Consider the following 57,671-nt stretch of genomic DNA (forward strand, 5'->3'; position numbering starts at 1 on the left):
GGACACTTAGGCGAGGGCCACTCTGGTGACCATGGCACCGGGAAGTCATGCGTTTTCACAGCGCCTTTCTTTTGGTTACTTTTCTTTGGCAAGACAAAGAAAAGTAACCGCCGCCCCGCGCAGGGGCGACGCTAATAGACCGACACCATCACAGGCACTTCACGAAAACCGCAAGCAAACCACCCAAAACCCCCCAAAAAAACGAGACACGAAAACACGACCTCCCCCCGCCGGGAGGGCAAAATAAAGCGAACTATCCGCTTCCGATAGAACCCGTCGCAATTCCGCAAGACGCTTGCGTCACCCTTCCCTAAACTTGATCCTGTTGAACCCTCTTACGAAACCGAAAGGAACGACCATGACGACCTCGACCGTGACCCGCCAGACATTCGATGAAGTGATGGTGCCGGTATTTTCCCCCGCGCCGTTCGTGCCGGATCACGCAGAGGGCTCCCGCGTGTGGGACACGGCCGGCCGCGAATACATCGATTTCGCGTGCGGTATCGCCGTGACGTCGCTCGGCCACGGCCACCCGGAACTGCTGAAAGTCCTGGACGAACAAAGCCGCAAGCTCTGGCACATCGGCAACGGTTACACGAACGAGCCGGTGCTGCGCCTCGCGAAGCGCCTCGAATCGCTGACCTTCGCCGACCGCGCATTCTTCGCGAACTCGGGCGCGGAAGCGAACGAAGCCGCACTGAAGCTCGCTCGCCGGGTCGCATTCGATCGCCACGGCGCCGATAAAGCCGAAATCATCTCGTTCGTGCAGTCGTTCCACGGCCGCACGTTCTTCACGGTCAGCGTCGGCGGCCAGCCGAAGTATTCGGAAGGCTTCGGCCCCGTGCCGGCCGGCATCACGCACCTCCCATACAACGACATCGAAGCCGCCAAGGCCGCGATCGGCCCGCAAACCTGCGCGGTGATCGTCGAACCCGTGCAAGGCGAAGGCGGCGTGATCCCGGCCGATCCGGCCTTCCTGAAGGCGCTGCGCGAAGCCTGCGACGCCAACGACGCACTGCTGATTTTCGACGAAGTGCAAACGGGCGTCGGCCGCACGGGCCAGTTCTACGCTTACATGGATACCGGCGTCACGCCGGACATCCTGACGACCGCGAAGGCACTCGGCAACGGTTTCCCGATCGGCGCGATGCTGACGACGAACGAACTGGCCGCGCACTTCAAGGTCGGCGTGCACGGCACGACGTACGGCGGCAACCCGCTCGCATCGGCAATCGCCGACAAGGTCGTCGAACTGATCGGCGACCCGGCACTGCTCGAAGGCGTGCGCGAACGCAGCGTGCGTCTGAAGGGCGCGCTCGAACGCATCAACGCGCGCTTCGGCATCTTCAAGGACGTGCGCGGCAAGGGCCTGCTCGTCGGCGCCGAACTCACCGCCGCCTTCGACGGCCGCGCGAAGGACTTCGTCACCGCAGCAGCAGAGAACGGCCTGATCATGCTGATCGCCGGCCCGAACGTGCTGCGCTTCGTGCCGTCGCTGGTGATCCCGTTCGACCTGCTTGACGAAGGCATGAAGCGCTTCGAAAAGGCAGTCGAACAAGTGCTCGCCGCCCAGGAAGCCACCGCGCGCTGATCGGCGCATCCATCGCAGACAGGAACGACGATGCTATTTGTTCGCCCCGGCAAACTCACGGATCTCGATGCGCTCGCGCACATGGCGCGCACCGCGCAGCCGGTCCTGCACTCGCTGCCGCACGACCGCGCGGCGCTCGAGGCGCGCGTGGCGCTCTCCGAGGATTCGTTTCGCGCGGACGTCGACTTCGCCGGCGAGGAGTTCTACCTCTTCGTGCTCGAGGATTCGTCGACCGGCAAGCTGCTCGGCACGGCGAGCATCGTGGCCGCGGCCGGCTATTCGGAACCGTTCTACGCATTCCGAAACGACGCGCTGATCCACGCGTCGCGCGAGCTGCACGTGAACCGCAAGATCCACGCGCTCACGATGTCGCACGAGCTGACCGGCAAGAGCCGGCTGGCGGGCTTCTACGTTGATCCGTCGCTGCGCGGCGATGCGGCCGCGCACCTGATCTCGCGTGCGCGGATGATGTACATCGCCGCGAACCGCCGCCGCTTCACGCCCGAAGTGTTCACGCTGCTGCTCGGCGTGAGCGACGGCAACGGCGCATCGCCGTTCTGGGAAGCGGTGGGCCGCAAGTTCTTCGGCCGCAACTTCACCGACGTCGACATCGCGTCGGGCGGCCGCAGCCGTACCTTCATCGCGGAAGTGATGCCGGCGTATCCGCTCTACGTGCCGCTGCTGCCGGAAGCCGCGCAGCGCGTGCTCGGCGAGCCGAACGAATCGGCGCTGCTCGCGTACGACATCCATCTCGAGGAAGGCTTCGAACCCGACCGCTTCGTCGACATCTTCGACGCGGGCCCGGTGCTGACCGCGCAGGTCGATCGCACCGCGTGCGTGAAGCACGGCGCCGAGCGCATCGTGCGCGAGGCCGCGCACCAGCAGGGCGATGTCGCATACATGGTGTCGACAGGCAGCGGCGAATCGTTCCGCTGCGTGCTGGCCGACCTGCCGGCCGATGCGGGTGACGCGCCGCTGGCCGGCGACGTGCGCGCGGCGCTCAATGTGAAGGATGGCGATGTCGTGCGCTGCGTGCCGCTGCATCGCCGCGACGATGAAGATTTGAAGGGAGACGCAGCATGATCGTCGTTCGGGTCGTACAAACGGGCGACGTCGACGCGCTCGTGTCGCTCGCGAAGGAAACCGGGCCGGGCCTGACCACGTTCAAGCCCGACCGCGACGCGCTCGCCGCGCGCATCGAGCGCACGCGCCGCACGCTCGCGGGCGAGGCCGCGCCCGGCGAAGCCGGCTACTTCTTCGTGATGGAAGAATCGAAGACGGGCGACATCGCGGGCGTGTGCGGGATCGAATCGCAGGTCGGCCTCGAACAGCCGTTCTACAACTACCGCGTGAGCACGGTCGTGCATGCGAGCCAGGAACTCGGCGTGTGGACGCGGATGTCCGCGCTGAACATCTCGCACGACCTGACGGGCTATGCGGAAGTGTGCTCGCTGTTCCTGAGCCCGCGTTATCGCACGGGCGGCGTGGGCGGCCTGCTGTCGCGCTCGCGCTTCATGTTCATCGCGCAGTTCCGCGAGCGCTTTCCGGAGCGCATCTGCGCGGAATTGCGCGGCCACTTCGACGAAGACGGTACGTCGCCGTTCTGGCGCGCGGTCGGTTCGCACTTCTACCAGATCGATTTCAACGCGGCCGACTATCTCAGTTCGCACGGCCGCAAGTCGTTCCTCGCGGAACTGATGCCGCGCTACCCGGTGTACGTCGACCTGCTGCCGCAGGACGCGCAGGACGCGGTCGGCCTCACGCACCGCGACACGCTGCCGGCCCGCAAGATGCTCGAAGCGGAAGGGCTGCGCTACCAGAATCACGTCGACATCTTCGACGCGGGCCCGGTGCTCGAATGCCACGTCAACGACCTGCGCACGGTGCGCGAGAGCGTCGTCGTGCCGGTCGCGATCGGCGTGCCGGATGCGCGAGAGGATGCACCGAAGTCGCTCGTGTCGAACACGTCGCTCACCGATTTCCGCGTCGGCGTCGCACCGGGCGTGGTCGAGAACGGTTCGTTCGTGCTGTCGGCCGACGATGCCGTCGCGCTCGACGTGAAGGCCGGCGATCCGGTGCGCGTGCTGCCGCTCAAAGTCAAACAGGGATAAACGAATCATGACGGAACTCTTCATCGACGGCGCCTGGGTCGCAGGCTCGGGCCCCGTGTTCGCTTCGCGCAACCCGGGCACCGACGAGATCGCGTGGCAGGGCGCGAGCGCGTCGGCGGCCGACGTCGACCGCGCGGTCGCGAGCGCGCGCCGCGCATTCGCCGGCTGGTCGGCGCTCGACTTCGAATCGCGCTGCGCGGTCGTCAAGCGATTCGCCGCGCTGCTCAACGAGCGCAAGGAAGCGATCGCGACCGCGATCGGCCGCGAGACGGGCAAGCCGCTGTGGGAGGCGCGCACCGAAGTCGCGTCGATGGCCGCGAAGGTCGGCATCTCGATCCAGGCCTACCAGGAACGCACCGGCGAGAAGCGCCAGGACATGGCCGACGGCGTCGCGGTGCTGCGCCACCGCCCGCACGGCGTCGTCGCGGTGTTCGGCCCGTACAACTTCCCCGGTCACTTGCCGAACGGGCATATCGTGCCCGCGCTGATCGCCGGCAATGCGGTCGTGTTCAAACCGTCGGAGCTCGCACCGGGCGTCGCGCGCGCGACGGTCGAAGTGTGGAAGGAGGCCGGGCTGCCGGACGGCGTGCTGAACCTCGTGCAGGGCGAGAAGGACACGGGCATCGCGCTCGCGAACCATCGGCAGATCGACGGGTTGTTCTTCACGGGCAGCTCGGACACCGGCACGCTGCTGCACAAGCAGTTCGGCGGCCGTCCGGAAATCGTGCTCGCGCTCGAGATGGGCGGCAACAACCCGCTCGTGATCGGCGAAGTCGAAGATATCGACGCGGCCGTCCATCACACGATCCAGTCGGCGTTCCTGTCGGCCGGCCAGCGCTGCACGTGCGCGCGCCGCATCTTCGTGCCGCAGGGCGCGTTCGGCGATCGCTTCCTCGCGCGCTTCGCCGACGTCACGTCGAAGATCACGGCCGACGTGTTCGACGCCGATCCGCAGCCGTTCATGGGTGCGGTGATCTCGGCGCGGGCGGCGGCGAAGCTCGTCGACGCGCAGTCGCACCTGATCGAGCAGGGCGCGAAGCCGATCATTGCGATGACGCAGCGCGATCCGCGCCTCGGCTTCGTGAACGCGGCGATCGTCGACGTGACGGGCGTCGCGAACCTGCCGGATGAAGAACACTTCGGCCCGCTCGCGCAGATCGTCCGCTACGCGACGCTCGACGACGCGATCGCGCGCGCGAACGACACGGCGTTCGGCCTGTCCGCCGGCCTGCTCGCCGACGACGCGAAGGCATGGGAGCACTTCCGTCGCACGATCCGCGCCGGGATCGTCAACTGGAACCGGCCGACCAACGGCGCATCGTCCGCCGCGCCGTTCGGCGGCACCGGCCGCTCGGGCAACCATCGCCCGAGCGCGTACTACGCGGCCGACTATTGCGCGTATCCGATGGCGTCGGTGGAAAGCACGCAACTGACCTTGCCCGCGAGCCTGTCGCCGGGCCTGCATTTCTGATCGAGGGAACGACGATGAACGCACAAGAAGCCAATTTCGACGGGCTCGTCGGCCCGACCCACAACTACGCCGGGCTGTCGTTCGGCAACGTGGCGTCGCTCAACAACGAAAAGTCGGCCGCGAACCCGAAGGCCGCGGCCAAGCAGGGGCTGCGCAAGATGAAGCAGCTCGCGGATCTCGGCTTCGCGCAAGGCGTGCTGCCGCCGCAGGAGCGGCCGTCGCTGCGCCTCTTGCGCGAGCTCGGCTTCTCGGGCAAGGACGCCGACGTGATCGCGAAGGCCGCGAAGCAGGCGCCCGAGCTGCTCGCCGCGGCGAGCTCGGCGTCGGCGATGTGGACCGCGAACGCGGCCACCGTCAGCCCGTCGGCCGATACGAGCGATGGCCGCGTGCACTTCACGCCGGCGAACCTGTGCAGCAAGCTGCATCGCGCGATCGAGCACGAAGCGACGCGCCGCACGCTGTCGACATTGTTCGCCGATCCCGCGCACTTTGCGGTGCATGAGGCGCTGACCGGCACGCCGGCACTCGGCGACGAAGGCGCGGCGAACCACACGCGCTTCTGCGCCGAATACGGCAAGCCGGGCATCGAGTTCTTCGTGTACGGTCGCGCGGAATATCGCCGCGGCCCCGAGCCGAAGCGCTTCCCGGCACGCCAGACGTTCGAGGCGAGCCGTGCGGTCGCGCATCGCCACGGGCTCGCCGAAGAAGCGACGGTCTACGCGCAGCAGGATCCGGACGTGATCGACGCGGGTGTGTTCCACAACGACGTGATTTCGGTCGGCAACCGCGACACGTTGTTCACGCACGAGCGCGCGTTCGTCAACAAGCAGGCGATCTACGACACGCTGACCGCCGCGCTCGACGCACGCGGCGCGCGCCTGAACGTGATCGAGGTGCCGGAGGCCGCCGTGAGCGTGAACGACGCGGTGACGTCGTATCTGTTCAACAGCCAGCTGCTGTCGCGCGCGGATGGCTCTCAGGTGCTCGTCGTGCCGCAGGAATGCCGCGAGAACGGGAACGTTGCGGCCTATCTCGACGAACTCGCGGCCGGCAACGGCCCGATTCGCGACGTGCTCGTGTTCGACCTGCGCGAAAGCATGAAGAACGGCGGCGGCCCGGCGTGCCTGCGCCTGCGCGTCGTGCTGAACGACGCGGAACGCGCGGCCGTCACGTCGAACGTGTGGATCAACGACACGCTGTTCGCGTCGCTCGATACCTGGATCGACCGGCACTATCGCGATCGCCTCGCACCGGAAGACCTCGCCGATCCGGCGCTGCTCGACGAATCGCGCACGGCGCTCGACGAGCTCACGCAGATCCTGCGCGTCGGTTCGCTGTATGACTTCCAGCGCTGAAGTCCGTATGGCCGCCGCGCTGCTCGACGACTTCCTCGCGTTCACGCTGACCGGTGGCGTGCCGTCCGCAACGGACGGTACCTGCGCCGCCGGTGCCGTGCGCTGGCAATGGCTCGGCGACGGGCTGCTCGCGCTCGAACCGGTGGCGGCCGAGGCCGCCGGCACGGCGCGCGAGAGCGTGCTCGTATCGGCTGGCGTGCACGGCGACGAGACGGCGCCGATCGAGCTGCTGTCGATGCTCGTGCGCGATCTCGCATCGGGGGCGCTGCCGCTCGCGTGCCGGCTGCTCGTCGTGCTCGGCAACGTGCCGGCGATGCGCGCCGGCGAACGCTATCTCGACGACGATCTGAACCGCCTGTTCAGCGGCCGTCACGCGCAGGTGCCCGCCAGCCGCGAAGCGCCGCGTGCCATGCAGCTCGAAGCCGCCGCCGCCGCGTTCTTCGCGGCCGCGCCGGCCGGCGCCGCGCGCTGGCATATCGACATGCACACGGCGATTCGCGCATCGGTGTTCGAGCAGTTCGCACTGCTGCCGCACACGGGCATGCCGCCGACGCGCACGATGTTCGAATGGCTCGGCGACGCGCAGATCGCGGCCGTGCTGCTGCATACCGCGAAGGGCAACACGTATTCGCATTTCACGGCCGAGCATTGCGGCGCGCTCGCGTGCACGCTGGAACTCGGCAAGGTGCGCCCGTTCGGCCAGAACGACCTGACGCGCTTCGCGCCGGCCGACCGCGCGGTACGCAAGCTCGTGTCGGGTGCCGCTCGCGAGGCTGGCGCTCGGGGCGGCTCTCCATCGTTGCCGCGCGTCTTCACGGTGATCGACCAGATCACGAAGCAGAGCGACGCGCTCGAGCTGTTCGTGGCGGCCGACGTCGCGAACTTCACCGCGTTTGCTCGCGGCACGGTGCTCGCGCGGGACGGCGACTACCGCTACACGGTGAAGCACGACGAGGAGCGCATCGTGTTCCCGAACCCGACGGTGAAGCCGGGTTTGCGCGCGGGCCTGCTCGTCATCGACACGACCCGCGAGACGGTCGCGGCGCTCGTCTGACGGTAATCGATTGCGCGTGGCCGCGGCGCCCCACGGCCCGCGCGTTGCGCTTGCGTATTTGCGACATCGTCTTGCAAGTTCGACGGGCCGCACGACTGACGTCGGCGCCCGCAGCGCAGCATCGCGTGTCGGCGGCTGCTTTGCCATGCCGGGCCGCGCGGATTGGTACAATCGCGGCCTTGCGGCTGTTGCGCCGCATCACGGCGCGGAGGCAGCATTGCCGTGGTCATCCGACCCTGCAATGATGCATGCGCCCGTAGTTCCGGAACATTCGAGTATCGAGGAGAACACCTGATGAAGTTGGATTGGCGTAAAGTGGCCGCGCATGCGGTGGTGGCGGCATCGACCGTGGCGGCAGGCAGCGCGATGGCAGCGGATCTGAAAGAGATCCGTTTCGGCGTCGAAGCCTCGTACGCGCCGTTCGAATACAAGACGCCCGACGGCAAGCTGACCGGCTTCGACATCGACATCGGCAACGCGGTGTGCGCGAAGCTGAAGACGAAGTGCGTGTGGGTCGAGAACGACTTCGACGGCCTGATCCCGGCGCTGCAGGCGCGCAAGTTCGACGCGATCAACTCGGACATGACGATCACCGACCAGCGCAAGCACGCGATCGCGTTCACCGATGCGATCTACACGATCCCGAACCAGCTGATCGCGAAGCAGGGCAGCGGCCTGCTGCCGACCCCGCAATCGCTGAAGGGCAAGCGCGTCGGCGTGCTGCAGGGCACGATCCAGGAAGCGTACGCGAAGAAGAAGTGGGCGCCGGCAGGCGTCGAGGTCGTGCCGTACCAGACGCAGGATCTGGCCTACGCCGACCTGAAGTCGGGCCGTCTCGACGCGACGTTCCAGGACGCGGAAGCCGGTTCGAAGGGCTTCCTGACGAAGCCGCAAGGGCAGGGCTTCGCGTTCGCGGGCGGTACCGTGAGCGATGCCGAGATCCTCGGCTCGGGCGTTGGTTTCGGCCTGCGCAAGAACGACGCGACGCTGAAGACCGCGCTCGATCAGGCGCTGAAGGAGCTGAAGGCCGACGGCACGATCGACAATCTCGCGAAGAAGTACTTCAGCGTGCCCGTGACGCTCAAGTAAGCGTTGCGTTCGATCGCACGATGCAAGCAAACCGGCCGCTGATGCGGCCGGTTTGTTTTTGGGAGGCGGGAATCGGCAGGAATAGGCGCGGCAGCGGCCGGCGGCCGCGTCAGGCCGGAAAGAACCGGCCCAGTTCGCGCGCGAGCTCGTTGAGCACGCTCATTTCCTGCTGCGTGACCTTGCGTGCAGGCTGCGCGCCGGCCCAGTCGCCGTACAGCAGCGCAACGGTCGTCGTGCCGACGCGCACGGGCAGCAGCACGAACGCGCGCGAGTCGCCGAATGCGTCGAGATACCACGCGGGCAGGCGCTTGCGCATCTTCGGCTCCTGCGCCTGCTCGATGAAGATGCCGACCGAGTTCGAGATCGCGAGATGAAACACGTCCGGCTCGAAGCGCTCGTCGAAGCGCAGCCGGTCGAGCGTCGTATCGACGCCGGGGCCGAAGCCGAGGCGTGCGGCGAAGATGCCGTCGTCGTGACGCACGAACATCACGGTGCGCGTGAACGCGAGGCCGGCCAGCAGGCTTTCCGATGCGAGCGCGAGCACCGGCGTCAGCACGTGCTCGGACGGCAGCGCACGCAGGTCCGCGAGGCCGGCTTCGAGGCACGCCTCGGGCTCGGCCTGTGCACGCGCGATCGCATCGGCGTTCGCGCGCAGCTCGACGATCTCGCGCATCACGGTGTCGCTCGCTTCCTCGCGCGCGAGCCGCTCGGCGATCTCGACGAGCGCGTCGGCTTCCATGTCGAGTTCCGCGCCATAGTGCTGCGCGAGCGCCGCGATGCGCGCGTCGCGCTGCGGGCTCGCGGGCATCACGAGCGCGCCCGCGACGTCGGTCGAGCAGCGGCTGATCGCGCGCAGCCAGCGCACGCGGGCGGCCGGGCCGTCATCGGTCGCATGGCCCGCATCGTGGTCGTGCTCTTCGTTGCCGAACGCGTCGGTGTGGACCACGTGGTCGTGGTCGGCCATCCCCGCGCGGATCACGTCGGGCAACCGCCAGCGCGCGGCCGCCTCGAGCCCGATCTCGTCGAAGCCGACGCCGAGCACATCGATGCAGGCGGCCGCTTCGTCGCCGTTCAGCTCGGCCGCGCGGCGGCGGATCCGGTCCCATTCGCTGTCGAGATAGCAGACCACGAGCAGCTTGCCGACCTGGCGCATCAGCGTGCAGACGACGGCTTCCTCGCCCGCGCGCAGTTCGGCGCGCTCGGTGAGCTTGCGCGCGACGCAGCCGGACAGCAGCGCGCGGTTCAGTTCGAGCTTCGCGTCGATGCGGCGCGGCGTACTGTGGTGGAAATGGTCGACGAGCTTGAGCCCGACGACCAGGTGGCCGACGGCGTCCATGCCGAGCACCATCAGTGCGCGGGTCACGGTGGTGATGTTGCCGCCGAACGCCATGTACATCGCGGAGTTCGCGAGCCGCAGCACTTTCTGCGTGAGCGCGAAGTCCGACAGCACGACGCGCACGAGCGCGGTGAAGTCGAGGTCGTCGTTCTTCATCGCGGCCATCGTCGCGCGCAGCGATTCCGACAGCAGCGGGAAATCGCCCCGTTCGTTCATCCGGGCCCACAGCTTGTCGAGCAATGCGGTGCGGGGCAAGTGTTCGGTGATTGACATACGGATCTGTCCGGTTCGCCGCGCGCGTCAGGCGGCGGCGTGCAGGTGCAGTTGCTGCGCCTCGAAGCGCCGCGCGAGCTCCTCGGACGGCAGCGCCTGGCAGACGAGCCAGCCCTGGATATGGTTGCAGCCCATCTCCGTCAGCAATTCGCGCTGCGCCTCGGTCTCGACGCCTTCCGCGACGAGCTCGAGATCGAGCGTCTGCGCGAGGCCGACCACCGCCGACACGATTGCGCGGTCGTTGCGCGAGGTCAGCAGGTTCTCGACGAAGCTGCGGTCGATCTTCAGCTTCGCGAGCGGGAAGCGCTGCAGATACGCGAGGCTTGAATAGCCGGTGCCGAAATCGTCGATCGCGAAGCGGATGCCGAGATCGGTCAGTTCCTCGAGCAGCCCCTTTGCCTGCGCGGGATCGTGCATCAACAGGCTTTCGGTGATCTCGAGCACGATGCGGCGCGGGTCGATGCCCGTCAGCGCGATCGCCTCGCGCACGCTCTGCGTGAAGCGCGGGTCGCGAAACTGCTGCGGCGACACGTTGACCGCCACGTACTGCAGCGCGAGCCCCTGGCGGTCCCAGGCGACGAGCTGCATGCACGCGGCCTTGAGCACCCAATTGCCGAGATAGTTGATCAGGCCGATCGATTCGGCGAGCGGAATGAAGGTCGCCGGCGGCACGAGGCCGTGCACCGGATGGCGCCAGCGGATCAGCGCCTCGACGCCGACCACCGCGCCCGACTGGCTGCGCGTGATCGGCTGGAAATGGAGTGAAAACTCGCCGTTGCGCACGCCGTCGTACAGGTCGGCTTCCAGCTTCAGCCGTTCGGCGTCGGCCGGATCGTCGACGGGCGCGTGGAATGCGAGCGCATTGCCGCCCGACGCCTTCGCCTGTGCGAGCGCGTGGTCGGCGCGGCGCAGCAGCGGGCTGTGGTGCTGCGCGCGATGGGGCGCCGAACGCTCGTCAGGGTAGAGCGCGATGCCGATGCTCGCGGACAGGTGCACGGTCTGCCCCTGGTACACGTAGGGCTCGCGCACCGCGGCCTGCAGCCGGCGTGCGAGTGCGTCCGCCGCGTTGCTCGCCTGCGTGCGGTCCGGTGCGCCGAGCACGACCGCGAACTTGTCGCTCGCGACGCGCGCGAGCTGCTCGTTCGGCGTGACGAGCGCCTTCAGCCGCTGCGCGGTCTCGCGCAGCAGCGTGTCGCCCGCGTCATAGCCGAGCGCACGGTTGATCCGCTGGTAGTCGTCGAGGTCGAGCAGCAGCAGCGCCGCACAGGTGCCGTCCCCGTCTGCGGTCTGCTGCGCGCGCATCAGCGCGGGCACGAGCGCGGACAGGTTGCCGAGCCCCGTCATCGGGTCGTGGTGCATTTCGTAAGTCAGGCGCGCCTCGAGCGCGCGCCACGACGACACGTCGAACGCCGCGATCGCGAACCCGTCGACGCCGTGGTGGCGGCTCTTGAACGCGCGGATCTCGACGTCCAGCGGGTAGGTGAGCGACTTGACGATGCACATCGTCGCCTTCTCGACCTGGCCCGAACGCGCGGCGCGCGCAAGCAGGCCTTCGAGCGCCGCGGTATCCTGTTCGGCGATCAGGTCGCGCAGCGTCAGCGTGTGCAGGTAGTCGCGGTGGTAGCCGATGAAGCGCAGGCTCGCGTCGGATACGTACAGAAAGCGCAGTTCGCGGTCGACATGGGCGAGGAAATCCACCGTGCCGACCGTCTGTTCCAGCCAGTCGCGCACGGAGTCGTCGCGTCGCGGCGCGCCGGCGCGCGCGGGCATCAGCGCGCCGCCCGACCAGGCGAAGCGGCGCAGCGTATGCAAGGCGCTGCGCCAGGAGCCCTTGCGTGACGTCTGTTTCCTGTTGGCTTCCATGTTTCTCGCTGACGTGAAGGGCTGGAACTGGTTGTCCGGAAGGAATAACGGCAGACTGTGCGGAATCTTTAACGGACCGGCCGCGGATGGCATGGCCGCTGGACCGGATCGGTCACGCGGGTGTTCGACAGCCGAACGCCGGCGAGGTCTACTTTGAGGCTGACTTTATAAGAAATGAGGACGCAGATGAAGCGAAAACTGTTGCTGGGCGCCGCCGTGGCGGCGCTGGTGGCCGGCCATGCGCTGGTGGCGCAGGCGGAATTGAAGCCGGGTGCCGCGGCGCCCGATTTCACGACGCAGGCGTCGCTGGGCGGCAAGACTTACACGTACTCGCTCGCGGACGCGCTGAAGCAGGGGCCGGTCGTGCTGTATTTCTACCCGGCCGCGTTCACGAAGGGCTGCACGATCGAGGCGCACGCGTTCGCGGATGCAGTGGATCGCTACAAGGCTTACGGCGCAACCGTGATCGGCGTATCGGCCGACAAGATCGACACGCTGACGAAGTTCTCGGTGAGCGAGTGCCGGAGCAAGTTCCCGGTCGCGGCCGATCCGGACGCGAAGATCATCCGGGAATACGACGCGAAGCTGCCGGCGATCGACCGGGCGAACCGCGTGTCCTACGTGATTTCGCCGGAAGGGAAGATTCTCTACGAATACACGAGCATGTCGCCCGACAAGCACGTCGAGAACACGCTCGCCGCCGTGAAGGCGTGGGCCGACGCGCATCCGAAGCAGTAAGCGGGCGAGTAAGCGGGCGCCCCGCGCGCCCAAGCGGCCCGTCGTGCGGGCCGCCGGTGCGGATCCCCGCGCCGCCGCGCGGCGGCGCGGGCGAGGCCGTTAGGCGCGCAATGCCTGCTCGATCGGCACGCTGCCGCCGACGAAGCCGACGATCTTGCGCGAGATACCGAGCTTGATCGCCTCGATCGCGGCCCAGGCCACATCCTGGCGCGACACGGGCGGGGCGCCTTCGAACCACGCGTCGGTCAGCGCGATCTTGCCGACGCCCGGGCCGTCCGCGAGCGGGCCGGGGCGCAGGATCACGTAGTCGACGCCCGACGCGATCACGCGCTCGTCGCCTTCGCGCTTCATCTGCGAATAGTGGCGCAGCGCGTCCGGGCCGAGTTCGGGCCGGTACGCGGACAGCGAGCTGATCACGACGAGCTTCTGCGCGTTGTAAGCCAGCGCGTATTCGGCCGCGCGGGCGACCGCGTCGCGGTCGACCTGCTCCTCTTCGGCCGCGCCTTCCGATTCGGCCGAACCGGCCGCGTAGATCACGTGCGAGATGCCCTGGAAGGCGTGCGAGAAATCGTTCGTCAGATCGGCCTCGACCACCCGCGCGCCCGCCAGCGCATAGCCGTGCCGGCGCACGAGCGCCGTGACCTCGAACTCCGGCTGCTTGAGCAGCAGATCCGCGCAGGCCTGGCCGGTTCGGCCGGTCGCGCCAATCAGCAGTACCTTCGTCGTCATGAAACCGCTCCTTGCTCGATGCGTCATCCTTCCAGATAGGGACGGACGACCGATAACTCAAGTGTAATGGCGATTCGCCGCCACGGCGGGTGTGTATTAAGGGGCGTACCGCCGGCACCTGCTCGCCGGGGGCTGCCCGACGCGGGCACGCGATCCGCGGGCGGCCGACACCGGCATTCCGGCCGCCATGCATTCACGCCGATGCGGGAATGACGCGCCGACCGGCTATCATGTGCGCGATGCATTTTTCGCCGATACGTCATACAACGCATCGGCCCACCGGTTGGAGTACACATGGCATTACCCCTGGACAACGTCAGCATGGCCGTGTTCTGCGACTTCGAGAACGTCGCGCTCGGCGTGCGTGACGCGAAGTACGAGAAATTCGACATCCAGCCCGTGCTGGAGCGCTTGCTGCTGAAGGGCAGCATCGTCGTGAAGAAGGCCTATTGCGACTGGGATCGCTACAAGGGCTTCAAGGCATCGATGCACGAGGCGAGCTTCGAACTGATCGAGATTCCGCACGTGCGCCAGTCGGGCAAGAATTCGGCCGACATCCGGCTCGTCGTGGACGCGCTCGACCTCTGCTACACGAAGTCGCACGTCGATACGTTCGTGATCATCAGCGGCGATTCGGATTTCTCGCCGCTCGTGTCGAAGCTGCGCGAGAACGCGAAGAAGGTGATCGGGGTCGGCGTGAAGAATTCGACGTCGGACCTGCTGGTCGCGAACTGCGACGAATTCATCTTCTACGACGATCTGGTGCGCGAGCAGCAGCGCGCGCTCGCGAAGCGCGAACAGCAGCGCACGGGCAACAGCGGCGTGAAGCGGCCCGACGAGCCGTCGCGCAAGCACGAGATGGACGCGCGCAAGGCTCAGGCAATCGCGCTGGCGGTCGAGACGTTCGACGCGCTCGCGTCGGAGCGCGACGACGTCGGCAAGATCTGGGCGTCGGTGCTCAAGAGTGCGATCAAGCGCCGCAAGCCGGATTTCAACGAGTCGTACTACGGGTTCCGCGCGTTCGGCAACCTGCTCGAAGAAGCGCAGGCGCGCGGCCTGCTCGAAGTGGGGCGCGACGACAAGTCGGGCGCGTTCGTGTCGCGGGCCCGCCAGCCGGCGGCCGCGGAGCAGGTGGCGCCGGCCGGTGACGGCGGCGCCCCGCACCACGGCACGCACCACGGGGCGCGCGCGGCGGAGCCGGCGCGGCCCGGGCGCGAGCCGCGACGTCGCGAGCAGCGGGCGGAAGCGGTCGTGCATGAACCCGCGCAGGTCGACGCGGAAGAGGCGGCGACCGAAGCGGTCGAAGCGCTGGAAGTGGCCGAGGTGCACGGCGACGCGAAGGATGGCCGCAAGCGTGCACGCAAGAGCACGGCGAAGAAGACCGCCGCGAAGAAGGGCGCTGCCGCGAAGAGCGCCGGCCGCCAGGCGGCCGGGAAGCCGGACGACGCCGGGCATGGCGCGGCGAAGCACGAAGGCGACAAGCACGCGCATGGCAAGCAGGCGGACGATGCGCATCGCGACGCGGAGCAGCGCGACGAGCGGCACGTTGCGGTGATGCACGCCGAGCCGGTGGTCGGCGATCCCGGCGGCGAGGCGGCTGCCGCGCCGGCCGAGGCGCTCGCCGAAGCCAAACCAAAGAAGCCGGCCCGCAAGGCGGCGGCGCCGCGCGCGCGGCGCCCGCGCAAGACAGCGGCAGCGGCCGAGTAATGGTCGGGTAACGGCCGAGCAAAGGCCGCCGGCCTCGGGTGTCGTCCGCAGCAGGCCGACACCCGGGCAGGCCACACCCGCCATAGCGGCCGGCGCAATGCCGGCCCGCAGCCGAACTAGCCGTTCAGCCCATAAGGCTGCGTCATCACTTCGAGGAAGTGGCCGTCCGGATCGTCGAAGTACACGCCGCGGCCGCCGTTGTGGCGGTAGATGTCATCGGGTTGCCGCTTCGCCGGATCGGCCCAGTGCGGCAGCCCGCGCTCGCGAATCCGCGCGAGCACGCGATCGAAGCCTGCTTCGTCGAGCAGGAACGCGTAATGCTGCGACGCGATCTCTCCCGACCGTTCATAAAAATCGAGCGACACGCCGTTGCCGAGCGGGACGACCAGCATCGCGCCGAACGGCGTCGGCGGCGGCAATTCCAGAAGCTCGGTGAGGAAGCGGCTCGACGCGCGTTTGTCGCGGCACCAGACGATCGTATGGTTGAGCTGGACGTTCATGGTGTGTCCCCGTGAAGGGCCCCGCGGTGGGCATGGACTCACGATAGCCGATCGTCGCAGCGGTTCAAGCGCGAAAAAAAACGGCCGCCCAACGGGCGGCCGCTTTCATCACTCCCCGGCGACCGCCGGCCCGCCCGGATTCGCGCGGCGGTTGCGCCGCTTCTCGGCCCACACGCGCAGCCGGTCCATGTACAGGTACACGACCGGCGTCGTATAGAGCGTCAGCACCTGCGACACGATCAGGCCGCCGGCGATCGCGATCCCGAGCGGCGCGCGCAGCTCGGCGCCGTCGCCGTTGCCGAACGCGAGCGGCAGCGCACCGAGCAGCGCCGCCATCGTCGTCATCATGATCGGGCGGAAGCGCAGCAGGCACGCCTCGTGGATCGCGTCGAACGACGACTTCCGGTTGTTGCGCGTCTGGTCGATCGCGAAGTCGACCATCATGATCGCGTTCTTCTTCACGATACCGATCAGCAGGATCACGCCGATCAGCGCGATGATGCTGAACTCGGTCTTGAACAGCAGCAGCGCGAGCAGCGCGCCGACGCCGGCCGACGGCAGCGTCGACAGGATCGTGATCGGGTGGATGTAGCTCTCGTACAGGATCCCGAGCACGATATAGACGGCCAGCAGCGCGGCGAGGATCAGGATCGGCTGGTTGTTCAGCGACTGCTGGAACGCCTGTGCGGTGCCCTGGAAGCTGCCGACGATCGTCGGCGGGACGCCGACCTGCGCCATCGTCTGGTAGATCACCTGCGTCGCCTGCGACAGCGACACGCCCGGCGGCAGGTTGAACGAGATCGTCGTCGCGACGAACAGCCCCTGGTGGTTGACCGACAGCGGCGTCGTGCTCGGCCCGAACGTCGCGATCGCCGACAGCGGGATCATCGTCGACTTCGACGTCGACACGGACGCGCCCGACGACGCGCTCGACTTGCCGCTGGCCGCGATCGAGTTGAGTGCCTGGTTGCGCGCGGAATCGGACGCGATCGCCGCGGCGCTCTGAGCGGCCGTGCCGGCGCTCGACGTGCCGGCGGACGTCGCGACGTAGGTGCCGGCCGCCGCGTTGGTGGTCTGCGAGCCGTTCGCGCTGCCGCCCGACGTGCTGATCCACACCTGGTTCAGCATCTCGGGGCTCTGCCAGTATTTCGGCGCGACTTCCATCACCACGTGGTACTGGTTCAGCGGGTTGTAGATCGTCGAGACCTGGCGCTGGCCGAACGCGTCGTACAGCGTATTGTCGATCTGCGCGGGCTTGATGCCGAACCGCGCGGCCGTCGCGCGGTCGATCGTCACCATCGCCTCGAGGCCGCCCTGCTGCTGGTCGGAGTTCACGTCGGTCAGCTCGGGGCGCTTCTGCAGCGCCTCGGTCAGGATCGGCCCCCACTTGTACAGGTCGGCGCTCGAATCGCCGAGCAGCGTGAACTGGTACTGCGCGTTGCTCTGCCGGCCGCCGACGCGGATGTCCTGTGCCGCCTGCAGGAACGTGCGTGCGCCCGCGACGTCCGACAGCGACGGGCGCAGCTGCTGAATCACCTGATCGGCCGACAGCTTGCGCTCGGTGCGGTCCTTCAGCGTGACGAACATGAAGCCGGAGTTGGTCTGCGTGCCGCCCGTGAAGCCCGCGACGCTCTTCACGTTCGGGTTGTTCTGCACGATCCGCATCATCTCGGAGAACTTCAGCTTCATCGCCTGGAACGACGTCGACTGGTCGGCCTGGATGCCGCCGATCATCAGCCCGGTGTCCTGCTGCGGGAAGAAGCCCTTCGGCACGACGATGTACAGGTAGACGTTCAGGCCGATCGTCGCGAACAGGGTCAGCAGGATCAGGAACGGCCGGCGCAGCGCCCACGACAGCGAGCGTTCGTAGCCGCGCTGCATGCGGCTGAAACAGCGTTCCAGGAAGCGCCCGAAGCGGCCTTCGCTTTGCGGGTCGTGCGCCTCGGGCAGCAGACGCGCGCACATCATCGGCGTGACCGTGAGCGACACCGCGAGCGATACGGCGATCGCAAGCGACAGCGTCAGCGCGAACTCGCGGAACAGCCGCCCGACGATGCCGCCCATCAGCAGGATCGGCAGGAACACCGCGACGAGCGAGATGCTCATCGACAGCACCGTGAAGCCGACCTCGCGCGCGCCGTCGAACGCGGCCTGCATGCGCGACTTGCCGTTCTCGATGTGCCGCGAGATGTTCTCGAGCACGACGATCGCATCGTCGACGACGAAGCCGGTCGCGACGATCAGCGCCATCAGCGACAGGTTGTCGATCGAGAAGCCGAGCAGGTACATCGCGCCGAACGTGCCGATGATCGAGATCGGTACCGCGACGCTCGGGATCAGCGTCGCGCGCCAGTTGCGCAGGAACAGGAACACGACCATCACGACGAGGCTGATCGCGATCAGCAGCGTATGCTCGGTGTCCTTCAGCGATGCGCGAATGGTGGTCGACCGGTCGAGCACGGGCGTGACCGTGATGTCGGCCGGCAGCGACGCGGTGAGCTGCGGCAGCGCGGCGCGCACGCGGTCGATCGTGTCGATGATGTTCGCGCCGGGCGAGCGGTAGAGGATCACGAGCACCGCGCGCTTGCCGTTCGACAGGCCGAGGTTGCGGAGATCCTCGACCGAATCGACGACGTCGGACAGGTCGGACAGCCGCACGGCCGCGCCGTTGCGGTACGCGACGACGAGGTCGCGGTATTGCGACGCCTCGGACGCCTGGTCGTTCGTATACAGCTGGTAGCGCTGCGGGCCGAACTCGATCGCGCCCTTCGGCGCGTTGGCGTTCGCGGACGCGAGCGCCGCGCGCACGTCCTCGAGGCCGATCCCGTAGTGGAACAGCGCCTGCGGCTCGAGCTCGACGCGCACGGCCGGGTTCGCGGAGCCGCTCACCGTCACCTGGCCGATCCCGTCGATCTGCGACAGCGACTGCTGCAGCACCGTCGACGCGGCGTCGTACAGCTTCGCGGCCGAAGACGTTTCCGACGTCAGCGACACGATCATGATCGGCGAGTCGGCCGGGTTGACCTTGCGGTAGGTTGGGTTGCTCTTCAGCGCGGCGGGCAGGTCGGCGCGCGCCGCGTTGATCGCGGCCTGCACGTCGCGCGCGGCACCGTCGATGTCGCGGTTCAGGCCGAACTGCAGGATGATCCGTGCATTGCCGACCGTGCTCGTCGACGTCATTTCGGACACGTCGGCGATCGAGCCGAGGTGCCGTTCGAGCGGGCTCGTCACGCTGGTCGCGACGGTCTCGGGGCTCGCGCCGGGCAGCGACGCCTGCACCGAGATGGTCGGGAAGTCGACCTGCGGCAGCGGCGACACCGGCAGTTTGACGAACGCGAACAGGCCCGCGAGCGCGACGCCGAGCGCGAGCAGCGTCGTCGCGACAGGGCGGGTGATGAACGGACGCGACAGGTTCATCGCTTACGCATCCGTGCGCGTGTCGGCACCGGGGCCGTGGCGTTCGAACCAGCCGCGCACGCGGCGCGCGAGCGAGTCGAAGCCGAGATAGATCACGGGCGTCGTGAACAGCGTCAGCACCTGCGACACGATCAGGCCGCCGGCGATCGCGATCCCGAGCGGCTGGCGCAGCTCGGAGCCCGCGCCGGAGCCGACGATCAGCGGCACCGCGCCGAGCAGCGCGGCGAGCGTCGTCATCAGGATCGGCCGGAAGCGCAGCAGGCACGCCTGGTAGATCGCCTCGCGCGGCGGCTTGCCTTCCACGCGTTCGGCCTCGAGCGCGAAGTCGATCATCATGATCGCGTTCTTCTTCACGATACCGATCAGCAGCACGATACCGATGATCCCTATGATGTCGAGGTCGTGCCCGGTGATCATCAGCGCGAGCAGCGCGCCGACGCCGGCCGACGGCAGCGTCGACAGGATCGTGATCGGGTGGATGTAGCTCTCGTACAGCACGCCGAGCACGATGTACATCGTGACGACTGCCGCGAGAATCAGGAACAGCTGGTTCGACAGCGACGCCTGGAACGCGAGCGCCGCGCCCTGGAAGCGCGTCTGGAACGACGCGGGCAGCCCGATGTCCTTCTCGGCGGCGTCGATCGCCTTGACCGCCTCGCCGAGCGATGCGCCTGCCGCGAGGTTGAACGAGATCGTGGTCGACGGGAATTGCGACAGGTGCGCGACCAGCAGCGGCGATGGCCGCTCATGGAACGACGCGATCGACGACAGCGGCACCTGGCCGCCGCCCGCCGACGGCAGGTAGATGTCGTTCAGCGATTGCGCGTAGTGCTGCTCCTTCGGCTCGGACTCGAGAATCACGCGGTACTGGTTCGACTGCGTGAAGATCGTCGATACGATGCGCTGGCCGAATGCGTCGTACAGCGCGTTGTCGACGGTCGCCGGCGTGATGCCGAAGCGCGCGGCGCTTGCGCGGTCGATCTCGATGTACACGGACTGGCCGCTGCTCTGCAGGTCGGTCGCGACGTCGGCGAGCGACGGCTCCTGCTGCAGCCGCGCGACGAGCTTCGGCACCCAGGTCGCGAATTCTTCCGAATTCGGGCTCGTCAGCATGAACTGGTACTGCGTCGGGCTGACGGTCGAGTCGATCGTCAGGTCCTGCACCGACTGCATGAACAGCGAGATGCCGGTGATGTTCGCGACGCGGTGCTGCAGGTCGCGGATGATCTGCGCAGCCGTCTCGGAGCGGTCGTCGCGCGCCTTCAGGTTGATCAGCATCCGGCCGCTGTTCAGCGTGATGTTGTTGCCGTCGACGCCGATGAACGACGTGAGGCTCTCGACGTTCGGATCCTTCAGGATCTCGGCCGCGAGCGCCTGCTGGCGTTCGGCCATCGCGCCGTACGAGATCGACTGCGGAGCCTGCGTGATCGCCTGGATCACGCCCGTATCCTGCGCGGGGAAGAAGCCCTTCGGCACGTAGACGTACAGCAGCCCCGTCAGCACGAGCGTCAGCACCGCGACGACGAGCGTCGAGCCCTGGCGGTTCAGCACCCATTCGAGCGCCACCCCGTAGCGCGCGATCACCCAGTCGATCGCCCGGTGCACGCGCGCCTCGAAGCGATGGCTCTCGGGCGGCGGCGAATGGCGCAGCAGCTTCGCGCACATCATCGGCACGAGCGTGAGCGACACGATCGCCGAGATCACGATCGTCACCGCGAGCGTGATCGCGAATTCGTGGAAGAGGCGCCCGACCACGTCGCCCATGAACAGCAGCGGGATCAGCACTGCGATCAGCGACACCGTCAGCGAGATGATCGTGAAGCCGATCTGCTTCGAGCCCTTCAGCGCGGCCTCGAGCCCTGTTTCGCCTTCCTCGACGTAGCGCGCGATGTTCTCGATCATCACGATCGCATCGTCGACCACGAAGCCGGTCGCGATGGTGAGCGCCATCAACGACAGGTTGTTCAGCGAGAAGCCGGCCATGTACATCACCGCGAGCGTGCCGATCAGCGACAGCGGCACCGACAGGCTCGGGATGATCGTCGCGTAGATGTTCGCGAGGAACAGGTACATCACGATCACGACCAGCGCGACCGCGAGCAGCAGCTCGAACTGCACGTCGCGCACGGCGGCGCGGATCATCGTCGTGCGGTCGGTGACGATCTGCACGTCGAGCGCGGCCGGCAGCGTTTCCTGCAGCTTCGGCAGCTGCGCCTTGATCGCGTCGACCGTCTGGATCACGTTCGCGCCCGGCTGGCGCTGCACGTTCAGGATGATCGCGGGCTCCTTGTTCACCCACGCGCCGAGCTTGGTGTTTTCCGAACCGGCGACGACCGTCGCGACGTCGGTGAGCATCACCGGGCGGCCGTTCTTGTACGCGACGACCGCGCTGTTGTACTGGTCGGCGCTCGTGAGCTGGTCGTTCGCGTTGATCGTGTACGCGCGCGTCGGACCGTCGAAGTTGCCTTTCGGCGTGTTGACGTTCAGGTTCGAGATCGTCGTGCGCAGGTCGTCGAGGTTCATCCCGTACTGCGCGAGTGCGGTCGGGTTCGCCTGGATGCGCACGGCCGGGCGGTTGCCGCCCGACAGGCTGACGAGGCCCACGCCCGCGATCTGCGAAATCTTCATCGCAAGGCGTGTGTCGGCGAGATCCTGCACCTGCGTGAGCGGCAGCGTCTTCGACGTGACGGCGAGCGTGATCACCGGCGCGTCGGCCGGGTTGACCTTCGCGTAGATCGGCGGGGCAGGGAGGTCGGACGGCAGCAGGTTGCCGGCCGCGTTGATCGCGGCCTGCACTTCCTGTTCGGCGATGTCGAGCGGCAGGTCGAGCGAGAACTGCAGCGTGATCACGGACGAGCCGGCCGAGCTTTGCGACGACATCTGGTTCAGCGACGGCATCTGGCCGAACTGCCGTTCGAGCGGGGCGGTGACCGACGAGGTCATCACCTCCGGGCTCGCGCCCGGGTAGAAGGTCTGGACCTGGATCGTCGGGTAGTCGACTTCGGGCAGCGCCGCGAGCGGCAGGAAGCGCAGCGCGACGAGACCGGCCAGCATGATCGCCGCCATCAGGAGGGCGGTGCCGACCGGCCGGAGAATGAAGAGGCGGGATGGATTCATCGAGCGGCCCGCGCGTTACTGGGCCGCGGAGGCCGCTGCCTGCGACGCGCCGTGCTTGTGTCCGCCGCGATGGCCGCCGGCGCCCGATGCGCCCGACGCCGCGCCGGCGCCGTGCGCGCCTTTCGGCTTGTCGGCCGGGATCGAGATTTTCGCGCCTTCGCGCAGGCGGTCGGAGCCGTCGGTCACCACGCGCTCGCCGGGCGAGACGCCGCTGGCGATGCTCGTGCGCTCGCCGTCGACGGGGCCGATCGTGACCTTGCGCACCGTCACCGTGTTGTCGGGTTTCACGACGTAGACGAACTGGCCGATCGAGCCGGTCAGCACCGCGGACGTCGGCACGATCGTCGCGTTGCGCAGCACGTCGACGAGCAGGCGCGTGTTCACGAACTGATTCGGAAACAGCATGCCTTCCTTGTTGTCGAAGTTCGCGCGCAGCTTGACCGTGCCCGTGCTCGTGTCGATCTGGTTGTCGAGCGTCGCGAGCGAGCCCGTCTCGAGCGGCACCGTGTTGTTGCGGTTGTACGCGGTGACCGACAGCTTCTGGCCTGCGTTCACCTGCTTGAGGATCTGCGGCAGGTTGTCTTCCGACGTGGTGAAGATCACGCTCATCGGCTGCAGCTGCGTGATCACGACGATGCCGTTGCTGTCGCCCGGCGTCACGTAGTTGCCGGGGTCGACCTGGCGCAGGCCGACGCGGCCCGACACCGGCGCGGTGATGCGCGCATACGTGAGGTTCAGCTTCGCGGAATCGATCGCGGCCTGGTCGGTTTTCACCGCGCCTTCGTATTGCTTGACGAGCGACGCCTGCGTATCGACGGTTTGCGACGCGATCGAGTCCTGCGACAGCAGCGTCTGGTAGCGCTTCAGGTCGAGTCGGGCCGTCGCGAGCAGCGCCGAGTCGCGCGCATACGTGCCTTCGGCGTTCTCGAGCGACACCTGGTACGGGCGCGGGTCGATCTGGGCGAGCACGTCGCCCTTCTTGACGATCTGCCCCTCCTGGAACGAGACCGACTGCAGGTAGCCCGACAACTGCGTCTTGACCGTCACGTTCGCGAGCGGCGTGACGGTACCGAGCGCGGACAGCACGATCGGCATTTCGCCCTGCGTCACGGTCGCGACCTGCACGGGCTGCGGAATGTTCGCCATCGCGGCGGGGCCGCCACGGCCGCGGTGGCCGCCGGCACCACCGGCCGCGCTTGCGCCCGTGCCGCTCGCCGCCGTGCCGGCCGCCGGCGTGCGGTTCCACGGATGCCACCACAGCAGGCCGCCGATGACGACGACCGCGAGCGCCCCGGCCATCAGCGTGCGGCGCGGGCGCCGTGCGGCGGGGGACGCGGGGTCTTTCGAAGGAGGCGTGGGTTTTTGTTCGTTATCCATCGTGATCTGTCAGGAAGACGGCGCGGCGTGCCGGAAATCGGACTGCTGGGCTGCGCGTGGGCGAGCGGTGCCGGGAGGGAGCGCCCGGCTCGGTCCGGGCGCCCGCCGGTCTGCGCGGGAAAAGAGCGGTGCGCGCCGCGAGTGCGGCGCGACGATGGGCATGATCCTACGTCCCGTCCCCGTTACAGTCCAGTGGTCTATCTTTCATCGGGTTACGGTCGTTACAGAACGCGACAGGACGATGACGAAACGATTACACGCTGATGCGCCGGGCCGGTGCGCCGCCGATTTCGCGGGTGATTTTCGTGATGCACTCGTGCAGCGCGGGCACCACGTGTTCGTGCAGCCATTCGGGCGGGCACTGGTGCGACGCGCCACCGCAATTCACCGAATAGCGCTGGCCCGACGGGCCGACGAAACCGGCCGCGACGGCATTCAGGCCCTCGCGCCATTCGCCGATCGCGATCGCGTGGCCGTCGCGCATCGCGTCGTCCAGCGCGGGGGTCAGGCGGGCGGACACATGCGGCCAGTCGTCGCCTGCCGTGGTGCGCAGCGACTCGAGCAGCAGGCGGCGTTCGTCCTCCTCGAGTGCGGCGAGATACGCGCGGCCTACCGCGGTGCGCGCGATGTCCATCCGCGAGCCGATTTCGAGGCGCGTGACGAGCACGGCCGAGCGCGGCCGGATCACGTCGATCGCGACCATGTCGAGCCGGTCGCGCACCGCGAGGTGCACGGACAGCGACGTGCGTTCGGCCAGCTCGATCATGAACGGCCGCGAACGTGCGCGGATGTCGAAGTTGCGCAGGAAGCCGTGGCTCAGTTCGAGTACCGACGCAGTGAGCACGAAGCGCTCGCTGTCGGGCAACTGGAACAGGAAGCCGGCGCTGACGAGCGTCGCGGTGATGCGCGAGACGGTCGGCTTCGGGATGCCGGTCAGTTCGGTCAGCTCGCGGTTGCTGACGGGCGCATCGGCCGCCGCGATGCGACGCAGCACGGCAAGGCCGCGGGCGAGGGCGGTGATCTCGTCGGGCGAGGATTCACGGTCCCGCGACGCGGGAGGGGTTACAGTTGTCGACACGAGGGATTCTCTCTATTTCCGAAACTCGATTTCAATTTTGTTGGTATTGTAGGACTATTGTCAAAGGATGCATATTCCGAGGGCGAACCGTTCATTGGATGAGATTTTACGGGTTCACCCTTGGTTTATTAGGAAAACGCTCAAATGAGCGTTGCCAGAAAGTGCATGAACCGGTGCAAATACCGCTTGACTTGTCGGGCGGAAACGGAAAGAATGTCTCACGTTTTCGAAACATCGTTTCAAGAGTTTAACCGGCAACGATGTTTCGCGCAGTCTCTCAGGTTCTAGCACGGCCCTCGGAATGGCTAGAACTTTTTTAGCGCCACGGTCTCCGTGGCGCTTTTTTTTTGCCCGTCTTTCCGCGCGTCCGCCCGGACGCGTCAGGCCCGTATTATCCCCCGATCGTTGCAACCCCCTGTTTGAACGCAGGCGGCGCCTGTTTGCGTGCGCGCCTGGCGTGATTCGCATGCGCAAAAAAAAGCGCGATGCCCGCACTGGGCATCGCGCATCAAACGGCGTGGAGCGCCGACGAATGAACGGTGATGAAGAAAGGGCGGGCCCGGCCGGGAGGCAGGCCCGCCTCGCGTGGCCCGGTCAGGCCTTCGCGAGCTTGATGCCGGTCTGCTCGGCCGTCAGGTAGCCGACGCTGGCGCCGAAGCGGTCCTTGAAGTTCGCGCGCACGAGCGGATCGAGCGTCGGCTTGACCTTGTCGTGCAGCGGCGATTCCCAGTCGCCCGCGTGCTGGAAGTTGCTCATGATGTAGGTCCAGCCGTTGATCTCGTCGACCGCGTGCAGGCCCGTCGATTCGGCGCCGGCCGGGCACGACAGCACGCGCACGAGCGACTTCGTGTCGACGTTGTAGGCCCACAGGAAGTTGTTCACGTGCATGCCCGAGTCTTCGCCGATGAAGAGCGTGCGCAGCTTTTCGGAGAACTTCAGGTTGTCCGGGTTCGCGATCTTGTCCGGGTTCGCGAGGTTGCCGAGCGCGTCGGCCGCGGCGAGATCCTCGCCGACGAGCGCGGCCGGCGCGCCCATGTCGACCGGTACCCATTCGCTGTCGATCGCGCTGCCCGCCGTGTCGCGCTGGCTGCCCTTCAGGTTCAGCGCGTAGACGGCGCCCGCGGCGATCTTCTTGTCGACCGCGACGTCGCGCGACACCGCGTTGCCCTTGACCATCGACGTCTCGATCCGCGACATCGCCGTATAGACGATCTTGTCCTTCGCGTTCACGGTCGTGCCTTCGAGCTTCGTGAACGCCATGCTGCCGCCGAGCAGCGCCGCGTAGCGGTGCGTCTCGAGGAACGCGGCCGCCTTTTCCATCCCCGGTTTCACGCGCATCCAGTTGAACTTGCCGCCGAAGTGGATCTTCGTGTAGCTCGCATCGTTCGGGTCGGTGGTCGTCAGGTCCATGATGTCCGACGCCTTCAGCGTGTTCGCGAGCGCTTCGATCTCGCTGCTCGTCGCGTGGCCGATCCTGATCCACGTCAGCGTCGCGGTGCCCGCGCCGGCGGACGACGTCTGCGTCCACTTCGCGACGTACAGCGTGCCGGCCGATAGGTCGGCCGCCTTGTCGGCGACGAACATGAACAGGCCGCCGTTGGTTGCGTCGTCACCCATCATCACGGTGCGCTGGTCCGGCATCACCTGGATCAGCTCGTGCGAGATGCGGCCCAGGCAGTAGTGCTTCTTCACGGTGCCCGTGCCGTCCGGATTCACGGTGATCTCGGGCAGGTGGCCGTAGTGGTAGGGGTTCGCCTTCGTCTCGTCGCCGAACGTGTTCTTGCTGAACGCCTTGAACTGCGCGTCGGTCGCGGCCTTCGTCGCGTCCGGCTCGTACTCCTCGCTCGACAGGTGCGTGCCCCACGGCGACAGGCTCGCGCCGCACGTGATCCACAGGCCGTGTGCCTTCGACGTGTCGACGTTGTGGTACTTGACGACCTTCAGCGCGCCGGTGGCCGGATCCTGGTCGAGCGTGAGCACCGCGATCGGCGACGGCAGCTGGCCGTACTGCGATGCGCTCGCCTGGTCTCGCGTCGTGTATTCGAACTGCACGACGGCGAACACCGTGTTCCCCTTCACGCCGGGCACGTTCGCGTTCTTCAGCGTCAGCAGCGAGCTGCCGTCCGGACAGTCGGAATAGAACTGGCGCTCCTTGCCGGCCACCGAGCGATCGATGATCGGCTGGTTGTTGATGTCGTAGTAGCCGCCCGCGAGCGTCGTGCCGCCCTTGCCGTCCGGCACCAGGTCGCCCGTCACGAAGAACGGCCGGTACGCGAGCTTGAAGTTGCGCGACGAACCGTCCGAGAACGACACCGACAGCGTCGAGCCGACCGTCGTCGTGGCCATCGCGGCCGCGTTGTCGAGCGTGGGGGCGGCCATTGCCGAGAACGTCGCCGACGTGTACGCGGCGGCGACCGGGGCCGGCGTCGACGCAGGATCGTCGCCGCCGCAACCCGTCAGCAGGGCCGGCAGCGCGAGGCCGGAAAGGGGAAGCATCGGCGCGCCGGCGAGGATCTTCAGGGCCTGGCGACGGGCAGCATTGGGCAACGCGGGCATGTGGAGTCCAGTTTCAGTTGTTGGAAGAATGGCCTTCGCGAAGCAGGCGGTCGGCAAGCTCGGCGAAGGCGAATTGAAAACTGGACGGAAGTGTACGGACGCTCGATGAAAGTTTTTTGAATTGAAAACGTAATGATGCGTCGGGCGTTCGTCAGGCGCTCAATCGCGCTCGGGCGTGGCCGAAATGCGGTGGATCGACAGGTCCGCGCCGTCGAACTCGGCTTCGCGGTCGAGCCGCAGCCCGACGGTCGCTTTCAGTGCGCCGTAGACGAGCGTGCCGCCCGCGGTGGCGATCGCGATGCCGCCGAGCGTGCCGACGAGCTGCGACATGAACGACACGCCGCCGAGACCGCCGAGTGCGGGCAGGCCGAACACGCCGGCCGCGAGGCCGCCGAGCGCGCCGCACATCCCGTGCAGCGGCCACACGCCGAGCACGTCGTCGATGCGCCACTTGTTCTGCACGCAGGTGAACATCGCGACGAACAGCGCGCCGGCCGCCGCGCCCGTGACGAGCGCGCCGATCGGGTGCATCACGTCGGAGCCCGCGCACACCGCCACGAGGCCCGCGAGCGGCCCGTTGTACGTGAAGCCGGGGTCGTTGCGGCCGGCCATCCACGCGGCGAGCGTGCCGCCGACCATCGCCATCAGCGAGTTCACCGCGACGAGGCCGCTGATCTTGTCGAGCGTCTGCGCGCTCATCACGTTGAAGCCGAACCAGCCGACCGCAAGCACCCACGCGCCGAGCGCGAGGAACGGGATGTTCGACGGCGGGTGCGCGGCGATCCGGCCGTCCTTCGCATAGCGGCCGTGGCGCGCGCCGAGCAGCAGCACGGCCGGCAGCGCGACCCAGCCGCCGAACGCATGCACGACGACCGAGCCCGCGAAATCGTGGAACGGCGCACCGAACGCGTGCGTGAGCCAGGCCTGCACGCCGAAGCGTTCGTTCCATGCGATCCCTTCGAAGAACGGATAGATGAAGCCGACGATGATCAGCGTCGCGACGAGCTGCGGATTGAACTTCGCACGCTCGGCGATACCGCCGGACACGATTGCGGGGATCGCCGCCGCGAAGGTCAGCAGGAAGAAGAAGCGCACGAGCGCGTAGCCGCTGTGTTGCGACAGCGTGCCGATGTCGTCGAAGAACTCGACGCCGTACGCGATCGTGTAGCCGATGAAGAAATATGCGAGCGTCGACACCGAGAAGTCGACCAGGATCTTCACGAGCGCGTTGACCTGGTTCTTCTTGCGGACCGTGCCGAGTTCGAGAAATGCAAAACCCGCGTGCATCGCGAGCACCATGACGGCGCCGATCAACAGGAACAGTGTGTCGACGCCGGATTTCAGACCAACCATACCGTGGCTTCCTTGCGCAAAAAACGGGCAAGGAACGCAAGTATCGAGCCAACTTGGTGAACGGCTGCGTGGAGTTGGTGCCGCAACGCCGCGTGGTGCGGCATTCCGGTGAATCCGTGCACGGGAAGGGGGCGTGGCTGGCCCGAGCCCGGCGTGACGGTGGATGCACGCGTGTGGTGCGGTGCGTGCGGAACTGGTGCGCGTGATGTGGCGATTGGTGCGGCGTGGTGCGCGACGGGGCGCCGCTGCGCACCGTTGCGGCGCGTCAGTGGCGCTGGAACAGCAGGGGCGGACGGCGCAGCCGCAGTGCACACGCCGACCAGTATGCGGCGACGGTTGTCAGCCCGAGCGCGGCAAACGCGAGCGCCGCGAAGCCCGCAAGCGACTGGCCGTCGGCGGTGGGGCCGAGGATGCCTTCCGCGACGATCAGCGCGGCCGTCCAGAAACCGATCACGGCCTGCGTGAGCAGGCGCGCGGACGCAACGCGGCGCGGGCGCCCGCATTCGGTCAGGCGGCGCGCCGACGGCGGGCGCAGGCACAGGAACAGGGTGGCGGCGAGCACGGCGGCCAGGGCGATGAACCAGTCGACGAGGAAATCCATGAGAAAAAGGGGGCACGTCCAAAGCGGATTGAAGCGTGTCCACTTTAGTGTCCTCGCGCGTGCGATTGAATCAGACAAGTCCGAAATTGAAAGCCATTTTAAATAACGGAGCGCGATTGGCCCTGTTCCACAGGCGGTATCATCGACGTCGGTCCAACCACGAGGCCGCGCGACGCGCGGCCGGAGATTGCTGATGAACATGAAGACATCGCGCGCGCGTCGCGTGCCCGGATCCGTACTGACGGCCGTGGCTGCCGGTGCGCTGCTGTTGCTCGCGGGCTGCGAGAAGTCCGGTGCGCCGGTCACGCAACCCGATACGGCCGCGAGCGCGGCCGCCGATGCCGCGAACAATGCGGCCAAGGCGCTCGACCAGGTGGCGAGCACCGTCAACCAGCAGATCAACGCCGCGAAGGCCGGCATCGCGTCCGCGGCGTCGGCCGTGCCGCCGCTGTCCGCAAGCGGCCTCGCATCCGCCGCGCAGGCGCAGATCGACGCTGCCGCGTCCGCGGTCGTCGCGCATGCGGCTTCCGAGGCCGGCGCGAAGATCGCGGAAGCCGGCAAGAAGCTCCAGCAGTGGAGCCAGCAGAATGCGTCGGGCGCCAAGCCCGCGAGCGGCGAGTGACGCGGGCTTGCATGATCCGCGAAATGTAATTATAGTAGTTACACATGTCGCCGGCCGCGGGACGGGCCGTCGTCGTCAGGTGAGTCAGGAATGAATACCAGCAGCCGGTTTGCGTTTGCCGTCCACGTGCTTGCTTTGCTGTCGATGCAGGAAGGTGTGCCGCTGTCGTCCGATATCATCGCGGGCAGCGTGAACACGAATCCGGCGCTGATCCGCCGGTTGCTGTCGATGCTGGCAGCCGCGGGGCTGACCACGTCGCAGCTCGGCGCGGGCGGCGGTGCGCTGCTGGCGCGCGAGCCCGGCGCGATCACGCTGCTCGACGTGTATCGCGCGGTCGACGAAGCGCAACTGTTCGCGCTGCACCGCGAGGCGCCGAACCCCGCGTGTCTCGTCGGACGGCATATCCAGGGCGCGCTGATCGGCTATATTGGTGACGCGCAGCGTGCGATGGAAGCCTCGCTCGCCACGCGTACGCTGGCGGACGTCACGGCCGACGTGCTGGATCTGGAGCAGCGCACGTAACATGCGACGGGCGCCGGCGCGTAACCGGCGGCAGGCAGGGCAGGAAGCCGGACGGCGCGAGAGGCGCGACGACCGGCGCAACGGGGGGATTTGCCCCATTTTTTTCGATCCTATATGTAATTAACGTAATTACATATTTTTCTTACTGGAGAATCGATATGACGCAACGTACCTTGAATATCGCGCTGTTCGGCGCCACCGGCACGATTGGCTCGCGCATCGCCGCGGAAGCCGCACGACGGGGCCATCGCGTGACCGCGCTGTCGCGCAATCCCGGCACGGCAGGCGATGGCATCACCGTGAAGGCGGCCGACCTGTTCGACGCAGCCAGCATCGCGGCGGCACTGCCGGGCCATGACGTCGTCGCGAGCGCGTACGGTCCGAAGCAGGACGATGCGGCGAAGGTCGTCGCGGCTGCGAAGGCGCTGGTCGCCGGTACGCGCCAGGCGGGGCTGAAGCGGCTCGTCGTGGTGGGCGGTGCCGGTTCGCTCGAAGTCGCACCCGGCAAGCAGCTCGTCGACAGCGAAGGTTTCCCGGAAGCGTACAAGGCGGTCGCACTCGCGCACCGCGACGCACTCGATTACCTGAAGACGGTCGGCGATCTCGACTGGACGTTCTTCGCGCCGGCCGCGCTGATCGCCCCCGGTGAACGCACGGGTGCGTTCCGCACGGGCGTCGGCAAGCTGATCGCGGACGCGCAAGGCAACAGCAAGATCTCGGCGGAAGACTACGCGATCGCGTTCGTCGACGCGCTCGAGCAAGACAGCTTCGTGCGCGAGATCGCGACGGTCGCGTATTGAGCGGCGCGCTGGCCAGTGGCGCGTGGGCGCCGGGCTGGCCGCGACGTGCAGGAACGCCAGGCGATTCCACCTTGACGGACGGGATCGCCTGTTTCATTTGGCGCATGCCGTGTGCCGGCGGATTCGCTCGCGGCGCGCGCGTACCGGATCGGTATTTATCCCGGTCGACGCGGTGAGGTGGTTTTCATATTGTTCCCCGTTGTGCAAGATGAATAGAATAAATTTCTATCTACGAGGGACTGGAGAAATGGACGCCATCGATCGCAAGCTGCTCGAGCTGTTGCAGTCGGATGCCACGCTGCCGATCGCGGAACTGGCACAGCGCGTGAACCTGTCGCAGACGCCGTGCTGGAAGCGCGTGCAGCGGCTCAAGGAAACCGGCGCGATTCGCGCGCAGGTTGCACTGTGCGATCCGCGCAAGCTCGGGGTCGGCACGACCGTGTTCGTCGCGATCCGCACGAACCAGCACACCGAGGAATGGGCGCAGCGTTTCACGCAGGCCGTACGCGACATGCCGGAAGTGGTCGAGGTATACCGGATGAGCGGCGAAACCGATTACCTGCTGCGCGTCGTGGTGGCCGGCATCGACGATTACGATCGCCTCTACAAGCAGCTGATTCGCGCGGTGCCGCTGTTTGACGTCAGCTCGTCGTTCGCGATGGAGCAGATCAAGTATTCGACCGCGCTGCCCGTGCGCGATCTTGCCGAGCCCGCATAACGCGGCAACGAAACGCGGCAACGAAACGCGGCAGTGAAACGCGGCAGTGAAACGACGCGGGCGCGCATCGTGCCCGCGGTTTCAGCGGCCGCGCGCCAGTGCGCGTGCGCGTTCGTCGGCCAGCGCGTCGCGGCGCACGAAATCCGCGACGAACGGGCTGGCCGGATGGTGATGCAGCGCGTACGGCGTATCCCATTGCGCGAGCCGGCCGTCGTTCATCACGCCGATCCGGTCGGCAATGGCAAATGCTTCGGCCTGGTTGTGCGTGACGAGGATCGCGGTGTGGCCCGTGCGTTTCAGGATGTCGCGCAGCTCGAACGCGAGCCGTTCGCGCGTATCGACGTCGAGATTCGAGAACGGCTCGTCGAGCAGCAGCAGCTCCGGCGACGGCGCGAGCGCACGCGCGAGTGCAACACGCTGTTGCTGGCCGCCCGACAGTTCATGCGGATAGGCGTTGCCGGAATCGGCGAGGCCGACGAGTTCGAGCATCTCCGCGACACGCATGCGCCGTTCGGTCTTCGGCATCCGCCGCAGGCCGAATGCGACGTTGTCCGCTGCGCTCAGGTGCGGGAACAGCGCGTAATCCTGGAACATCATGCCGATGCGGCGCCGTTCGGGCGGCACGTCGAGCGACGGCGCCGCGACGGGTGCGCCGTCCAGCACGATGCGTCCCATGCGCACCGGTTCGAAGCCGGCAATCGCGCGCAGCACGGTGGTCTTGCCGCAGCCCGACGCACCGAGCAGGCAGCCGATGTCGCCGCGCGGCAGCGCGAGGCTCAGCCCGTCGACCACGGTGCGGCGGCCGTGCGGCGTATCGTAGGCGAGGCAGAGGTCATCGAGTTCGAGCAGGTTCACGGTGTCAGGCTCCGATCTTGTGGCGGGTGCGGGCGAGCAGGATCACGGGCACGAGCCCGGCCAGCACGATCGCGAGCGCGGCGACCGCGCCTTCCTCGTAGGTGCCGCGCGCGGCTTCCGCATACAGCCAGGTCGCGAGCGTGTCGAAGTTCAGTGGGCGCAGCAGCAATGTCGCCGGCAATTCCTTCATCGCGTCGACGAACACCAGCAGCGCGCTCGTCGTGAGCGCGGGCCGCAGCAGCGGCAGGTGCACGCGGCGCAGCGTGCCGCCGGCCGTCTCCCCGAGCGAGCGCGCCGCGTGTTCGAGCGACGGCGGGATGCGTGCGAGGCCGGCTTCGATGCTGCCGGCCGGGATCGCGAGAAAGCGCACGGTATAGGCGATCACGAGCGCGGCCGCCGAACCCATCAGCAGCAGCCCGTCGCGGCCGAGTGCCGCGCCGAACAGCCGGTCGGCCGCGGCGAACGGGATCAGCAGGCCGATCGCGAGCACGGTGCCCGGCACCGCATAGCCGAGGCTCGCGATTCTCGCGCACACGCGGGCCGGGCCTGCACGGGCGCTGTCGCGTTGCGCGCGCGCGGCCCAGGCGACGACGAGCCCGCATGCGAGCGTCGCGGCGGTGGCGGCGGTGGCGATCGTCAACGTGTTCGCGAGCCCGGTCATCAGTTGTCCGGATACACCGCCGACCAGATGCAGCCGCTTGCCCGTCTCGACCGCGAGGTACGCGGCGGGCGCGCCGAAGCCGAGCAGCACGGGCAGCCAGCCGAGCGTGGCGGCGCCGAATGCGGCCGTGCCCGTCAGGCGGCGCGGGGCGATCGGCCGCATGCGTCGGCCATGCGCATAGCGCTGGCGGCGGCGTCCGTAGCGTTCGAGCACGATCATGCCGACGACGATCGCGAGCATCGCGAGCGCGATCTGCGCGGCGCCGGCGAGGTCGGAGCGCGTGATCCATGTCGTGTAGACGGACACGGTCAGCGTCTGAACGCCGAGAAATTCCGACGCGCCGATATCGTTCAGCGTTTCGAGCAACGCAAGGCTCACGCCGACCGCGATCGCGGGCCGCGCGAGCGGCACGACGACGCGCCAGAAGGTGGCGATGCGTCCCGCGCCGAGCGTGCGCGCGGCTTCGAGCAGGCTCGCGGACTGCGTGACGAACATCGCGCGCGTGCTCAGGTACACATAGGGATACAGCACGAAGCCGAGCACGAAGATCGCGCCCGGCAGCGAGCGCAGGTCGGGCAGGCGGAACTGGCGCGGGCTGTCGAAGCCGAGCAGCCAGCGGACCGCGCCCTGTACCGGGCCGATCGGGTGCAGCAGGTCGAGATACGCGAACGCGACAATGTAGGTGGGCACCGCGAGCGGCAGCAGCAGCGCCCACGTCAGTATCCGGCGGCCGGGAAAGTCGTACGCGGTGACGAGCCACGCGCAGCCCGTGCCGACGATCGACACGATCGCGCCGACGCCCGCAAGCAGCAGCAACGTATTGACGAGCGCCTGCGGCAGCACGAATTCGGCGAGATGTTGCCAGTGCGCGAGATCGGCGTCGAACGCGGCGGCCACGAGCACCGCGAGCGGCGCCGCGACCGCCGCCGCGATCGCCAGCGCCGCGATCAGCCACAGGCTGCCCGCGCGCGGCCTCGGGCGCGGCCGGCATGGCTGGCCGCGCGCGCCGGCGGACGATGCGTCAGTTGTCAAAGCCGACCTTGTCGACGAGCTGGCTCGCCAGCTTGCGATGCTTCGCGATGTCCGCCAGCGGCAGCGGATCGACCTTCAGCGTGCCGAAGCTCGCGATCACAGGGTCGAGCTTCACGTTCGCGCGCACCGGGTATTCGTAGTTCGCCTGCGCATACAGCGCCTGCGCTTCCGGCGACACGAGGTATTCGAGCAGCTTCACCGCGTTGGCCTTGTGCGGCGCGTGCTTCGCGACCGTCGCGCCGCTGATGTTCACGTGCGTGCCGCCGCTCGTCGCGTTCGCGAACGTCGGCCGCACGACCTTGATCGCGTCGCCCCACTTGCGCGCGTCGGTGCCCGGCTCGGCATTTTTCATGTGACCGACGTAGTACGCGTTCGCGAGGCCGACGTCGCAGATGCCGCCGAGGATGTCGCGCGCGACGTCGCGGTCGCCGCCCGTCGCCTTGCGCGCGAGGTTCGCCTTCACGCCGCGCAGCCACTTCTCGGTCGCCGCTTCGCCATCGTGCGCGATCATCGCGGCAACGAGCGCCGTGTTGTACGGATGCTGGCCCGAGCGGATGCAGACCTTGCCCTTCCATTTCGGATCGGCGAGATCCTCGTAGCGGAACGCGTCGACCTTCAGGTCCTTCTCGACGTACAGCACGCGGTCGCGCAGCGACAGCGCGTACCAGTCGCCGTTCGGGCCGCGCAGGTTCGCGGGAATCGCGTCGTCGAGCGCCTTGGAGCGCACCGGCTGCGTGAGCCCGCCGTCGACGAGATCGAGCAGGTTGCCGACGTCGACCGTCATCAGCACGTCGGCCGGCGACTGCGCGCCTTCGGCCTTCACGCGCTCGAGCAGGCCGTCCTTCACGAACACCGTGTTGACCTTGACGCCGCTCTGTTTCGTGAACGCGTCGATGAGCGGCTGGATCAGCTTCGGCTCACGGGTGGTGTACAGGCTCACTTCCTCGGCCGCATGGGCCAGCGGCGCGAATGCGGCCGCGGCAAGGGCGAGGGCGCCGGCGAGCGGCAGCAGGCGGGTGCGCGGATTCGACATGAAGACTCCGGTGGGGCAGGTGGACGAAGGGAGCGTTCCGGGGCACGCCTGCCGCCCGAGCGATCCGGAACATTACAAAATGAAAGACTCCGGATTCTAGATCGAAATGGGAATGATTATCAAATGAAAGCTTGCGGCTGGCGGTGGGGAAGGGAGGGGCGGGGATCGGAAACGGGACGTCGCGGCGGTGGCGCAAGCGCGTAGAATGCCCGCTTCGACGAATTTGACCGGAGACGTACCGACCATGAACGATCAGCGCAAGAAGAACCCTGTCCGCAACGTGAGCATCCTGATCGTCGTGGCCGTGCTGCTCGTGATCGGTACGATCCTGTACAACGCGATTTCGCAGAAGCACGCGTACGACGAGGCCCATCCGGCCGAGGCCGCGAGCGCGGCTTCGCACTGACGCGCCGATGCGCGGCCAGTGGGCCGCGCACGCAGGGTGCATGTGAAGGGGATGAGTGCCCGGCCGTTGGCGCGGCAGATCTCGCGCGGAGCCGGGAGAGAAGCGGGCGCCGGGACCGGCGCGCCGCGTACGCAGGTCAGTCGTGCGTCAACGTGACGCGGGTGCGAACTTCGGGCGGATCCGTGCGTAGAACACGACCGCGAGCAGCGCGAGCCAGGCCGCGCCGACATACAGCGCGACGCGCGTGTCCTCGAACCAGCCGAGCATCACGATCACGAAGCCCATGAACGCGATCGTCAGTGCCGGTGCGACCGGCCACAGCGGCACCTTGAACTTCAGCGCCGCGACGTCGGCGCTCGACAGCCGGCGGCGCATCGCGACCTGCGACAGCAGGATCATCAGCCACACCCACACGGTGGCGAACGTCGCGATCGCCGCGACCATCAGGAATACGCCCTTCGGCATCAGGTAGTTGAGCAGCACGCCGACGAGCAGCGCGACCGCCATCACGAGCACCGTGACCCACGGCACGCCGTGCCGCGACGTCGTCATCAGCACGCGCGGCGCCTGGCCCTGGCGCGCCATTCCGAACATCATCCGGCCCGCGCCGAAGATGTCGCTGTTGATCGCGGAGATCGCCGCGCTGATCACCACCAGGTTGAGGATCGTCGCGGCCGACTTCACGCCGAGTGCCGAGAAGATCTGCACGAACGGGCTGCCGTCGCCGCCGACACCCGTCCACGGGCTGATCGACATCAGCACGACCATCGTTAGTACGTAGAACAGCAGGATGCGTGCGGGCACCGCGTTGATCGCGCGCGGAATCACGCGCTCCGGATCCTTTGCCTCGCCGGCGCTCATGCCGATCACCTCGATCCCGCCGTACGCGAAGATCACGACCGACAGCGACGCGATCAGCCCGCCGACGCCGTTCGGCAGGAAGCCGCCATGGTTCCACAGGTTCGCGAACGTCGGCACGTCGGCCGAGTGGCCGAAGTGCATGCCGGTCAACAGGATCGCGACGCCGCCGCCGATCATCGCGACGATCGCGCCGACCTTGATGATCGACAGCCAGAACTCGAGTTCGCCGAACACCTTCACGTGGCACAGGTTTAGCCCGCAGATGATCGCGACAACGCCCAGCACCCAGATCCATTGGGGGACATCCGGAAACCAGAAACCCATGTAGATGCCGAACGCGGTGATGTCGGCGATCGCGACGATCACCATTTCGAGCGTGTAGGTCCAGCCGGTGACGAATCCGGCGAACGGGCCGAGGTTCTCGGTCGCGTAGTGGCCGAAGGAGCCGGCGACGGGTTCGCGCACGGCCATCTCGCCGAGCGCGCGCATCACCATGTAGACGGCCGCGCCGCCCAGGATGTACGCCAGGATCACGGCCGGGCCCGCGAGCTGGATCGCGGACGCCGATCCGTAGAACAGGCCCGTGCCGATCGCCGAACCCAGCGCGAGAAAGCGGATGTGCCGCGCGCTCAGGTGGCGCTGCAAGTTTTTCATCGTGTCTCCGATATCGTTATGCGACGGACCGGGCGAGCGGGGCCGGTCCGATTGGCTTAAGTTGTATATACAACTTGAATGTGGACGAATGATAACAAGCCGGGCCGGGTGACCGGAATCGGGTATTCCCTGACTGGCGCGGCGGACACAATAGGGGGCTGGGCGGTCGCGCTTCGAGGGCGCAGGCCGCGTGGAACGGGCGGGTCATGCTTCGGGGATCGCTGAATCGGGGAGCGCCGGGGCCGATCCGCGGCATGCGCGGGCCGGCCACCGGCGGGGTAAAGGCGCGCTCAGGCGGGCAGGCGGATCACGCTCGCATCCTTGCGGATCAGCAGCGACGACGCGAGCATCTGCTTGCACTGGTGCGCGAGCACCTTCAGGTCGTGCGTGAGCTCGGCGCCCACCGCATCGGATTTCTCCGCGGACACGACCATCGCATCGAGGTCGCGCGTGATCTGCTTCGACGCGTCGAGCTGATCGGCGGGCGGCGGCTCGCCGGCCTCGGCCTTCTCGAGATTGTCGAGCACCGCGGCCAGGCCGCGATGCAGCGCGTCGTCGTGGAGGATGCTGCCGTCGGCCGCGCAGGCCGTGCGGATCAGCGGCGCGGCGGCCGTGATCTGCGCGCCGAGCACGTGCGTCTGCACCAGCAGGTCGTTCAGTTCGGGCACGAAGCGCTGGTGCGCCTTCGGCTCGATCATCATCCGCTGGAACGCCTGCCCGAGATTCGCGAACGCGATGTGCACGTCCTTGCGCGCGAGGCGGTAGCGGTAGTCGTCGTCGAGCGTCGTGGCCGGCGTCTCGATGGCGGCGGCGACGACCGGCACGACGGCCGCGCCGTCGGCGGCCGGCACCGGCGGCGGCGACATGCCGCGCCCGGCGCGCCACACAGCCTCGAAATACTTGCGGGTGGCGGTGAGCATGTCGGCGACCTGCTTGCCCATCAGCCGGTATTCCCAGTACGGGAACAGCCGGCTCGCGGCGATCGCGATCATGCAGCCGACCACCGTGTCGATCGCGCGCTCGCCGATGATCCGCATGCTGCCCGGCGCGAGCAGGTGGAACATCAGCAGCACGTACGATGACGTGAACACGACGCTCGCCGCGTAGTTGAACAGCAGCAGGCTGTAGCTCATCACCATCGACCCGAACATGATCGCGATCAGCAGGTGCGGCTCCTTCACCGTGTAGATCAGCGCGATGCTCGCCGCGCAGCCGATCAGCGTGCCGATGATCCGCTGCGCGTTGCGCTGCTTGGTGAGCGAGTAGCCGGGCTTCAGGATGATGATGGTCGTCATCACGATCCAGTACGCATTCGTGAGCGGCAGCAGCCGGCCGAGCCAGAACCCGACCGCCACCGCGATCGTCACGCGCAGCGCGTGGCGGAAGCTCGGCGAGCGCATGTTCAGGTTCGAGAAGATCAGCAGCGGCGACATGCGGCGACGCTGCAGGAAGCGCGTGAGCGCCTTGTCGATCTTCAATTCGGTTTGCTGCGGATCGGCGTGGCCCGACAGGTTGCGGCGCATCCGGTCGATCAGGCGCGTCGCGCTCCAGATCCGCCGGAACGTGGCGAGCACGGCCGCATACGCTTCCGCGTTGGTGGCCGGGAAGTTCTTCTTGCGCATCAGCTCGATCTCGTACTCGATCGCGCGCAGTTCGGCCTTCACGCTGATCCGCGAATGCGGTGCGCGGTTCTCGAGCACCGCGAGGCCGATCTCCTCGAGATCGGCGGCCGCCTTGCGGATCAGGTCGCGGTAGAAGATGATCAGATCGGACCCGCCGAACGTATTGCGCACCAGCGGGTAGTCGGTGTGCGCGCCGACGAACAGCTCGTGCAGGTCGACGCTGTTGATGAACAGGTTGTACATCGTCGTGCGGCCGGGATCGAGCTTGCCGCGACGCAGCTTCGGCAGGTTGCGCAGCACGATGTCGCGCGCGGTTTCCTGCGTCTCGACCGCGGTGATCTGCTTCGCGACGAGATTGCGGTAGCACTCGTCGAGATCGGCATCGAGATCGTAGAACTGGGCGCGCGCGAGCAGGTAGTCGGCGCACGCGAACAGGCTCTCGGCGAGCGCCTGCTGCTCGATCCGGCGCGCCTGCCATTGCGACACGAGCGTGGCCCAGTACGTGTACCAGAGGCCGCCCGCGAGAATCCAGCCGGCGTTGACGAACGCCTGCAGCGGCGTGAACTTCTCCTCGAGCGTCATCACCATCATGAACAGCGTCGCGAAGCTGATCTGCGGCCAGCGGTTGCCGTAGACGACGATAAGCGACAGCACGAAGGTGAGCGGCACGATGGTGAGCCACAGCACGAAGATGTTCGGTGTCGCGAGGCCGGTTGCGAGCGCGGCCAGAAAACCGATCACGCTGCAGGCGAGCATTTCGTTGTGCTTGTACTTGAGCGGGCCCGGCATGTCGACGACGCATGCGCCGAGCGCGCCCGTCGAGATCGTGAAGCCGAGCTCCCGGTTGTGAAACACGATCAGGCACAGCACGGCCGGCAGCGAGACGCCGACCGCGATCCGCAGGCCGCCGAAAAAGTACTGGCTGTAAAAAAACTTTCTGATTTCGACCGAATAGCGCATCGATGGGCTGAATGGCAGACGAAGACGCCCGGGAGCGGCATCTTGACTGGCGACGAGTCTATCGTATTTCGCGGTCCGCAAAACCTGGCCGTCCGGCCGATGCTCGCGGCGGCGGACCATTTGCTATCCTTCGGGAACCTGTTCGCCCGGTCCGGCCGGCGCGAGAATCCGACGCCCCGCCTCATGCTCCATCTGTTCTATTCGAATCGTCACGAAACGCTGGCCGACGCGCTGCTCGAGGATCTGGCCGCGTTCCCGGCCCGCAACGGGCCGTGGGCGCCGCAGCAGGTCATCGTGCCGAGCGCGGCGCTGCGCCGCCGTCTCGAGCTCGACATCGCCGCGCGTAACGGCGTGTGCGCGAACGTCGAGTTCACGTATCTCGCGCAATGGCTGTGGGCGCAGATCGGCCGCGTGATGGAAGTCCCCAAGCGTTCGCCGTTCGCGCCCGACCGCCTCGTGTGGCGCTGCTACCGGCTGTTCGCGCAGGCGTCCGACGGGTCGCCGTGGCTCGCGTCGCCGCGGCTGGCCGCGTATCTGTCCGCGTCCGACGATGCGATGCGCTACGAGCTTGCACACCGCGTCGCGGCCGTGCTCGATCATTACCTGACCTATCGTCCCGAATGGCTGGCCGCATGGCAGGCCGGCGAGTCCGTGCTCGCGGGCGACGCCGCGCCGCGCGGGATCAGCGACGCCGCGCGCGACGACGAGCGCTGGCAGGCCGCGCTGTGGCGCGCGCTGCTCGCCGAGCTGAGCGACAGCGGCACGCCGCCGGCGCACCGCTTCCTCGTCGAGGCGCGCCATCTCGATCCTGGAACCCTTGCGCGTGCGGACTGGCCGGAATCGGTCGCCGTGTTCGCGCTGCCGACGATGCCGCCGCTGCATGTCGCGTTGCTGCGCGAGCTGTCGCGCTGGATCGACGTGCGCGTCTATGCGCTGAACCCGTGTCGCGAGTTCTGGTTCGACATCGTGACCGCCGCGCATGCCGAGGCGCTCGATGCGGCCGGGCGGCTCGACTACCAGGAAGTCGGCCATCCGCTGCTCGCCGAATGGGGCAGGCAGACCCAGGCGCAACTGCACATGCTGCACGAGCTGACTGAAAGCGCCGCGGCGGGCGACGCGTCGCGGTTCGTCGAGAATCCCGAGCCGACGTGGCTCGCGCGCGTGCAGAACGCGATCCTCGAATTGCAGCCGGAGGCCGAAACCGGCGACACGCCGGCCGAGCGCGGGATCGAGGTGCACGTGTGCCACAGCCTCGCGCGCCAGCTCGAGGTGCTGCACGACCGGCTGCTCGCGTGGTTCGACGCCGATGCGAGCCTGCAGCCGTCCGACGTGCTCGTCGCGGTGGCCGATCTCGCGGCGGCCGGGCCGCTGATCGACGCCGTGTTCGGCACGGCTGGCACCGGCGGTGCCCGTGTGCCTTACCGGATCACGGGCCTGCCGCCGTCGCAGGCGAACCCGGTCGCGCGCGTGCTGCTCGACTGGCTCGCGTTGCCGGAGCGGCAGGTCGGTGCGCCCGAACTGGTCGAATGGCTGCGCGTCGACGCGGTGGCGGCGCGCTACGGCATCGATGCGACGGCGCTGGAGACGGTGCAGACCTGGCTCGCAGCCGCCGGCGCGCGGCGCGGGCTGTCGCCGCGCGCGAGCGACGACGCGGCCGTGCCGGCGCCGCGCCATACGTTTTCCGATGCGCTCGCGCGGCTCTTTCTCGGTTATGCGATGCCGGAGGGCGCGGCGCCGGTCGGCGCGTGGCTGCCGATCGAGGCGGCCACCGGCAGCGAGGCCGAACTGCTCGGCCGGCTCGCGCGGTTCACCGACGATCTCGACGGCTTCGCGCGGCGGCTGGCCGAATCGCATACGCCGCAAGGCTGGAGCGAGCTGTTCGCCGATACGCTCGCGCGTTTCTTCGATTCGGGCGCCGCGTATGCGGACGCGCTGGCGGGCGTGCGCGACGCGCTCGACGCGATGCTGGCCGCGATGACGGAGGGCGCGCCCGACGTCGCGCTGCCGGCAGCCGTCGTCCGGGCCGGGCTGGCCGCCGCGCTCGACGATCCGGCGCGCGGCGGCGTGCCGTGGGGCGGCGTCACGTTCTCGTCGCTGACGAGCCTGCGCGGCCTGCCGTATCGCGTCGTCTGCCTGCTCGGGATGGACGACGGCGTGCTGCCGAGTCTTGCGCGCGCGGACGAATTCGACCTGATGGCCGTGTTGCCGAAGCTCGGTGACCGCCAGCGCCGCGACGACGAGCGCAACCTGTTTCTCGACCTGCTGCTCGCCGCGCGCGACCGGTTGATGATTGCCTACACGGGCCGCAGCATTCGCGACAACGCGCCGCTGCCGCCCGCGGCACTCGTCGACGAGCTGCTCGACCATCTCGCGCTCGTCACGGCCGGGCCCGACGCGCCGCCGGACGCGGTCGAGGCCGCGCGGCGCGCATTCGTCGTCGAGCATCCGCTGCAACCGTTCGCGGCCGCGTATTTCCAACCCGGCAGCGAACTCGCTTCCTACGATGCCGAGCGTGCGGCGCTCGCGACGCTGCTGGCCGCCGAGGCGTCGGGCCACGGGCCGCGCGAGCTGCCGTTCTTCGCGCAGCCGCTGCCGGCCGAGCCGGTCGAGCCGGTCGCATTCAGCGAATTCGAACGCTTCTGGCGGCATCCCGCGCGTGCGCTGCTGCGCGCGCGGCTCGGCATCGTGCTTGCCGACGCACAGGCCGAACTGCTCGACACCGAGCCATTCGCGCTCGACTTCACCGGCAGCGATGCGCTCGCCGAGCGCGTGCTGCCGCTGCTGATCGAGTCGGACGAGGGCCGCGTGCACGATCACGCGCTGCGCATTGCGGACGCGAGCCCCGAACTGCCGGGCGGCGCGACGGGCGCCGTGTGGCGCGATCAGGCGCTTGGTTCGATGACGCAGCTCGCGTCGAACGTGCGCCGCGCGCTGGCCGACGGGATGGAGCGGCGGCCGTTCTCGCTCGCCGTCATGCCCGTCTGGCCCGACACGGAACAGGCGCTGTTCGGCGCCGACGACGCGCTGCTGTCGGGCGACGCGGTGAGCGCGCCGCTCGAACTGCACGGCACGTTGAACCGGCTGACGCCGGCCGGGCAGATCATCTACCGCTACGCGCGGCCGAGTGCGCGCGACTACCTGTCAGCGTGGCTCGCGCATCTCGTCTACTGCGCGGTGGATCCTGGCGGCCCGCGCCGCACGCTGTGGTTCGGTAGCGGCGGCGCATTCGAGCTGACGCCCGTCGCGGCGCCGCTCGAGCGGCTCGCGCCGCTGGCCGCGCTGTTTCGCGCGGGGCGGCGCATGCCGTTGCGGTTTTTCCCGCGCAGCGCGTGGGCGAGGGTGTCCGACGGCGAGGCGAAGGCCGCGAGCGTCTGGATCAACGAACGGGTCGTGAGCGAGGCCGACGATCCGGCCATCGCGATCGCGTGGCGCGGTGCGCACGCATCGCTCGACGAGCCGTTCGGCACACTCGCGCGGCTCGTGTTCGATCCGCTCGTCGAGCATCTGAAGGAGGTCGCATGAGTGCCGGGTCGCAGCCGCAACAGGCGCTCGAACTCGACGTGTTCGCGTGCCCGCTCGACGGCGTCAACCAGATCGAGGCATCGGCCGGCACCGGCAAGACCTGGAACATCTGCGCACTCTACGTGCGCCTGTTGCTGGAAAAGGATCTCGGTGCGGACGAAATCCTTGTCGTGACCTTCACGAAAGCGGCGACTGCCGAGCTGCACGAGCGGATTCGCGGCCGGCTCGCGCAGCTTGCGCATGCGCTCGACACGGGTGACGACGGCGGCGATCCGTTCATCGCGCGCCTGCTCGAAACCACGCTCGGCGAAAGCGGCGCGCTCGATCCCGAGACGGCTGCGAAGCGGATCCGGCGCGCGCTGCGCGCGTTCGACCAGGCCGCGATCCATACGATTCACGCGTTCTGCCAGCGCGCGCTGCAGGAAGCGCCATTTGCGGCGGCGATGCCGTTCGCGTTCGACATGGAGGCCGACGACGCGGCGCTGCGCTTCGAACTCGCAGCGGATTTCTGGCGCACGCGCGTCGAACCGGCGGCCGCGCGCTGGCCGGGCTTTGCGACCTGGCTCGTCGAATCGGGCGCGGGCCCGGCCGCGCTCGATGTTCAGCTTGCGCGCCGGCTGAAGAAACCGCTGGCCGCGCTGCGCTGGGACGGCGTGAGCGAGCCGGACGAATCGGCCGAGGCAGTGGCTGCCGAATGTTTCGCCGAGGCCGAGCGGATGTGGGCGGCCGAGCACGAAGCGATCGATGCGTTGCTGCGCGCCGCGCAGCCTGCGCTCAACCAGCGCTCGCACAAACCCGAAGCGGTTGCCGATGCGCTTGCCGCATGGGCCGCGCATTTCGCGCAGGGCGACGCGACGGCCGCGCTGCCGAAGGCCGCGCTGAAGCTCACGCGCACTGCGTTGGTGAAGGCGACGAAAAAAGGCGGCGCGACGCCTGAACACGCGTTCTTCGACGTGGCCGATGCGCTCGAAGCGGCCGTGGCGGCGGCCGAGGCCGCGCAGCGCGCGCGCTGGCTCGCGCTGATCGCCGAATGGCTCGACATGGCGCCGGGCGAGCTGGCCGAGCGCAAGCGCACGCGACGCGTCGTCTCGTTCGACGATCTGCTCGCGAACCTGTACCACGCGCTGCATGCGCATCCGTGGCTCGCGCAGACGCTGCGCGCGCGCTATCCGGCCGCGCTGATCGACGAGTTTCAGGATACCGACCCGCTGCAGTTCGCGATCTTCGACCGGATCTTCGCGCCGGGCGGCCCGCTGTTTCTCGTCGGCGATCCGAAGCAGGCGATCTACAGCTTCCGCGCGGCCGATCTGCATACGTATCTTGCCGCGCGTGCACGGGCGAGCGCGTGCTACACACTCGCGGTCAACCAGCGTTCGACGCCCGCGATCGTCGATGCGTGCAACCGCTTCTTCATGTCGAATCCGCGCGCGTTCGTGCTCGACGGGCTCGATTATTACGCGGTGCGCGCGGGCACGCGCGTGCGCGCGCCGTTCGTCGACGCGACCGATCCGGGCCCGGCCGGCGACTTTCGGGTCTGGGCTTTGCCGGGCGGCGAAGGCACGTTGCTCAAGCGTGAGGCGCAGGCGCAGGCCGCGCAGGCCTGTGCCGCCGAGATCGCGCGGCTGATGCGCGGCGCGCGCGAAGGGCGCGTGCGGCTCGGCGATACGCCGCTGTCGCCGGGCGATATCGCAGTGCTCGTGCAGACGCACCGGCAAGGCAGTCTCGTGAAGCGCGTGCTGGCCACGTGGGGCATCGGCAGCGTCGAACTGGCGCAGGCCTCGGTGTTCTCGACCGGCGACGCCGAGCAGCTCGAGCGCGTGCTGGCGGCGATCGATGCCCCGGGCGACCTGCGGCGCTTGCGTGCGGCGCTCGCATCCGACTGGTTCGGCCTCGACGCCGGTGCGCTGTGGCGGATGGAGCAGGGCGACGGCGACGCGCAACGTGAAGCATCGGCGGCGGATAGTGCCGACGCGATGAGCTGGGTCGAGCGCTTCTCGCGGTATCGGCTGTTGTGGCGCGAACGCGGCTTTGCGGTGATGTGGCGCACGTTCACGCGCGAGCTGCGGATTGCCGAACGCCTGATGGCCGGCGCGGACGGCGAGCGTCGCGTGACCGACATCAACCATCTGGCCGAACTGACGCAGGCGCGCGCGTCCGCGCAACCGGGCATCGCGCCGACGCTGCGCTGGCTCGCCGCGCAACGGCTCGGCGGCGGCGGCGAGGAAGCGCAACTGCGTCTCGAATCCGATCGCAACCTCGTGCAAATCGTCACCGTGCACAAGTCGAAAGGCCTCGAATACGCGATCGTGTTCTGTCCGTTCCTGAACGACGGCGGGTTGCGCGAGCCGCCCGCGTCGGCGCTGCCGGATGCGCGCGAATATCACGACGATGCGGGCGACGCGGTGCTGCATTACGGATGCGACGATGAGGCGGCCGCACATGCGGCGCGGCAAGCGTTGCGCGAGCAAGCCGCGGAGCGCGCGCGGCTCGTCTACGTGGCGCTCACGCGGGCGGTCTATCGTTGCTACGTCGTCGCCGGGCCGTACCTGTCGTCGCGCTCGACGCGCGAAGCGCGGCGCAGCGTGCTCAACTGGCTCGTTGCCGGCGCAGGCCGGTCGTTTGACGCATGGCTCGACGAGCCGCCCGACGAAGCCGCGCTCGATACGGCGTGGCAGGCGCTCGCGGGTGGCCCCGTGAGCGTTGCGCCGCTGCCGGCGCCGGCGCGACCCGAGCGTCTCGCGGCCGGGCACGACGCGTCGCAGACGCTCGCGGCGCGCCATACGACGCGCATGCTGCGCGATGCGTGGCGGATGGCGAGCTTCAGTTCGCTGACCGCGTCGATGGCGCGCGAGGAAGCGGGCGTCGCGGCGGTGCCTGATGACGAACTGCGGCCCGATCACGATGCGCTTGCCGCGGTGGCGCCGGACGGCGAGTGGCCGTGGGTCGATACGGTCGCCCCCGATCCGCCGGACGACGACATCCTCATGTTCCCGCGCGGCGCGGCGGCCGGCGAGTGCCTGCACCGCCTGTTCGAGCTCAGCCGGTTCACGGAGCCCGAGTCGTGGCCCAGGGCCGCGCTCGGCGCGCTGCACGACCGGCCGGTCGAAGCCGACCCCGAACTCGCGACACGCCTGCCGGCGATGATGGTGCAACTGGTCGACGATGTCGTGCGCACCGAGCTCGTGCCCGGCATGCGGCTCGCCGATCTCGATCCGGCGAAGCGGCTCGACGAAATGGGTTTCCTGTTCCCGGCGCCGTCGCTCGACCTGACGGCGCTGCGCCGCCTGCTGGTCGCGCACGGCTACCCGGACGTAGCACTGGAGGCGGGCATGCTCGCCGGTTTCATCAAGGGTTTCATCGACATGATCGTCGAACACGACGGCCGCTTCTGGATCGTCGACTGGAAGTCGAACCATCTCGGCACGACGCCGGACGCCTACGGCCCGCGCGCGCTCGATGTCGCGATGGCCGATCACGCGTATCACCTGCAGGCGCTGCTCTATACGGTCGCACTGCATCGCTACCTGCGCGGGCGGCTGCCCGACTACGACTACGACACGCATATCGCGGGCTACCTGTACCTGTTCGTGCGTGGTGTGCGGCCCGACTGGCGCAGCGGCGGCGAGCCGGCCGGTGTGCATGCGCGGCGGCCCGAGCGCGCGCTCGTCGACGCACTCGACCGGATGATGGAAGGGGGCCGCGCATGAACATGAATGCGCAGGACGACACGCTCGAATTTACCGGCGGCCTCGTCGCGCGGCTGCCCGAACCCGCCGATTTCGGCATTGCGCTCGCGGAAGGCTTCGCGCGCCGTATCGGCGATCTCTCTCGCCGCGCCGGCGCGCCGGCTGCGGCCGCCCGCTGGGCGGCGCGCGCCGCGTTCGCGACGAGTCGTGCGACCGCAGGCGGCCACGTGTGCGTTGCACTCGGCGCGCTCGCGCAGCGCTATGAAGCGCCGCTCGACGAAATCCGCGCGGCGCTTGCCGCGAGCGGCGTGGTCGCGTTCGGCACGCTCGCACGCGGCGACGAGCGGCCGCTGATCGTCGACCGCCATGACCACCTGTACCTGTCGCGCTATTTCGACTACGAGCGGCGGCTTGCCGATGCGCTCGTCGCCCAGGCCGGTGTGGCCGCGCCAGACGAAGGTCTGGCGCCCGACCGGTTGCGCGACAGCCTTGCGCGTTACTTCGGGCCGGCAACCGGCGAAGTCGACTGGCAGCGCGTCGCGGCGATCGTCGCGCTGACGGGCCGCGTGACGATCGTCAGCGGCGGCCCGGGCACGGGCAAGACGACGACCGTCGTCGGCGTGCTGGCCTGTCTGCTCGACGCGCATCCGCGGCTGCGCGTCGCGCTGGCCGCGCCGACCGGCAAGGCCGCGCAGCGGATGCAGGAAGCGCTGCATGCGCGGGCCGGCGACCTGCCGCCCGAGCTCGCGGCGCGTCTGCCGGACACGTCGTACACGCTGCATCGGCTGCTGGGCGGCGGCGGGGCGGCCGGGTTCCGGCATCATCGCGACAATCCGCTGCCATACGACCTGATCGTCGTCGACGAGGCGTCGATGATCGACGTCGCGCTCGCCGCGCATCTGCTCGATGCGCTCGCGCCGGGTGCGCGGCTCGTGCTGCTCGGTGACAAGGACCAACTGGCCGCGGTCGAGGCGGGCGCCGTGTTCGCGGAGTTGAGCGCGCGGCCGGCGTTTACCGCTGCCGCGCGCACACGCATCGCGCAGGCGCTCGGCATCGACGAGGCGGCATTCGTCGCGGCGTTGCCGGTGCAGGACGAAGTCGCGGCCGCAGCCGTTCCCGCTGCGCATCCGGTTTCCGCCGCAGCTCGGGCCTCGGCGCCTGCTGCTGCCACGACGCGCAAACCGGCACCGCGACGGAAAGTCGATGAGCGACAGGCTTCGCTCTTCGACGACGACCCGCAGGATAGCGAAGTTTCGACGATCGGCGTCGCGCAGCTGCCCGCCGCCGATCCGATGCTGACCGAAGCCGGTGAGGCCGACGAGGCAGGCGACGCACCGGCTTGGATCGAGGCCGGCGAACTCGCGTGGCTCGACGCCGTCGAGCTGCCGCCGTTCGACGCGGGCGACGTGGCGCTTGCGTCGATCCTGCCGGGCGAACCCGCCGCCGTGTCTGCCACGCTCGCACCGGCACCGGCACCGGCACCGGCACCCGCACCCGCACCGCTTGCCGACTGCGTGGTCTGGCTCGAACGCAATTACCGCTTCGGTCTCGATTCGCCGATCGGGCGGCTGTCGCTCGCGATCCGCAGCGGCGACGTGCAGGCCGCGCTCGACGCGCTGCCCGCCGACGATTCGGCCGCCGCGTCGTTCCACGACGATGCGGGCGAGTCGCTCGCGTCGTCGACGGTCGAGCGGCTCGCGCGGCGCTTCGGTGCGTATCTCGACGCGTTGCGCGACACGCTGGCCGCGCCCGTTCCCGATCCGCTGCCGCTGTTCGACGCGCTCAACCGGTTCCGGATTCTGTGCGCGACCCGCAGCGGCTTGCGCGGCGCGGAGCACGTCAACGCGCTCGTGGCCGCGCACGTGCGCCACGCGGCGCGCGTGCCGCTCGCGGTCGGCGCGCACTGGTTCACGGGGCGGCCGATCATGGTGACGCGCAACGACTATGCGCTCGGGCTGTTCAACGGCGATATCGGTATTGCGCTGCCCGACGCGCACGGCGTGCTGCGCGTCTGGTTCAGGCGAGCGGACGGCACCGCGCGCGCGGTGTCGCCGGCCGCGCTGCCGCCGCACGAAACCGCGTTCGCGCTGACGGTCCACAAATCGCAGGGTTCGGAATTCGACGAAGCCGCGCTCGTGCTGCCGGCGTCGTTCGGCCGCGTGCTCACGCGCGAACTCGTCTATACGGCTGTCACGCGTGCCCGCACGCGCGTACAGGTGATCGGGCCGCGGCGCGTGCTGGCGCAGGCGGTTGCAACGCGCACGCAGCGCGATTCGGGGCTCGCGGCGCGCGTCGACGAGGCGCTCGCGCGGCGCCGCATGGAGGCATCGCGATGATGATCCGCTATACGCTCGATCCAGCCGAAGTCGAATGGACGGCCGTGCGCGCGCAGGGCGCGGGCGGGCAGAACGTGAACAAGGTGTCGAGCGCGATCCACCTGCGCTTCGATATCCGCGCGTCGTCGTTGCCGCCCGCCATCAAGGAGCGGCTCCTCGCGCTGTCCGACCAGCGCATCACGCGCGACGGCATCGTCGTGATCAAGTCGCAGGAATATCGCACCCAGGAGAAGAATCGCGAGGCTGCGCTGGCGCGACTCGATGCGTTGATCAGCGGCGTCGCGTTCACGCCGCGCGCACGGGTCGCCACGCGGCCGACGCGCGCGTCGAAGGAGCGGCGGCTCGAGCACAAGTCGCGCCGCAGCGTGGTGAAGTCGGGGAGAGGGAAGGTGATCGACTGACGAATGGATGGGGGCGAACAACTGGCGCGAGCGTCGATTGCCCACCGTCGCGCCGGTCAGCGCATCACGGTCCCCGCGCTGTCGAGCACGAAGTCGACGCAGAACACGACGAGCCGGCTCTGCGCGCGGATCGCGACGGCGGCCGTATAGCAGTCGCGACCTTCCGTCAGCGAGAAGTGCGGGCCCATCAGCGCGACGCGCCCGGGCGCGGCGATCGCGCGCTGGAAATACGGGCGCCGCGACCAGTTGCTGTGGGTTTCCGGGAACAGCGGTGCGAGGCGGGCGACACCCGCCTGGCCGTCGTCGGCGCGCGCGCCGATCGACGGCAGGAACTGCTCGCCGGTTTCGTCGGTGACGAACACGCGGCGCGCGGCCGGCACCGCGAACACGCGCTGCGCGGCGTCCTGCAGGTTGCCGCTCGCGGAAAACGCGGCCGCGCCGGTCAGCACGAGCCGCTCGATCGCGTCGAAGCCCGGCTGCTCGGCGATGACCGGTGCGTGCCGGCGGGCAATGAAGCGCTGCCACGCGGCGTCGAGCATCGCGGGCGCTGCTGCGCTCGCGTGTGCGATCGATGCGTCGGGCTGGCCGAACTGGAAACCCTGCACGAAATCGATGTCGGCTTCCATCAGCGCCTGCAGCGAGTCGTCGCTCTCGACCCCCTCGGCGAGCACCATCGCACCGGCCTGATGCAGCATCGACACGAGGTGATGCATGATGCGGCGATCTTCGGCCGAACTGGTCGAACGTTCGACGAGCGAGCGATCGAGCTTGACGATGTCGGGTCGCGCGCGCCACACGCGGTCGAAATTCGAGAATCCCGTGCCGAAATCGTCGATCGCGATCAGGAAGTCGCGATGCTGGATCATGTCGATCGTGCGGGCGAGCGCGGCTTCGTCGCGCGCGGGCTGTTCGACGACTTCCAGCACGATGCGGTTCGGTGGCAGCGAGAAATGCCGGCACAGCGCCTCGACGAATTCGCGCTGCACGAGGCCCGAGTCGAGCACGCGCGGCGTGACGTTCAGGAACAGCCAGCCGTCGCCGATGCCCTGCGCGACGAAGTTGGCCGTGTGCAGGCAGCGCGCGAGCCGGTCGAGCAGCAGCGCATCGGCGTCGGCACGCGTCTTGTCGAACAGTGCAGCGGGGGAGATCAGCGCGCCGTTCGAATCGACGACGCGCAGCAGCGCCTCGTAACCGACGACCCGCTTGTGCGTGATCGACAGCACGGGCTGGAACACGCTGCGCAATGTCGTGGTGCGATAGGTGGCGATCCAGCCGCCGGGCGTCGGCGTGAGGCGTTCGAGCAGGGAGTCGAGCGAGAGGTCGCGGGCGGGCTTCATGTCAACGGTGCCCGGGGTCGAGTGGCGGAGCGGCAGCGCGTCGCCACGCTGAAGCAGTCGCATGCGCCGGCGGACGCGAAAGGACGTGGGTCATCGAGACCGCCTTCTGCGGGTAAGTGTTCGAAGTGTAACGGGAACGGGGCCGCTCGCGTATCAGGGAAACTCCACACGCACGCGGGAATGCAGCCGCGGCCCGTGCCGCGCGCCAGCGCGCCGCGAGGCGGAGGGGGCCGCCGCCGCACATGACAATCCGGCGGCATGCCATGGCGTGCGCGGCGAAGCGGGAAATCCCGGCGGCCGGCACGGTGGCGGGCGAAAGTCGCCGTCAGAGGAATGCCGGCCGCGCGGCAGCGCCATCCGCGGCGCGGCGGCGGACAGTTGGCGCCCGCCCGGCCGTCAGGCATCACGGCCCGGCCGATGGCGGGGCGGCGCGTGCGCCCGAACGAAGCGTCAGGTCGCTTCGCCGCTGCGCGGCCGGATCCCGGGAATCTGCTTGATCACGCCGGTCGCGAGCGCGGTGCCGACGAGCACGATCGCGCAGCCTTCGATCATCACGACCGTCACGTGTTCGCCGAGGAACAGCGCGCCCCACAGCAGGCCGAACACGGGGATCACGAACGTCACGGTGATCGCGCGGGCGGGGCCGATGTGCGCGATCAGGTAGAAATAGATGAAATACGCGATGCCGGTGCAGGCGACACCGAGAGCGAGCACCGAGCCCCACGCGTGCGCGCTGACCGGCGCGGCCGGCCAGGTGGCGATCGCGAACGGCAGCAGCAGGAGGGTCGAGCCGATCATGCTGCCGGTCGCGTTGACGAGCGGATCGACGCCGGTCAACTTGCGCTTCGTGTAATTGGCCGCGATGCCGTACAGCAGTGTCGCGCCGAGGGCGGCTGCGGCGGCGAGCGCGGTCGCCGCGGCGCCCGTTTCGCCGTGCGCATTCGCGATCTGGTTCCACACGAGCGTGAGCACGCCGGCGAAACCGATGACGAGGCCGAGCGCGCGCGGCCGCGACAGCTTGTCCTTCAGCCACAGGTAGGCCACGAGCGCGCCCCAGAGCGGCGTCGTCGCGTTGATTACCGATGTCACGCCGGCCGACAGCGTCAGTTCGGCGAATGCGAACAGGCAGAACGGAATGCCCGAGTTCAGCGCGCCGACGACGAACAGCGGCCACGCATGACGGCGCAGCCGGGCGCCGAGATCGGCAGGTTTGAAGCGCGTGAGCGCGAAGCCCGCGAGAAACAGCGCGCCGATGCCCACCCGTAATGCCATCAGCGGCGCGACGCCGAGATCGACGACGCCGATCCGGATAAACAGGAACGACGCACCCCACAGGGCAGCGAGCACGGTCAGCAGAAGGGCGTTCTTGGGGGACATCGATCGTGAAGGGCAGGGATGGGATGCGGAGGATCTTACACCCCGCTACCACGCCGTCGTTTCACGTTTCGATGAAACGGCAAGAAACGGTAAGAAATGGGCGTGTCGCTGGCGGCCGGCGCGGGGCGGCCGCCTGCCGGCGGTCGTGCCCGGTCAGTGATGGCGCCAGCCGCCGCGTCCGCCGAAGCCGAAATCGAGCGAGAGCGCCGGTCCCCAATAGCCGCCCCAGGCAGGTGCATAGGCAGGCGCCGGATAGTAATAGGCGGGGCCCGGATCGACGTAGACGGGGGCCGGCTGTACCGGTGCGGCCGTGTAATAGCCGCCGGGATAATAGCCGTACGGGTAGTAGCAGCCGGCGAGCGTCACGCAGGCGAGCGCCGCGGTGACGAGGGTCCTGTTCATGATGTCTCTCCGGCGGAGCCGGCAATCGGCAGATGCTTAAGCTTAGGCCGCGCGCCGATGACACGGTGTGCAAAACGGTAACGGATCATTTCCGCGCGGGCGGCCCGGCTGGCGGCCCGTTACGTTGCGGCGCCGCATGCGAAAACGGCGCTTCCGCACCGCGAAAACGCCGTCTGGCTGGCCGTCGCGGCGCGCTGCGCCGCTTACTTGCCGACCTGGTTACCGATGATGCCGCCGGCCGCTGCGCCACCCAGTGTTGACAGCGCGCTGCCGCCGATCGCCGCGCCGGCGACGCCGCCGACACCCGCACCGATTGCCGTGTCGCGCTGGCGTCTCGTCATCGAGTCACAGGCCGACAGGCTGGCCACGGTCGCGACGAGCAGCGCGCATACCCCAATACGCCGTATCGAATTCATGATCGTTGTCCTTGCGGTTGTGAACGGAGGACACGCGACCGACCGGCGGCCGCGCATGAACCCAATCTACGCGCCGTCCCCCGACGCTGCTGTAAGGACTTGTTAAGGCTCGCGCGGTTTCGTAATGAATTGTTTCCGGTGGTTTTCCCACGCGCCGGCAGGCACGCAACATGCGCAAAAAAGCCCGCTCGAAAGCGGGCTTCGTGCATGGCGAGGCGATCCGGCGGGGAGCGCCGGATCGCGCATGCGCTTACTGGCGGTGATAGATTTCGGCGCCGGTCTTGACGAACTCGACCGCCTTCACTTCCATCCCCTTCTTCAGCGCTTCGGATTCCGACACGCCCTGCTGCGCCGCGAATTCGCGCACGTCCTGCGTGATCTTCATCGAGCAGAAGTGCGGGCCGCACATCGAGCAGAAGTGGGCGACCTTCGCGGAATCCTTCGGCAGCGTTTCGTCGTGGAATTCGCGCGCCTTGTCCGGATCGAGACCGATGTTGAACTGGTCTTCCCAGCGGAACTCGAAGCGCGCCTTCGACAGCGCGTTGTCGCGCACCTGCGCGCCCGGGTGGCCCTTGGCCAGGTCGGCCGCGTGCGCGGCGAGCTTGTACGTGATGATGCCTTCCTTCACGTCGTCCTTGTTCGGCAGGCCAAGGTGCTCCTTCGGCGTCACGTAGCACAGCATCGCGGTGCCGAACCAGCCGATCATCGCGGCGCCGATGCCGGACGTGATGTGGTCGTAGCCCGGCGCGATGTCGGTGGTCAGCGGCCCGAGCGTGTAGAACGGCGCTTCCTTGCACCAGTCGAGCTGGAGATCCATGTTCTCCTTGATCAACTGCATCGGCACGTGGCCGGGGCCTTCGATCATCACCTGCACGTCGTGCTTCCACGCGATCTGCGTGAGTTCGCCGAGCGTCTTCAGCTCGCCGAGCTGCGCTTCGTCGTTCGCGTCGTAGATCGAGCCGGGGCGCAGGCCGTCACCGAGCGAGAAGCTCACGTCGTACGCCTTCATGATCTCGCAGATCTCTTCGAAGTGTTCGTACAGGAAGCTTTCCTTGTGATGCGCAAGGCACCACTTCGCCATGATCGAGCCGCCGCGCGACACGATGCCGGTCATCCGGTTCGCGGTGAGCGGCACGTACTGCAGGCGCACGCCCGCGTGGATCGTGAAGTAGTCGACGCCTTGCTCGGCCTGTTCGATCAGCGTGTCGCGGAAGATTTCCCAGGTGAGGTCCTCGGCCTTGCCGTTGACCTTTTCCAGCGCCTGGTAGATCGGCACCGTGCCGATCGGCACCGGGCTGTTGCGGATGATCCACTCGCGCGTTTCGTGGATGTGCTTGCCGGTCGACAGGTCCATCACCGTGTCGCCGCCCCAGCGGATCGCCCACGTCATCTTGTCGACTTCCTCGCCGATCGACGACGTGACGGCCGAGTTGCCGATGTTCGCGTTGATCTTCACGAGGAAGTTGCGGCCGATGATCATCGGCTCGGATTCCGGGTGGTTGATGTTCGCGGGGATGATCGCGCGGCCGCACGCTACTTCCGAGCGCACGAATTCCGGCGTGATCTCGGCCGGCGCGTTCGCGCCGAAGGCCGCCGCGCCGAACGCCTGGCCCGGGTGCTGGCGGCCCATCATCGCGGCGAGCTTCGCGCCGTTCGGGCCGCTTGCCTTCAGGCTCTCGAGGTACTCGGCGCGGCGCTGGTTCTCGCGGATCGCGATGAATTCCATTTCCGGCGTGATGATGCCCTGGCGCGCATAGTGCATCTGCGTGACGTTCTTGCCGGCCTGTGCGCGGCGCGGGTTGCGGTGCAGGCCCGGGAACCGCAGGTCGGCGGTGGCCGGGTCGGCCGCGCGCTCGAGGCCGTACCGGCTCGACAGGCCGCCGAGCACTTCGGTGTCGCCGCGTGCCTCGATCCAGCCCTGGCGCAGCGCGGCGAGGCCCGCGCGGATGTCGATCTTCGCGTCAGGATCGGTGTAGGGGCCCGACGTGTCGTACACGTAGATCGGCGGATTCTTTTCGCCGCCGAAGCCGGTCGGCGTATCGGCCTGCGTGATTTCACGCATCGGCACGCGGATGTCGGGCTGCGAGCCGGTTACATAAACCTTGCGGGAATTCGGCAGCGGGGCGACGGCCGCGGCATCGACGTGAGCGTCGGCGGACAGAAACTTCGGATTGGCGTTCATGCAATCTCCTGTGCGAGCGCCGGACAGGCGCTTCGGCGCTTGCCCGGAGCCCTTGAAGTATGTGGGGCTCGAGCTAAGCAGGAGACGAGGCTTGGTGAGGCGGCGGATTTCGTCAGAAGGATGGCGGTGAAATCCGTACGCTTCCCTGCGCTGGCATTATCCAGATCAGGTTCAAAGGGTATTTCTCACCCGCAATGCCGGTTGTTTGACCGAGCGCATTGCAGGACCCCCGCGTTAGCAGCGCACACGATACACTGGCTTGGCGGCGGTTTCAACCGGGAGAGGATCGGCTGCCCTGGCGCGGCCGCAGCATGGCGGGCGGGTGCGATGGCCCGTCGAAATGGCAGCGCGCGTCGCCGCCGCATGGCCCTGCGGCTCGGCCGGCAGTGGTGAAGCGGTGCAACATGACGCGCTTTCGCGCAACTTCAAAAAAATTTTCGCAGCGGCTGTCATTTCCCGCGACGTCGTCCGTCTATTCGGCTCCTTAAACCCATGTTGTGGAGAGATGTCATGAAAAAAGTACTGATTGCCGCTTGCGTCGCCGCTTTCGCCACGATCGCCACGGGCGCGTATGCCCAGAACGATGCGATGTCGCAGCCCGGCTCGTCGATGTCGAAGGACGCGATGGGCCACGACGCGATGGCCAAGGATGCAATGGGCCATGACGCGATGAAGAAGGACGGCATGAAGAAGCATGCGATGAAGAAAGACGCGATGAAGAAGGACGCGATGTCGCACGACGAGATGGGCAAGCCGTCGGGCGACAAGATGGCGCCGTCGAACTGACGGAGGCAGGCGCGGCGCGGCCGGCGCGTGCGTCGCACGGCGGCCGCCCGCATCGCGCTTCGTCGACCCATTCCGGGAGACTTCATCATGCAAACCGTTCCTGCCACCGGCCGCGCGGCCGCCACGCCGCCCGCGCGCCCGATCCATCCGCTGTGGGTGCGCGCGAGCCACTGGCTCAACGCGCTCGCGGCGATCCTGATGGTGCTGTCCGGCTGGCGCATCTACGATGCGTCGCCGATCTATCCGCCGTTCGTGTTTCCGCATGGCATCACGCTGGGCGGCTGGCTCGGCGGCGCGCTGCAATGGCATTTCGCGGCGATGTGGCTGCTGGTCGGCAACGGGCTGTTCTACCTCGCGATGTCGATCGCGACGGGGCGCCTCGCGCGCAAGATGCTGCCCGTCACGCCGGCGTCGATCTGGCGCGACATCCGTGCCGCGCTCGGCGGGCGGCTGTCGCACGCCGACCTGAGCGTCTACAACGCGGTGCAGCGTGCCGCCTACCTGACCGCGATCGTCGATCTCGTCGTACTGGTGCTGTCGGGGCTCACGATCTGGAAATCCGTGCAATTCCCGCTGCTGCGCGAATTGTTCGGCGGCTATGACAACGCGCGTGTCGTGCACTTCTGGGCGATGTCGCTGCTCGTCGCATTCGTTGTCGTTCACGTCGCGATGGCGCTGCTGGTGCCGCGCTCGCTGCTCGCGATGTTGCGCGGGCGCTGACCCGTCAACGTCGGGCGAAGGAAATCATCATGTCTGAATCCGAATACAAGCGCGACGGTTCGCGCTGGACGCTCGACCGGAAGTCGCTCGAACTCGACGTGCGCCGCGAGCTCGAGATGCCGTCGCGGCGGCTGTTCAACCGGCGCGTGCTGACGCTCGGCGGCCTGACGATGCTGACCGGCTGCACGCTGCAGGACGATGCATCGGTCAACACGTTCCTCGAGAAGGTGTCGCGCATGAACGACCGCGTGCAGGCGTGGCTGTTCAATGGCGAGCGGCTCGCGCCGACCTACACCGAAGCCGACATCACGCGACCGTTCCCGTTCAACGCGTACTACGGGATCGACGACGTGCCGCACGTCGATGCGTCGACGTATCGACTCGTGCTGTCCGGCCGCGTGACGGGCAAGCGCGTGTGGACGCTCGACGAGCTGTATGCGCTGC

General features: G+C 68.2%; 42 protein-coding genes and 1 riboswitch (1 of these 43 running past the window's edge). Of the genes, 21 read left to right on the plus strand and 21 right to left on the minus strand.

Going from position 1 to position 57,671, the window contains the following annotated elements; translation table 11 throughout:
- Positions 1-358 precede the first annotated feature (358 nt).
- From LGN17_RS17160 to LGN17_RS17190, 7 genes are all read left to right on the plus strand, one after another.
- Entirely contained in the window at positions 359-1,591 is a 1,233-nt protein-coding gene (locus LGN17_RS17160; RefSeq protein ID WP_226197862.1) for an aspartate aminotransferase family protein, read from the plus strand.
- Between the two features lie 30 nt (positions 1,592-1,621).
- Positions 1,622-2,674, plus strand: a complete 1,053-nt coding sequence (aruF, locus tag LGN17_RS17165) for an arginine/ornithine succinyltransferase subunit alpha (protein ID WP_226197863.1) — start codon at positions 1,622-1,624, stop codon at positions 2,672-2,674.
- Complete coding sequence (gene astA / locus LGN17_RS17170; protein ID WP_226197864.1) at positions 2,671-3,702, plus strand: arginine N-succinyltransferase; 1,032 nt, start codon at positions 2,671-2,673, stop codon at positions 3,700-3,702. The genes aruF and astA overlap by 4 nt, the downstream gene beginning before the upstream one ends.
- Positions 3,703-3,709: 7 nt before the next feature.
- The gene (gene astD / locus LGN17_RS17175; RefSeq protein WP_226197865.1) at positions 3,710-5,173 is read left to right on the plus strand and encodes a succinylglutamate-semialdehyde dehydrogenase; all 1,464 of its coding nucleotides are present in this window, start codon (positions 3,710-3,712) and stop codon (positions 5,171-5,173) included.
- A gap of 14 nt (positions 5,174-5,187) precedes the next feature.
- The gene (gene astB / locus LGN17_RS17180) at positions 5,188-6,528 is read left to right on the plus strand and encodes an N-succinylarginine dihydrolase (RefSeq protein WP_226197866.1); all 1,341 of its coding nucleotides are present in this window, start codon (positions 5,188-5,190) and stop codon (positions 6,526-6,528) included.
- Complete coding sequence (gene astE, locus LGN17_RS17185; RefSeq protein WP_226197867.1) at positions 6,512-7,582, plus strand: succinylglutamate desuccinylase; 1,071 nt, start codon at positions 6,512-6,514, stop codon at positions 7,580-7,582. Before astB ends, astE begins: the two co-directional genes overlap by 17 nt.
- A gap of 294 nt (positions 7,583-7,876) precedes the next feature.
- Positions 7,877-8,671 carry an ABC transporter substrate-binding protein gene (locus LGN17_RS17190; RefSeq protein WP_226197868.1) on the plus strand — a complete coding sequence of 265 codons (795 nt, stop codon included), beginning with the start codon at positions 7,877-7,879 and terminating at the stop codon, positions 8,669-8,671.
- Positions 8,672-8,780: 109 nt separating this feature from the next.
- Here the strand turns inward: LGN17_RS17190 and LGN17_RS17195 are convergent, their stop codons facing one another.
- On the minus strand, positions 8,781-10,280 hold the full coding sequence (locus LGN17_RS17195) for an HDOD domain-containing protein (RefSeq protein ID WP_226197869.1): 1,500 nt from the start codon (positions 10,278-10,280) through the stop codon (positions 8,781-8,783).
- A gap of 27 nt (positions 10,281-10,307) precedes the next feature.
- Positions 10,308-12,050, minus strand: coding sequence for a cyclic di-GMP phosphodiesterase CdpA (cdpA, locus tag LGN17_RS17200; protein ID WP_226198146.1), 1,743 nt, complete (start codon positions 12,048-12,050; stop codon positions 10,308-10,310).
- Between the two features lie 279 nt (positions 12,051-12,329).
- Between cdpA and LGN17_RS17205 the strand changes: the two genes are divergently transcribed.
- On the plus strand, positions 12,330-12,881 hold the full coding sequence (locus LGN17_RS17205; RefSeq protein WP_175951777.1) for a peroxiredoxin: 552 nt from the start codon (positions 12,330-12,332) through the stop codon (positions 12,879-12,881).
- Between the two features lie 99 nt (positions 12,882-12,980).
- Here the strand turns inward: LGN17_RS17205 and LGN17_RS17210 are convergent, their stop codons facing one another.
- Complete coding sequence (locus LGN17_RS17210) at positions 12,981-13,610, minus strand: NAD(P)H-binding protein (protein WP_175967375.1); 630 nt, start codon at positions 13,608-13,610, stop codon at positions 12,981-12,983.
- Between the two features lie 294 nt (positions 13,611-13,904).
- Between LGN17_RS17210 and LGN17_RS17215 the strand changes: the two genes are divergently transcribed.
- On the plus strand, positions 13,905-15,317 hold the full coding sequence (locus LGN17_RS17215) for an NYN domain-containing protein (protein WP_226197870.1): 1,413 nt from the start codon (positions 13,905-13,907) through the stop codon (positions 15,315-15,317).
- A 116-nt stretch (positions 15,318-15,433) separates the two neighbouring features.
- On the opposite strand, the gene LGN17_RS17220 is transcribed toward LGN17_RS17215, so the two are convergent.
- From LGN17_RS17220 to LGN17_RS17255, 8 genes are all read right to left on the minus strand, one after another.
- Positions 15,434-15,817 carry a VOC family protein gene (locus LGN17_RS17220; protein WP_226197871.1) on the minus strand — a complete coding sequence of 128 codons (384 nt, stop codon included), beginning with the start codon at positions 15,815-15,817 and terminating at the stop codon, positions 15,434-15,436.
- 108 nt (positions 15,818-15,925) lie between these two features.
- Positions 15,926-19,234, minus strand: a complete 3,309-nt coding sequence (locus LGN17_RS17225) for an efflux RND transporter permease subunit (RefSeq protein WP_226197872.1) — start codon at positions 19,232-19,234, stop codon at positions 15,926-15,928.
- A 3-nt stretch (positions 19,235-19,237) separates the two neighbouring features.
- Complete coding sequence (locus tag LGN17_RS17230; RefSeq protein ID WP_226197873.1) at positions 19,238-22,351, minus strand: MdtB/MuxB family multidrug efflux RND transporter permease subunit; 3,114 nt, start codon at positions 22,349-22,351, stop codon at positions 19,238-19,240.
- A gap of 15 nt (positions 22,352-22,366) precedes the next feature.
- Positions 22,367-23,728: an MdtA/MuxA family multidrug efflux RND transporter periplasmic adaptor subunit gene (locus tag LGN17_RS17235; protein WP_226197874.1), complete on the minus strand. Its 1,362-nt coding sequence runs from the start codon at positions 23,726-23,728 to the stop codon at positions 22,367-22,369.
- A gap of 253 nt (positions 23,729-23,981) precedes the next feature.
- A complete protein-coding gene (locus LGN17_RS17240) occupies positions 23,982-24,806 on the minus strand; it encodes an IclR family transcriptional regulator (RefSeq protein WP_226197875.1) in 825 nt (274 codons plus the stop codon).
- 594 nt (positions 24,807-25,400) lie between these two features.
- Entirely contained in the window at positions 25,401-27,362 is a 1,962-nt protein-coding gene (locus tag LGN17_RS17245) for a PhoX family protein (protein ID WP_226197876.1), read from the minus strand.
- 159 nt (positions 27,363-27,521) lie between these two features.
- The gene (locus LGN17_RS17250; protein WP_226119367.1) at positions 27,522-28,715 is read right to left on the minus strand and encodes an ammonium transporter; all 1,194 of its coding nucleotides are present in this window, start codon (positions 28,713-28,715) and stop codon (positions 27,522-27,524) included.
- Positions 28,716-28,980: 265 nt separating this feature from the next.
- Positions 28,981-29,316 (minus strand): hypothetical protein, encoded by a 336-nt coding sequence (locus tag LGN17_RS17255; RefSeq protein WP_226197877.1) that lies wholly within the window; start codon positions 29,314-29,316, stop codon positions 28,981-28,983.
- Positions 29,317-29,509: 193 nt separating this feature from the next.
- Between LGN17_RS17255 and LGN17_RS17260 the strand changes: the two genes are divergently transcribed.
- The 4 genes from LGN17_RS17260 (at position 29,510) to LGN17_RS17275 (ending at position 31,978) form a co-directional block, all read left to right on the plus strand.
- Positions 29,510-29,938, plus strand: a complete 429-nt coding sequence (locus tag LGN17_RS17260; protein ID WP_226197878.1) for a hypothetical protein — start codon at positions 29,510-29,512, stop codon at positions 29,936-29,938.
- 90 nt (positions 29,939-30,028) lie between these two features.
- Positions 30,029-30,460 (plus strand): Rrf2 family transcriptional regulator, encoded by a 432-nt coding sequence (locus LGN17_RS17265; RefSeq protein WP_175951788.1) that lies wholly within the window; start codon positions 30,029-30,031, stop codon positions 30,458-30,460.
- A 158-nt stretch (positions 30,461-30,618) separates the two neighbouring features.
- Positions 30,619-31,260: an NAD(P)-dependent oxidoreductase gene (locus LGN17_RS17270; protein WP_226197879.1), complete on the plus strand. Its 642-nt coding sequence runs from the start codon at positions 30,619-30,621 to the stop codon at positions 31,258-31,260.
- A gap of 247 nt (positions 31,261-31,507) precedes the next feature.
- Complete coding sequence (locus LGN17_RS17275; protein ID WP_175967401.1) at positions 31,508-31,978, plus strand: Lrp/AsnC family transcriptional regulator; 471 nt, start codon at positions 31,508-31,510, stop codon at positions 31,976-31,978.
- A gap of 81 nt (positions 31,979-32,059) precedes the next feature.
- Here the strand turns inward: LGN17_RS17275 and LGN17_RS17280 are convergent, their stop codons facing one another.
- From LGN17_RS17280 to LGN17_RS17290, 3 genes are read right to left on the minus strand one after another with little or no spacing between them, the layout of a single operon-like run.
- Complete coding sequence (locus LGN17_RS17280) at positions 32,060-32,833, minus strand: ABC transporter ATP-binding protein (RefSeq protein WP_226197880.1); 774 nt, start codon at positions 32,831-32,833, stop codon at positions 32,060-32,062.
- A gap of 4 nt (positions 32,834-32,837) precedes the next feature.
- Positions 32,838-34,526, minus strand: a complete 1,689-nt coding sequence (locus LGN17_RS17285) for an ABC transporter permease (RefSeq protein ID WP_226197881.1) — start codon at positions 34,524-34,526, stop codon at positions 32,838-32,840.
- The gene (locus LGN17_RS17290) at positions 34,516-35,559 is read right to left on the minus strand and encodes a Fe(3+) ABC transporter substrate-binding protein (protein ID WP_226197882.1); all 1,044 of its coding nucleotides are present in this window, start codon (positions 35,557-35,559) and stop codon (positions 34,516-34,518) included. Before LGN17_RS17290 ends, LGN17_RS17285 begins: the two co-directional genes overlap by 11 nt.
- Before the next feature lie 244 nt (positions 35,560-35,803).
- Here LGN17_RS17290 and LGN17_RS17295 point away from each other — a divergent pair, with 244 nt between their 5' ends.
- Positions 35,804-35,965 (plus strand): hypothetical protein, encoded by a 162-nt coding sequence (locus LGN17_RS17295; protein WP_006476417.1) that lies wholly within the window; start codon positions 35,804-35,806, stop codon positions 35,963-35,965.
- Between the two features lie 147 nt (positions 35,966-36,112).
- Here the strand turns inward: LGN17_RS17295 and LGN17_RS17300 are convergent, their stop codons facing one another.
- Both LGN17_RS17300 and LGN17_RS17305 read right to left on the minus strand, forming a co-directional pair.
- Complete coding sequence (locus LGN17_RS17300; protein ID WP_226197883.1) at positions 36,113-37,480, minus strand: amino acid permease; 1,368 nt, start codon at positions 37,478-37,480, stop codon at positions 36,113-36,115.
- 290 nt (positions 37,481-37,770) lie between these two features.
- Positions 37,771-40,062 (minus strand): FUSC family protein, encoded by a 2,292-nt coding sequence (locus tag LGN17_RS17305; RefSeq protein ID WP_226197884.1) that lies wholly within the window; start codon positions 40,060-40,062, stop codon positions 37,771-37,773.
- Positions 40,063-40,245: 183 nt separating this feature from the next.
- Between LGN17_RS17305 and recC the strand changes: the two genes are divergently transcribed.
- Genes recC through arfB form a run of 4 tightly spaced genes read left to right on the plus strand, consistent with a single transcriptional unit; the run spans position 40,246 to position 50,007 of the window.
- On the plus strand, positions 40,246-43,584 hold the full coding sequence (gene recC / locus LGN17_RS17310; protein WP_226197885.1) for an exodeoxyribonuclease V subunit gamma: 3,339 nt from the start codon (positions 40,246-40,248) through the stop codon (positions 43,582-43,584).
- On the plus strand, positions 43,581-47,291 hold the full coding sequence (gene recB, locus LGN17_RS17315) for an exodeoxyribonuclease V subunit beta (RefSeq protein ID WP_226197886.1): 3,711 nt from the start codon (positions 43,581-43,583) through the stop codon (positions 47,289-47,291). Before recC ends, recB begins: the two co-directional genes overlap by 4 nt.
- Positions 47,292-47,293: 2 nt before the next feature.
- Positions 47,294-49,606, plus strand: coding sequence for an AAA family ATPase (locus LGN17_RS17320; protein WP_226198147.1), 2,313 nt, complete (start codon positions 47,294-47,296; stop codon positions 49,604-49,606).
- On the plus strand, positions 49,603-50,007 hold the full coding sequence (arfB, locus tag LGN17_RS17325) for an alternative ribosome rescue aminoacyl-tRNA hydrolase ArfB (RefSeq protein WP_175951798.1): 405 nt from the start codon (positions 49,603-49,605) through the stop codon (positions 50,005-50,007). Before LGN17_RS17320 ends, arfB begins: the two co-directional genes overlap by 4 nt.
- A 56-nt stretch (positions 50,008-50,063) precedes the next feature.
- On the opposite strand, the gene LGN17_RS17330 is transcribed toward arfB, so the two are convergent.
- The 5 genes from LGN17_RS17330 to thiC form a co-directional block, all read right to left on the minus strand.
- The gene (locus LGN17_RS17330) at positions 50,064-51,344 is read right to left on the minus strand and encodes an EAL domain-containing protein (RefSeq protein ID WP_175967419.1); all 1,281 of its coding nucleotides are present in this window, start codon (positions 51,342-51,344) and stop codon (positions 50,064-50,066) included.
- A 450-nt stretch (positions 51,345-51,794) separates the two neighbouring features.
- Complete coding sequence (locus tag LGN17_RS17335; RefSeq protein ID WP_226197887.1) at positions 51,795-52,721, minus strand: DMT family transporter; 927 nt, start codon at positions 52,719-52,721, stop codon at positions 51,795-51,797.
- 153 nt (positions 52,722-52,874) lie between these two features.
- Complete coding sequence (locus tag LGN17_RS17340) at positions 52,875-53,123, minus strand: hypothetical protein (protein WP_226197888.1); 249 nt, start codon at positions 53,121-53,123, stop codon at positions 52,875-52,877.
- A gap of 203 nt (positions 53,124-53,326) precedes the next feature.
- Positions 53,327-53,539 (minus strand): glycine zipper 2TM domain-containing protein, encoded by a 213-nt coding sequence (locus LGN17_RS17345; RefSeq protein ID WP_043182137.1) that lies wholly within the window; start codon positions 53,537-53,539, stop codon positions 53,327-53,329.
- A 250-nt stretch (positions 53,540-53,789) separates the two neighbouring features.
- A complete protein-coding gene (gene thiC, locus LGN17_RS17350) occupies positions 53,790-55,721 on the minus strand; it encodes a phosphomethylpyrimidine synthase ThiC (protein WP_175951803.1) in 1,932 nt (643 codons plus the stop codon).
- A gap of 124 nt (positions 55,722-55,845) precedes the next feature.
- Positions 55,846-55,962: riboswitch (TPP riboswitch) on the minus strand.
- Positions 55,963-56,231: 269 nt separating this feature from the next.
- Between thiC and LGN17_RS17355 the strand changes: the two genes are divergently transcribed.
- From LGN17_RS17355 to LGN17_RS17365, 3 genes are all read left to right on the plus strand, one after another.
- Positions 56,232-56,507 carry a pentapeptide MXKDX repeat protein gene (locus LGN17_RS17355; RefSeq protein ID WP_011351498.1) on the plus strand — a complete coding sequence of 92 codons (276 nt, stop codon included), beginning with the start codon at positions 56,232-56,234 and terminating at the stop codon, positions 56,505-56,507.
- Positions 56,508-56,594: 87 nt separating this feature from the next.
- Entirely contained in the window at positions 56,595-57,227 is a 633-nt protein-coding gene (locus tag LGN17_RS17360; protein WP_175951804.1) for a cytochrome b/b6 domain-containing protein, read from the plus strand.
- A 29-nt stretch (positions 57,228-57,256) separates the two neighbouring features.
- On the plus strand, positions 57,257-57,671 hold the 5' portion of the coding sequence (locus LGN17_RS17365) for a molybdopterin-dependent oxidoreductase (protein WP_226197889.1). It continues 374 nt past the right edge of the window; 415 of the gene's 789 nt are visible here — the first part of the coding sequence; its start codon is at positions 57,257-57,259; its stop codon lies beyond the right edge, outside the window.

Origin of the sequence: Burkholderia sp. AU30280 (assembly GCF_020420125.1) — a bacterium.
GTDB lineage: Bacteria > Pseudomonadota > Gammaproteobacteria > Burkholderiales > Burkholderiaceae > Burkholderia.

Coding starts and splice junctions, on each gene's coding strand:
- astA (WP_226197864.1), top strand. CDS start 2,671: ATGATCGTCGTTCGGGTCGTACAAACGGGCGACGTCGACGCGCTCGTG.
- LGN17_RS17305 (WP_226197884.1), bottom strand. CDS start 40,062: ATGCGCTATTCGGTCGAAATCAGAAAGTTTTTTTACAGCCAGTACTTT.
- astB (WP_226197866.1), top strand. CDS start 5,188: ATGAACGCACAAGAAGCCAATTTCGACGGGCTCGTCGGCCCGACCCAC.
- LGN17_RS17335 (WP_226197887.1), bottom strand. CDS start 52,721: ATGTCCCCCAAGAACGCCCTTCTGCTGACCGTGCTCGCTGCCCTGTGG.
- recC (WP_226197885.1), top strand. CDS start 40,246: ATGCTCCATCTGTTCTATTCGAATCGTCACGAAACGCTGGCCGACGCG.
- recB (WP_226197886.1), top strand. CDS start 43,581: ATGAGTGCCGGGTCGCAGCCGCAACAGGCGCTCGAACTCGACGTGTTC.
- arfB (WP_175951798.1), top strand. CDS start 49,603: ATGATGATCCGCTATACGCTCGATCCAGCCGAAGTCGAATGGACGGCC.
- LGN17_RS17290 (WP_226197882.1), bottom strand. CDS start 35,559: ATGTCGAATCCGCGCACCCGCCTGCTGCCGCTCGCCGGCGCCCTCGCC.
- astD (WP_226197865.1), top strand. CDS start 3,710: ATGACGGAACTCTTCATCGACGGCGCCTGGGTCGCAGGCTCGGGCCCC.
- LGN17_RS17320 (WP_226198147.1), top strand. CDS start 47,294: ATGAATGCGCAGGACGACACGCTCGAATTTACCGGCGGCCTCGTCGCG.
- LGN17_RS17270 (WP_226197879.1), top strand. CDS start 30,619: ATGACGCAACGTACCTTGAATATCGCGCTGTTCGGCGCCACCGGCACG.
- LGN17_RS17275 (WP_175967401.1), top strand. CDS start 31,508: ATGGACGCCATCGATCGCAAGCTGCTCGAGCTGTTGCAGTCGGATGCC.
- LGN17_RS17295 (WP_006476417.1), top strand. CDS start 35,804: ATGAACGATCAGCGCAAGAAGAACCCTGTCCGCAACGTGAGCATCCTG.
- LGN17_RS17195 (WP_226197869.1), bottom strand. CDS start 10,280: ATGTCAATCACCGAACACTTGCCCCGCACCGCATTGCTCGACAAGCTG.
- LGN17_RS17360 (WP_175951804.1), top strand. CDS start 56,595: ATGCAAACCGTTCCTGCCACCGGCCGCGCGGCCGCCACGCCGCCCGCG.
- LGN17_RS17245 (WP_226197876.1), bottom strand. CDS start 27,362: ATGCCCGCGTTGCCCAATGCTGCCCGTCGCCAGGCCCTGAAGATCCTC.
- LGN17_RS17225 (WP_226197872.1), bottom strand. CDS start 19,234: ATGAACCTGTCGCGTCCGTTCATCACCCGCCCTGTCGCGACGACGCTG.
- LGN17_RS17340 (WP_226197888.1), bottom strand. CDS start 53,123: ATGAACAGGACCCTCGTCACCGCGGCGCTCGCCTGCGTGACGCTCGCC.
- LGN17_RS17230 (WP_226197873.1), bottom strand. CDS start 22,351: ATGAATCCATCCCGCCTCTTCATTCTCCGGCCGGTCGGCACCGCCCTC.
- LGN17_RS17210 (WP_175967375.1), bottom strand. CDS start 13,610: ATGACGACGAAGGTACTGCTGATTGGCGCGACCGGCCGAACCGGCCAG.
- LGN17_RS17260 (WP_226197878.1), top strand. CDS start 29,510: ATGAACATGAAGACATCGCGCGCGCGTCGCGTGCCCGGATCCGTACTG.
- LGN17_RS17160 (WP_226197862.1), top strand. CDS start 359: ATGACGACCTCGACCGTGACCCGCCAGACATTCGATGAAGTGATGGTG.
- LGN17_RS17190 (WP_226197868.1), top strand. CDS start 7,877: ATGAAGTTGGATTGGCGTAAAGTGGCCGCGCATGCGGTGGTGGCGGCA.
- LGN17_RS17250 (WP_226119367.1), bottom strand. CDS start 28,715: ATGGTTGGTCTGAAATCCGGCGTCGACACACTGTTCCTGTTGATCGGC.
- aruF (WP_226197863.1), top strand. CDS start 1,622: ATGCTATTTGTTCGCCCCGGCAAACTCACGGATCTCGATGCGCTCGCG.
- LGN17_RS17355 (WP_011351498.1), top strand. CDS start 56,232: ATGAAAAAAGTACTGATTGCCGCTTGCGTCGCCGCTTTCGCCACGATC.
- astE (WP_226197867.1), top strand. CDS start 6,512: ATGACTTCCAGCGCTGAAGTCCGTATGGCCGCCGCGCTGCTCGACGAC.
- LGN17_RS17215 (WP_226197870.1), top strand. CDS start 13,905: ATGGCATTACCCCTGGACAACGTCAGCATGGCCGTGTTCTGCGACTTC.
- LGN17_RS17220 (WP_226197871.1), bottom strand. CDS start 15,817: ATGAACGTCCAGCTCAACCATACGATCGTCTGGTGCCGCGACAAACGC.
- LGN17_RS17330 (WP_175967419.1), bottom strand. CDS start 51,344: ATGAAGCCCGCCCGCGACCTCTCGCTCGACTCCCTGCTCGAACGCCTC.
- thiC (WP_175951803.1), bottom strand. CDS start 55,721: ATGAACGCCAATCCGAAGTTTCTGTCCGCCGACGCTCACGTCGATGCC.
- cdpA (WP_226198146.1), bottom strand. CDS start 12,050: ATGCCCGCGCGCGCCGGCGCGCCGCGACGCGACGACTCCGTGCGCGAC.
- LGN17_RS17265 (WP_175951788.1), top strand. CDS start 30,029: ATGAATACCAGCAGCCGGTTTGCGTTTGCCGTCCACGTGCTTGCTTTG.
- LGN17_RS17205 (WP_175951777.1), top strand. CDS start 12,330: ATGAAGCGAAAACTGTTGCTGGGCGCCGCCGTGGCGGCGCTGGTGGCC.
- LGN17_RS17235 (WP_226197874.1), bottom strand. CDS start 23,728: ATGGATAACGAACAAAAACCCACGCCTCCTTCGAAAGACCCCGCGTCC.
- LGN17_RS17345 (WP_043182137.1), bottom strand. CDS start 53,539: ATGAATTCGATACGGCGTATTGGGGTATGCGCGCTGCTCGTCGCGACC.
- LGN17_RS17255 (WP_226197877.1), bottom strand. CDS start 29,316: ATGGATTTCCTCGTCGACTGGTTCATCGCCCTGGCCGCCGTGCTCGCC.
- LGN17_RS17300 (WP_226197883.1), bottom strand. CDS start 37,480: ATGAAAAACTTGCAGCGCCACCTGAGCGCGCGGCACATCCGCTTTCTC.